The organism is Mycobacterium paraterrae (assembly GCF_022430545.2).
Classification (GTDB): Bacteria; Actinomycetota; Actinomycetes; order Mycobacteriales; family Mycobacteriaceae; genus Mycobacterium; species Mycobacterium paraterrae.
This window is the reverse complement of the sequence record NZ_CP092488.2, coordinates 517423-571682: the sequence shown is the minus strand read 5'-3', so window position 1 is coordinate 571682 and position 54260 is coordinate 517423. Positions and strand designations below refer to the sequence as shown.

Annotated in this window: 60 protein-coding genes and 1 riboswitch (1 of these 61 running past the window's edge); of the genes, 32 read left to right on the top strand and 28 right to left on the bottom strand. The window is 66.2% G+C overall.

Translation table 11 applies throughout. The features are described 5' to 3' along the window. The 3 genes in view from MKK62_RS02565 to glpX are tightly spaced (at most 44 nt apart) and all read right to left on the bottom strand, a layout consistent with a single transcriptional unit that may run on beyond the window. A protein-coding gene (locus tag MKK62_RS02565) for an ester cyclase (protein ID WP_240262548.1) crosses the window boundary here: on the bottom strand, positions 1–164 show its 5' end (the start). It extends 301 nt beyond the left edge of the window; the window shows 164 of its 465 coding nt (coding positions 1–164); its start codon is at positions 162–164; the stop codon falls past the left edge of the window. A 2-nt stretch (positions 165–166) separates the two neighbouring features. After that, complete coding sequence (locus tag MKK62_RS02560) at positions 167–1567, bottom strand: class II fumarate hydratase (RefSeq protein ID WP_240262549.1); 1401 nt, start codon at positions 1565–1567, stop codon at positions 167–169. Between the two features lie 44 nt (positions 1568–1611). Continuing rightward, complete coding sequence (gene glpX, locus MKK62_RS02555; protein ID WP_434085017.1) at positions 1612–2787, bottom strand: class II fructose-bisphosphatase; 1176 nt, start codon at positions 2785–2787, stop codon at positions 1612–1614. On the opposite strand from glpX, the gene MKK62_RS02550 reads away from it, so the two are divergent. The 3 genes from MKK62_RS02550 to MKK62_RS02540 are packed head-to-tail and all read left to right on the top strand — an operon-like array spanning position 2699 to position 6968. After that, positions 2699–3373 (top strand): DUF4245 domain-containing protein, encoded by a 675-nt coding sequence (locus tag MKK62_RS02550; RefSeq protein ID WP_240262551.1) that lies wholly within the window; start codon positions 2699–2701, stop codon positions 3371–3373. The genes glpX and MKK62_RS02550 overlap by 89 nt on opposite strands. Next, the gene (locus MKK62_RS02545; protein WP_240262552.1) at positions 3370–4167 is read left to right on the top strand and encodes a dienelactone hydrolase family protein; all 798 of its coding nucleotides are present in this window, start codon (positions 3370–3372) and stop codon (positions 4165–4167) included. The genes MKK62_RS02550 and MKK62_RS02545 overlap by 4 nt, the downstream gene beginning before the upstream one ends. A 47-nt stretch (positions 4168–4214) precedes the next feature. Then, the gene (locus MKK62_RS02540) at positions 4215–6968 is read left to right on the top strand and encodes a helix-turn-helix transcriptional regulator (protein WP_240262553.1); all 2754 of its coding nucleotides are present in this window, start codon (positions 4215–4217) and stop codon (positions 6966–6968) included. 7 nt (positions 6969–6975) lie between these two features. Here the strand turns inward: MKK62_RS02540 and MKK62_RS02535 are convergent, their stop codons facing one another. The 6 genes from MKK62_RS02535 to MKK62_RS02510 form a co-directional block, all read right to left on the bottom strand. Continuing rightward, positions 6976–7818 (bottom strand): SDR family NAD(P)-dependent oxidoreductase, encoded by an 843-nt coding sequence (locus tag MKK62_RS02535; protein WP_240262554.1) that lies wholly within the window; start codon positions 7816–7818, stop codon positions 6976–6978. Positions 7819–7852: 34 nt separating this feature from the next. Next, entirely contained in the window at positions 7853–8899 is a 1047-nt protein-coding gene (locus MKK62_RS02530) for an NAD-dependent epimerase/dehydratase family protein (RefSeq protein ID WP_240262555.1), read from the bottom strand. 38 nt (positions 8900–8937) lie between these two features. After that, the gene (locus MKK62_RS02525) at positions 8938–10056 is read right to left on the bottom strand and encodes a 3-beta-hydroxysteroid dehydrogenase (protein WP_240262556.1); all 1119 of its coding nucleotides are present in this window, start codon (positions 10054–10056) and stop codon (positions 8938–8940) included. A gap of 63 nt (positions 10057–10119) precedes the next feature. Continuing rightward, positions 10120–10347, bottom strand: a complete 228-nt coding sequence (locus MKK62_RS02520) for an exodeoxyribonuclease VII small subunit (RefSeq protein ID WP_240262557.1) — start codon at positions 10345–10347, stop codon at positions 10120–10122. After that, complete coding sequence (gene xseA / locus MKK62_RS02515; protein ID WP_240262558.1) at positions 10337–11566, bottom strand: exodeoxyribonuclease VII large subunit; 1230 nt, start codon at positions 11564–11566, stop codon at positions 10337–10339. Before xseA ends, MKK62_RS02520 begins: the two co-directional genes overlap by 11 nt. Next, a complete protein-coding gene (locus MKK62_RS02510; protein ID WP_240262559.1) occupies positions 11563–12126 on the bottom strand; it encodes a lipid droplet-associated protein in 564 nt (187 codons plus the stop codon). The genes xseA and MKK62_RS02510 overlap by 4 nt, the downstream gene beginning before the upstream one ends. 88 nt (positions 12127–12214) lie before the next feature. On the opposite strand from MKK62_RS02510, the gene MKK62_RS02505 reads away from it, so the two are divergent. Continuing rightward, entirely contained in the window at positions 12215–13213 is a 999-nt protein-coding gene (locus MKK62_RS02505) for a 4-hydroxy-3-methylbut-2-enyl diphosphate reductase (RefSeq protein ID WP_240262560.1), read from the top strand. Here MKK62_RS02505 and MKK62_RS02500 read toward each other — a convergent pair. After that, positions 13210–14238 (bottom strand): DUF6542 domain-containing protein, encoded by a 1029-nt coding sequence (locus tag MKK62_RS02500; RefSeq protein WP_240262561.1) that lies wholly within the window; start codon positions 14236–14238, stop codon positions 13210–13212. The genes MKK62_RS02505 and MKK62_RS02500 overlap by 4 nt on opposite strands. Positions 14239–14337: 99 nt before the next feature. On the opposite strand from MKK62_RS02500, the gene ychF reads away from it, so the two are divergent. Next, entirely contained in the window at positions 14338–15411 is a 1074-nt protein-coding gene (ychF, locus tag MKK62_RS02495; RefSeq protein WP_240262562.1) for a redox-regulated ATPase YchF, read from the top strand. Between the two features lie 85 nt (positions 15412–15496). Beyond that, positions 15497–15925 carry a hypothetical protein gene (locus MKK62_RS02490; RefSeq protein ID WP_240262563.1) on the top strand — a complete coding sequence of 143 codons (429 nt, stop codon included), beginning with the start codon at positions 15497–15499 and terminating at the stop codon, positions 15923–15925. A 28-nt stretch (positions 15926–15953) separates the two neighbouring features. Here the strand turns inward: MKK62_RS02490 and MKK62_RS02485 are convergent, their stop codons facing one another. From MKK62_RS02485 to MKK62_RS02470, 4 genes are all read right to left on the bottom strand, one after another. Next, the gene (locus MKK62_RS02485) at positions 15954–16454 is read right to left on the bottom strand and encodes an Rv2253 family sensor-like surface protein (RefSeq protein WP_240262564.1); all 501 of its coding nucleotides are present in this window, start codon (positions 16452–16454) and stop codon (positions 15954–15956) included. A gap of 31 nt (positions 16455–16485) precedes the next feature. Continuing rightward, positions 16486–16737, bottom strand: coding sequence for a DUF2510 domain-containing protein (locus tag MKK62_RS26495; RefSeq protein ID WP_350355742.1), 252 nt, complete (start codon positions 16735–16737; stop codon positions 16486–16488). A 127-nt stretch (positions 16738–16864) separates the two neighbouring features. Then, positions 16865–17776 carry a peroxiredoxin gene (locus tag MKK62_RS26410; protein ID WP_286670883.1) on the bottom strand — a complete coding sequence of 304 codons (912 nt, stop codon included), beginning with the start codon at positions 17774–17776 and terminating at the stop codon, positions 16865–16867. An 80-nt stretch (positions 17777–17856) separates the two neighbouring features. Beyond that, complete coding sequence (locus MKK62_RS02470; RefSeq protein WP_240262565.1) at positions 17857–18195, bottom strand: hypothetical protein; 339 nt, start codon at positions 18193–18195, stop codon at positions 17857–17859. A gap of 199 nt (positions 18196–18394) precedes the next feature. On the opposite strand from MKK62_RS02470, the gene MKK62_RS02465 reads away from it, so the two are divergent. From MKK62_RS02465 to MKK62_RS02445, 5 genes are all read left to right on the top strand, one after another. Continuing rightward, on the top strand, positions 18395–18604 hold the full coding sequence (locus tag MKK62_RS02465; RefSeq protein ID WP_240262566.1) for an excalibur calcium-binding domain-containing protein: 210 nt from the start codon (positions 18395–18397) through the stop codon (positions 18602–18604). Between the two features lie 61 nt (positions 18605–18665). Next, positions 18666–19001, top strand: coding sequence for a hypothetical protein (locus MKK62_RS02460; RefSeq protein WP_240262567.1), 336 nt, complete (start codon positions 18666–18668; stop codon positions 18999–19001). Positions 19002–19048: 47 nt separating this feature from the next. After that, on the top strand, positions 19049–19564 hold the full coding sequence (locus MKK62_RS02455; protein ID WP_240262568.1) for a restriction endonuclease: 516 nt from the start codon (positions 19049–19051) through the stop codon (positions 19562–19564). 38 nt (positions 19565–19602) lie between these two features. After that, positions 19603–19938 (top strand): Mtp family mycobacterial-type pilin, encoded by a 336-nt coding sequence (locus MKK62_RS02450; protein WP_434085016.1) that lies wholly within the window; start codon positions 19603–19605, stop codon positions 19936–19938. Positions 19939–19986: 48 nt separating this feature from the next. Beyond that, positions 19987–20385, top strand: a complete 399-nt coding sequence (locus MKK62_RS02445) for a VOC family protein (RefSeq protein ID WP_240262569.1) — start codon at positions 19987–19989, stop codon at positions 20383–20385. 8 nt (positions 20386–20393) lie between these two features. Here the strand turns inward: MKK62_RS02445 and MKK62_RS02440 are convergent, their stop codons facing one another. Further along, a complete protein-coding gene (locus MKK62_RS02440) occupies positions 20394–21089 on the bottom strand; it encodes a guanylate cyclase (protein WP_240262570.1) in 696 nt (231 codons plus the stop codon). A 59-nt stretch (positions 21090–21148) separates the two neighbouring features. Here MKK62_RS02440 and MKK62_RS02435 point away from each other — a divergent pair, with 59 nt between their 5' ends. Further along, positions 21149–21307, top strand: coding sequence for a hypothetical protein (locus tag MKK62_RS02435; protein WP_240262571.1), 159 nt, complete (start codon positions 21149–21151; stop codon positions 21305–21307). On the opposite strand, the gene MKK62_RS02430 is transcribed toward MKK62_RS02435, so the two are convergent. Then, positions 21304–22107 (bottom strand): adenylate/guanylate cyclase domain-containing protein, encoded by an 804-nt coding sequence (locus MKK62_RS02430; RefSeq protein WP_240262572.1) that lies wholly within the window; start codon positions 22105–22107, stop codon positions 21304–21306. The two genes, MKK62_RS02435 and MKK62_RS02430, sit on opposite strands and share 4 nt — an antisense overlap. A gap of 303 nt (positions 22108–22410) precedes the next feature. Here MKK62_RS02430 and MKK62_RS02425 point away from each other — a divergent pair, with 303 nt between their 5' ends. Together MKK62_RS02425 and gnd are read left to right on the top strand one after the other, a co-directional pair. Then, entirely contained in the window at positions 22411–23802 is a 1392-nt protein-coding gene (locus MKK62_RS02425; RefSeq protein ID WP_240262573.1) for a glucose-6-phosphate dehydrogenase, read from the top strand. A 25-nt stretch (positions 23803–23827) separates the two neighbouring features. Further along, the gene (gnd, locus tag MKK62_RS02420) at positions 23828–24856 is read left to right on the top strand and encodes a phosphogluconate dehydrogenase (NAD(+)-dependent, decarboxylating) (protein WP_240262574.1); all 1029 of its coding nucleotides are present in this window, start codon (positions 23828–23830) and stop codon (positions 24854–24856) included. On the opposite strand, the gene MKK62_RS02415 is transcribed toward gnd, so the two are convergent. Next, positions 24853–25716 carry an alpha/beta fold hydrolase gene (locus MKK62_RS02415; RefSeq protein WP_240262575.1) on the bottom strand — a complete coding sequence of 288 codons (864 nt, stop codon included), beginning with the start codon at positions 25714–25716 and terminating at the stop codon, positions 24853–24855. The two genes, gnd and MKK62_RS02415, sit on opposite strands and share 4 nt — an antisense overlap. 103 nt (positions 25717–25819) lie before the next feature. On the opposite strand from MKK62_RS02415, the gene MKK62_RS02410 reads away from it, so the two are divergent. From MKK62_RS02410 to MKK62_RS02390, 5 genes are read left to right on the top strand one after another with little or no spacing between them, the layout of a single operon-like run. Continuing rightward, the gene (locus MKK62_RS02410; RefSeq protein WP_240262576.1) at positions 25820–26296 is read left to right on the top strand and encodes a VOC family protein; all 477 of its coding nucleotides are present in this window, start codon (positions 25820–25822) and stop codon (positions 26294–26296) included. Positions 26297–26326: 30 nt separating this feature from the next. Next, the gene (locus MKK62_RS02405; RefSeq protein ID WP_240262577.1) at positions 26327–26860 is read left to right on the top strand and encodes an Rv1363c family protein; all 534 of its coding nucleotides are present in this window, start codon (positions 26327–26329) and stop codon (positions 26858–26860) included. Further along, the gene (locus tag MKK62_RS02400; protein ID WP_240262578.1) at positions 26857–27348 is read left to right on the top strand and encodes a hypothetical protein; all 492 of its coding nucleotides are present in this window, start codon (positions 26857–26859) and stop codon (positions 27346–27348) included. Before MKK62_RS02405 ends, MKK62_RS02400 begins: the two co-directional genes overlap by 4 nt. Positions 27349–27371: 23 nt before the next feature. Beyond that, positions 27372–28274 (top strand): alpha/beta fold hydrolase, encoded by a 903-nt coding sequence (locus tag MKK62_RS02395; RefSeq protein WP_240262579.1) that lies wholly within the window; start codon positions 27372–27374, stop codon positions 28272–28274. Positions 28275–28320: 46 nt separating this feature from the next. Further along, positions 28321–28671, top strand: coding sequence for a DUF732 domain-containing protein (locus tag MKK62_RS02390; RefSeq protein WP_240262580.1), 351 nt, complete (start codon positions 28321–28323; stop codon positions 28669–28671). Here MKK62_RS02390 and MKK62_RS02385 read toward each other — a convergent pair. Further along, on the bottom strand, positions 28668–30029 hold the full coding sequence (locus tag MKK62_RS02385) for a 13E12 repeat family protein (protein WP_240262581.1): 1362 nt from the start codon (positions 30027–30029) through the stop codon (positions 28668–28670). The genes MKK62_RS02390 and MKK62_RS02385 overlap by 4 nt on opposite strands. Before the next feature lie 104 nt (positions 30030–30133). Here MKK62_RS02385 and MKK62_RS02380 point away from each other — a divergent pair, with 104 nt between their 5' ends. Further along, positions 30134–31354, top strand: coding sequence for a WS/DGAT domain-containing protein (locus MKK62_RS02380; protein ID WP_240263861.1), 1221 nt, complete (start codon positions 30134–30136; stop codon positions 31352–31354). 4 nt (positions 31355–31358) lie between these two features. Here MKK62_RS02380 and MKK62_RS02375 read toward each other — a convergent pair whose 3' ends face one another. Both MKK62_RS02375 and MKK62_RS02370 read right to left on the bottom strand, forming a co-directional pair. Beyond that, positions 31359–31928, bottom strand: coding sequence for a MarR family transcriptional regulator (locus MKK62_RS02375; RefSeq protein ID WP_240262582.1), 570 nt, complete (start codon positions 31926–31928; stop codon positions 31359–31361). Next, positions 31925–33496: a pyruvate, phosphate dikinase gene (locus tag MKK62_RS02370; RefSeq protein ID WP_240262583.1), complete on the bottom strand. Its 1572-nt coding sequence runs from the start codon at positions 33494–33496 to the stop codon at positions 31925–31927. The genes MKK62_RS02375 and MKK62_RS02370 overlap by 4 nt, the downstream gene beginning before the upstream one ends. 198 nt (positions 33497–33694) lie before the next feature. On the opposite strand from MKK62_RS02370, the gene MKK62_RS02365 reads away from it, so the two are divergent. Genes MKK62_RS02365 through MKK62_RS02340 form a run of 6 tightly spaced genes read left to right on the top strand, consistent with a single transcriptional unit; the run spans position 33695 to position 39073 of the window. Then, entirely contained in the window at positions 33695–34210 is a 516-nt protein-coding gene (locus MKK62_RS02365) for a DoxX family protein (RefSeq protein ID WP_240262584.1), read from the top strand. A gap of 4 nt (positions 34211–34214) precedes the next feature. Beyond that, entirely contained in the window at positions 34215–35708 is a 1494-nt protein-coding gene (locus MKK62_RS02360) for an MmgE/PrpD family protein (RefSeq protein ID WP_240263862.1), read from the top strand. Between the two features lie 47 nt (positions 35709–35755). After that, positions 35756–36838 carry an NAD(P)H-dependent amine dehydrogenase family protein gene (locus MKK62_RS02355; protein ID WP_240262585.1) on the top strand — a complete coding sequence of 361 codons (1083 nt, stop codon included), beginning with the start codon at positions 35756–35758 and terminating at the stop codon, positions 36836–36838. Beyond that, entirely contained in the window at positions 36835–37608 is a 774-nt protein-coding gene (locus MKK62_RS02350; protein ID WP_240262586.1) for an SDR family NAD(P)-dependent oxidoreductase, read from the top strand. The genes MKK62_RS02355 and MKK62_RS02350 overlap by 4 nt, the downstream gene beginning before the upstream one ends. Further along, entirely contained in the window at positions 37605–38204 is a 600-nt protein-coding gene (locus MKK62_RS02345) for a TetR family transcriptional regulator (protein WP_240262587.1), read from the top strand. Before MKK62_RS02350 ends, MKK62_RS02345 begins: the two co-directional genes overlap by 4 nt. Further along, positions 38201–39073, top strand: a complete 873-nt coding sequence (locus tag MKK62_RS02340; protein ID WP_240262588.1) for a DUF1295 domain-containing protein — start codon at positions 38201–38203, stop codon at positions 39071–39073. Before MKK62_RS02345 ends, MKK62_RS02340 begins: the two co-directional genes overlap by 4 nt. Here MKK62_RS02340 and MKK62_RS02335 read toward each other — a convergent pair. Together MKK62_RS02335 and MKK62_RS02330 are read right to left on the bottom strand one after the other, a co-directional pair. Further along, positions 39070–39450 (bottom strand): thiol-disulfide oxidoreductase DCC family protein, encoded by a 381-nt coding sequence (locus MKK62_RS02335; RefSeq protein WP_240262589.1) that lies wholly within the window; start codon positions 39448–39450, stop codon positions 39070–39072. The genes MKK62_RS02340 and MKK62_RS02335 overlap by 4 nt on opposite strands. Beyond that, positions 39447–39899: a hypothetical protein gene (locus tag MKK62_RS02330; protein WP_240262590.1), complete on the bottom strand. Its 453-nt coding sequence runs from the start codon at positions 39897–39899 to the stop codon at positions 39447–39449. Before MKK62_RS02330 ends, MKK62_RS02335 begins: the two co-directional genes overlap by 4 nt. A gap of 114 nt (positions 39900–40013) precedes the next feature. Between MKK62_RS02330 and MKK62_RS02325 the strand changes: the two genes are divergently transcribed. Beyond that, positions 40014–41753 (top strand): DUF3556 domain-containing protein, encoded by a 1740-nt coding sequence (locus tag MKK62_RS02325; RefSeq protein WP_240262591.1) that lies wholly within the window; start codon positions 40014–40016, stop codon positions 41751–41753. Positions 41754–41774: 21 nt separating this feature from the next. On the opposite strand, the gene metE is transcribed toward MKK62_RS02325, so the two are convergent. After that, the gene (metE, locus tag MKK62_RS02320) at positions 41775–44048 is read right to left on the bottom strand and encodes a 5-methyltetrahydropteroyltriglutamate--homocysteine S-methyltransferase (RefSeq protein ID WP_240262592.1); all 2274 of its coding nucleotides are present in this window, start codon (positions 44046–44048) and stop codon (positions 41775–41777) included. 127 nt (positions 44049–44175) lie between these two features. Next, positions 44176–44387, bottom strand: a riboswitch (cobalamin riboswitch). Positions 44388–44462: 75 nt separating this feature from the next. After that, entirely contained in the window at positions 44463–45116 is a 654-nt protein-coding gene (locus MKK62_RS02315) for an SDR family oxidoreductase (protein WP_240263863.1), read from the bottom strand. Positions 45117–45269: 153 nt separating this feature from the next. On the opposite strand from MKK62_RS02315, the gene MKK62_RS02310 reads away from it, so the two are divergent. Beyond that, the gene (locus tag MKK62_RS02310) at positions 45270–46415 is read left to right on the top strand and encodes a thiolase family protein (protein WP_240262593.1); all 1146 of its coding nucleotides are present in this window, start codon (positions 45270–45272) and stop codon (positions 46413–46415) included. Further along, the gene (locus MKK62_RS02305; protein WP_240262594.1) at positions 46412–47200 is read left to right on the top strand and encodes a crotonase/enoyl-CoA hydratase family protein; all 789 of its coding nucleotides are present in this window, start codon (positions 46412–46414) and stop codon (positions 47198–47200) included. Before MKK62_RS02310 ends, MKK62_RS02305 begins: the two co-directional genes overlap by 4 nt. 66 nt (positions 47201–47266) lie before the next feature. Here the strand turns inward: MKK62_RS02305 and MKK62_RS02300 are convergent, their stop codons facing one another. From MKK62_RS02300 to MKK62_RS02290, 3 genes are read right to left on the bottom strand one after another with little or no spacing between them, the layout of a single operon-like run. Next, positions 47267–48280, bottom strand: a complete 1014-nt coding sequence (locus MKK62_RS02300) for an NAD(P)/FAD-dependent oxidoreductase (protein ID WP_240262595.1) — start codon at positions 48278–48280, stop codon at positions 47267–47269. Positions 48281–48299: 19 nt separating this feature from the next. After that, positions 48300–48800 (bottom strand): isoprenylcysteine carboxyl methyltransferase family protein, encoded by a 501-nt coding sequence (locus MKK62_RS02295; RefSeq protein WP_240262596.1) that lies wholly within the window; start codon positions 48798–48800, stop codon positions 48300–48302. Between the two features lie 2 nt (positions 48801–48802). Next, complete coding sequence (locus tag MKK62_RS02290) at positions 48803–49873, bottom strand: type III polyketide synthase (protein WP_240262597.1); 1071 nt, start codon at positions 49871–49873, stop codon at positions 48803–48805. Positions 49874–50094: 221 nt separating this feature from the next. On the opposite strand from MKK62_RS02290, the gene MKK62_RS02285 reads away from it, so the two are divergent. Together MKK62_RS02285 and MKK62_RS02280 are read left to right on the top strand one after the other, a co-directional pair. Then, positions 50095–51237 carry an NAD(P)H-binding protein gene (locus MKK62_RS02285; RefSeq protein ID WP_240262598.1) on the top strand — a complete coding sequence of 381 codons (1143 nt, stop codon included), beginning with the start codon at positions 50095–50097 and terminating at the stop codon, positions 51235–51237. Then, entirely contained in the window at positions 51230–51949 is a 720-nt protein-coding gene (locus MKK62_RS02280) for a CPBP family intramembrane glutamic endopeptidase (protein WP_240262599.1), read from the top strand. Before MKK62_RS02285 ends, MKK62_RS02280 begins: the two co-directional genes overlap by 8 nt. Before the next feature lie 4 nt (positions 51950–51953). Here MKK62_RS02280 and MKK62_RS02275 read toward each other — a convergent pair whose 3' ends face one another. Then, positions 51954–52766, bottom strand: a complete 813-nt coding sequence (locus tag MKK62_RS02275) for an enoyl-CoA hydratase (RefSeq protein WP_240262600.1) — start codon at positions 52764–52766, stop codon at positions 51954–51956. Positions 52767–53063: 297 nt separating this feature from the next. Between MKK62_RS02275 and MKK62_RS02270 the strand changes: the two genes are divergently transcribed. Continuing rightward, the gene (locus tag MKK62_RS02270) at positions 53064–54137 is read left to right on the top strand and encodes a CaiB/BaiF CoA transferase family protein (RefSeq protein ID WP_240262601.1); all 1074 of its coding nucleotides are present in this window, start codon (positions 53064–53066) and stop codon (positions 54135–54137) included. The last annotated feature ends 123 nt before the right edge of the window (positions 54138–54260 follow it).

The following is a 54260-nucleotide window of genomic DNA, read 5'->3' as shown; positions in this document are numbered from 1 at the left end:
ATCACCTCGTCGGCACCGTCGTAGACCTGACCGGTGGCCATGATTTCGTAACGCGGGTGTCCGTTGAAGGTGGCCAGCGTGCGATCGAACTCCTTGGTCACCTCGGTGTCCATGTGCTCTTTGATGAGCGCGAGGCGACGTTGGCGGAGTCCGTCGTCGAGCATGGCTACTCCTCGGTGACCTTCGCCATCGCGAGCACATCGAGACGGCGGTCGAGTTCTTCCTCGGACAGCTTCTCACCGATCAGGCCCCGGTCGATGACCGTCTGCCGAATCGTCTTCTTTTCCTTGAGCGCCTGCTTGGCGACGGCGGCCGCCTCTTCGTAGCCGATCGCCGAGTTCAGCGGCGTCACGATCGACGGCGACGACTCGGCCAGTTCACGCAAATGCTCCTCGTTGGCCTTCAACCCGACGATGCATCGCTCGGCGAACAGCTTCGAGACATTGGTCAGCAGCTTGAACGACTCGAGCACGTTGCGGGCCATCATCGGGATGTAGACGTTGAGCTCGAAGTTGCCCGACAGTCCGCCGACGGTGACGGCCGCGTCGTTACCGATCACCTGCGCGGCGACCTGGGTAACGGCTTCGGGCAGAACGGGATTGACCTTGCCCGGCATGATCGAGCTGCCGGGTTGCAAGTCGGGCAGCTGGATTTCGGCCAGGCCGGTCAGCGGGCCCGAACCCATCCAGCGGACGTCGTTGGCGATCTTGGTCAGCGACGCCGCGATGGTGCGCAGCGCACCGGACGCCTCGACCAGCCCGTCGCGAGCCGCCTGAGCCTCGAAAGAATTTGTCGCGGTGCGCAGTTCGGTCAGCCCGGTGTCTTCCACCAGCACCTGCACCACCTTGGCGCCGAAGCCGTCGGGGGCGTTGAGGCCGGTGCCCACCGCGGTACCCCCGATCGCCAGCTCACCCAGCCGGGGCAGGGTCGCCTTGACACGTTCGATGCCCGCCTCGATCTGGCGGGCGTAGCCGGAGAACTCCTGGCCCAGCGTCACCGGCACGGCGTCCATCAGGTGGGTGCGGCCGGACTTGACCACGGTGTGCCACTCGCGGGACTTCGCGGCCAGTGCGTCGTGCAGCACCTGCAATGCCGGAATAAGATGGCGCACAGCGGCTTCGGTGGCCGCGATGTGTGTCGCGGTCGGGAAGGTGTCGTTCGACGACTGCGACATGTTGACGTCGTCGTTGGGGTGCACCGTCACACCGTTGCGCGCGGCGATGCTCGCGATCACCTCGTTGGTGTTCATGTTGGAGCTGGTGCCGGAGCCGGTCTGGAACACGTCGATCGGAAACTGGTCGTCATGCTTACCGTCGGCGATCTCCTTCGCCGCGGCGACTATCGCGTCAGCCTTGTCCGCCGCCAGCAGTCCGAGGTCCTTGTTCACCTGGGCGCAGGCCCCCTTCAGCAGGCCGAGCGCACGGATCTGGGTGCGCTCGAGGCCGCGTCCGGAGATCGGGAAGTTCTCCACGGCACGCTGAGTTTGGGCTCGCCACAACGCTTTTGCGGGCACTCGCACCTCGCCCATCGTGTCGTGTTCGATGCGGTATTCGGTGTCGTCCGCCATTGGGCGCCTTCTTTCGAGATAGAAGAGGTCTTTTCTTCGGGGAATTACGGCAGGGGGTACGCGGCGCTGCTGTCGCCGGTGAAGTCGATCGCGGAGTACTCGTTGAGCTTGGTCAGCCGGTGGAAGCCCTCGATCATTCGCAGCGTCCCGGACTTCGACCGCATCACGATCGACTGGGTGGTGCAGCCGCCCGGCTCGTAGCGCACGCCCTTGAGCAGGTCGCCGTCGGTGACCCCGGTCGCGCAGAAGAAGACGTTCTCACCGGATACCAGGTCGCGGGTGGTGAGGACGGCGTCGAGGTCGTAGCCGGCGTCGAGCGCCTTCTGGCGTTCTTCGTCGTCCTTGGGCGCCAGCTGCGCCTGAATCTCGCCGCCCATGCACCGCAGCGCCGCGGCGGTGATGATGCCCTCGGGGGTACCGCCGATACCGGCCAGCATGTCGGTGCCTGAGCCTGGTCGGCAGGCGGCGATCGCGCCGGCCACGTCGCCGTCGGTGATCAGCCGGATCCGCGCGCCGGTGGCCCGCACGTCGTGGATGAGCTCTGCGTGCCGCGGCCGGTCCAGGATCACGACCGTCATGTCCGGCACGGACAAGCCCTTGACCTTGGCGACGGCGCGGATGTTCTCGCCGATCGGCGCGGTGATGTCCAGGACGTGGGCGGCGTCGGGTCCCACCGCGATCTTGTTCATATAGAACACCGCCGACGGGTCGAACATCGAGCCGCGGTCGGCCACTGCGAGCACCGAGATGGCGTTGGGCATGCCCTTGCTCATCAGCGTGGTGCCGTCGATCGGGTCGACGGCGAAGTCGCATTCCGGGCCGTCGCCGTTGCCGACGTGTTCGCCGTTGTAGAGCATCGGCGCTTCGTCTTTCTCGCCTTCGCCGATCACCACGACGCCACGCATCGACACCGAGTTCACCAGTTGGCGGATCGCGTCGACGGCGGCGCCGTCACCACCTTCTTTGTCGCCTCGACCCACCCAGCGGCCGGCGGCCATCGCGCCGGCCTCGGTGACCCGGACGAGTTCGAGCGCGAGGTTGCGGTCCGGGGCTTCGCGACGAGGACGACTATCCATGGCTGCCGATTCTCCCAGAGGCAGCTTGGCGCTCGATAGCTGGGATACTCGTGCTGTGACGTCGCAGCCACAGCCCTCGGCTGAACAGCCCGAGCCTTCGGCCAAACCGGCCAAGCCTCGGCTCCTGCAGGACGGCCGCGACATGTTCTGGTCGATCGCGCCGCTGGTAGTGGCCTGCATTGTCCTGGCCGGCGTGGTCGGGATGTGCTCGTTCGCGCCGGGTGGAGTCAGGCGCGGCCCGGTCCCGGCCTACGACGCCGCCGCCGCGCTGAACGCCGACGCCCAGACCCTCGGATTCCCGGTCCGGTTGCCGCGGCTGCCCGACGGTTGGAAAGCCAACTCCGGCGGTCGCGGCGGCATCGCTGACGGTCGCACCGACCCGGCGACCGGGCAGAAGCTGCGGGCGGTCACCTCGATCGTCGGCTTCATCAGTCCTGCAGGCGAGTACCTGAGTCTGACGCAGAGCAACGCCGACGAGGCAAAACTGGTCGGTTCCATCCACGCGTCGATGTATCCGACCGGGACCGTCGACGTCGACGGCGTCCGATGGATCACCTATCAGGGCGACGGCGGCGTCGAACCGATCTGGACGACGCGACTGGCCGGCCCGGGCGGCCCCGATCAAGTCGCGATCACCGGCGCCGGCAGCGCCGACGAGTTTCGTACGCTGGCTGCGGCCACACAGACGCAGCCTCCTTTGCCTGCACACCGACAGGAGAAGCACCCATGAGCGCACCGGTAGCCGACCTCACCGGCTGGACAGCGGCGCCGTTCACCGGCGGCGGATACACCCACGACGTCTACCGGCGCGGCGACGGGCCGGGTGTGGTGCTGATCCCCGAGATGCCGGGCATCCACCCGGGTGTGCTCGGGCTGGGAAACCACCTGGTGGACAACGGTTTCACCGTGGCAATCCCGTCGCTGTTCGGTGAGCCCGGTCGCGGCAAGGACCCCGGCTATGTGGTCGCGACAATCGCTAGGCATTGCGTAACAAGGGAATTCGCCGCGCTAGCGACCAACAAGCAACGACCGGTCGCGGTATTTCTGCGGGCGCTGGCCCGCGAGTTGAACAAGGAGACACCTGGTAAAGGCGTCGGCGTTATCGGGCATTGCTTCACCGGCGGCTTCGCGCTGGCCGCCGCGGTCGACGACAGCGTGCTCGCGCCGGTGCTCAGCCAGCCGTCGGTGCCGTTCCCGTTGACCAAGCGGCACAAAAGCGATCCGGGCGTCAGCGACCTGGAACTGAACGCGTTCAAGGATCGCGCGACCAACGAGGGCCTGTGCGCGATCGGCCTGCGTTTCAGCGATGACAAGATGTCGCCCGGCGAGCGATTCGTGACGCTGAAAGACCGCCTCGGTGACGCGTTCGAGGTCATCGAGATCGACTCCGGCCGCGGCAACCAGCACGGCTTCTCGCGGATGGCGCACTCCGTCCTGACTGACGAGGTGCGTGAGGTCGACGGCCATCCGGCCTACGAGGCGCGAAAGCGGGTCGTCGCGTTCCTCAACGAGCGGCTGCGTTAGCAGAACCGGGCAGTCGAGCGGGTCTGCGTCGCGAGGCGGGACGAACGGTGGCGGAGCGAGTCTTCGGCCGAAAGGCGGACGAGGACGCGCTTGTCGACTTCCTCGACACATCCCGCCGCGACCCGCGCGGCCTCCTTATCGAGGGCGACCCGGGCATGGGCAAAACCACCCTTTTCCTCGACGCGGTGGCACGAGCCGCGGAGCGCGGTTTCTGCATGCTCGCCACCCGCGCCGCCGCCGCCGAATCGGTGTTGGCCTACACCGCCCTTGCTGATCTATTGCATGATGTCGACGATTCCCTCTGGGCCGACCTGCCGGTGCCACAGCGGCAGGGCCTGGATGCCGCGCTGCTCCGACAGCGCAACGACGCACAGGACGCCGATCCTCGGGCGGTAGCCGCGGCGTTCGCCGCTGTCATCACGCGTCTTGCCGAGCAGGCTCCCGTGCTCATCGCAATCGACGATCTGCAATGGCTGGACATCTCGAGCGCCAACGTCGTGTCCTACGCTGCGCGAAGGCTTCCCGATGGCGTGGCCCTGATGTGCACGACCCGCAGCGAGGATGCCGCGATACGGATACAGCTACCCAACCCGGATGCGATACACCGAATCCGATTGCAGCCGTTGACCGTCGGGGAACTGCACAAGGTTTTCACGCTTCGGCTCGGACATTCCTTCGCCCGTCCGATGTTGCTACGGATTCACGAGATCGCCGGCGGTAATCCATTTTTCGCTCTGGAGTTGGCTCGGGGCATCGACACCACACGCGCCAACGCATTGAGCTTGCCCAGTTCTCTCAGCGACCTGGTGCACTCCAGAATCAACCAAGCCGGGGCGGGTGCCCAAGATGCGCTGTTGGCGATGGCCTGCCTTCCCGATCCGACGGTGCAGGTCGTGGCACAGGCCACGGACGCGACGCCAGCTGAGGCGATAGAGTCGCTCGTGCGGGCCGAAATGCAAGCTGTCGTGGTCATCGACGGAAACCAGCTCCGGTTCACCCATCCGATCCTGGCGCACGGTGTGTACGCGACCGCATCGCCGCGCCGCCGACGCGACATGCATCGCCGTCTCGCCGAACTCGTCACGGAGCCGGAGCTGCGCGCCCGTCATCTCGCCCTGTCCGACGCGACCGGTGAACCGCAGACATTTGAGAGCCTCGACAACGCAGCTGAAATCGCTTGTGCCAGAGGGGCGCCCGCCGCTGCCGCCGAGTTGCTCGAGCTGGCGATCGCCCTCGGCGGTGATTCCCCGCAGCGCCGAATCCTGGTGGCCACGCACCATTTCAACGCCGGGGAGGCCCGTCGCGCCCGTACGCTGCTGGAGCGAGCCGTCGAATCACCAATGCCGGCGGACCTGCGCGCATCGGCGTTGCGTCTGCTCGGCCTATGGAACTTGCTCGACGGCAGTTCGCGCGAGGCTGCAGATGTGCTGGACCGCGCACTCAGCGAGGTCGGGGACAACCCCGAGTTGCGTGCGCTGATCCTGGTACCGCTGTCGTTCGCGCTGATGAATGTCGGCGAACGCGATCGCGCCGCAGACAACGTCGACGACGCCGTCACCGCCGCCGAGGCGTACAACCAATCCCACCTTCTCAGTGAAGCTTTGAGCATGCGCGCGATCGTGCGTTTTTTGCTAGGACGTGGTGTCGACGAAGCCGACATGCAACGCGCGCTCGGGCTGGAGGACTCCCGAACCCCGGTCTCCGCGATTCTGCGCCCACGGATGCAGAGCGCGATACTGCTGGCCGGGACGGGCCGTCTGGAACAAGCTGACCTTGAAATGCAGGCCATCAGGCGCGGCTATGTCGAGCGCGGCGCGGAAAGCGAACTGACGATGCTTGCCTTCCACCGCGGTCTGACCGTGATCTGGCGGGGTGATTTCACTGAGGCGGAATTGATCGCGGACGACGCCGTAGAGCGGGCGCTGCAGATGGGACGCGACCTACCGCTATCGGTGGCGTTGATGCTGCGCGCTCTCAGCGCCGCATATACCGGTCGAGAGCACGAGGCTCGGCGTGATGCGACGCAGGCTCTCGAGGTGGGCAAGCGGTGTGACTCCCCGGGTCTAGTGACCGTGTGGCCGATCACCGCCCTTGGCTTCCTCGACGTCTCCCTCGGGAACTACGACGCCGCGCTGAGGACACTCGAGCCGCTGTTGCGTAGCTTCGGTGAAGCGTCGGAGGCCACCGAGATCTTCGTCGCTCCATTTCTTCCCGATGCGGTCGAGGCGATGATAGGGCTCGGTCGCTTCGACGATGCGGAGCCGCTGGTCGATGCGCTCGAGGGTAACGGCCGTCGACTGGATCGCCCGTGGATGTTGTCCACCGGTGCCCGCTGCCGCGCAATGCTGCAGGCCGGCCAGGGTGACCGCGACGCAGCCACTGCGACCGTCGAGCGCGCGATGACCCAACATGCCCGTCTCCCAATGCCGTTCGAGCGCGCCCGCACGCAGCTGTTGCTCGGTCAGCTCCAACGCCGGCAACGCCAGTGGGATGTCGCCGCAGCGACCCTGCGGGAAGCGCAGCAGACATTTGAGCAGCTAGGCACGCGGCTGTGGGTCGAGCGTGTCGCCGCCGAGTTGACGCGGGGCGGGTCGGGCAAACGCCGCACTGACGGACTCACGCCAGCTGAACAACGCATCGCTAAGCTGGCCGTCACCGGTATGACGAACCGCGAAATCGCGGCCGCGCTGTTCATCAGTCCCAAGACCGTCGAGGCCACACTCGGCCGCATCTACGGCAAGCTGAATGTCCGCTCGCGCGTCGACCTTCACCGCGTACTCGGCTCCGAAAACCTCGGGTAGCGTGTCGCTACCGTGTGACAGGTTTGGATGCGTTAGCAGCCTGCCGCCTCCGCTGGTCGGCGATGAATCGAATCGACATGCGCTGCATCAGGTTCGGCGCCGCTCGGGCGAACAGCCAGGAGGCATAGGCCTGCCTCGGCTTGACCAATAACCTCTTGTTCCGGGCGATCGCCGCCAACGTGTCGCGGGCCAACCGATCGGCGCTGTAGGCGTTTTTCATACCCTGCCCGCGCAGGTAGTAGTCGCGACCGACGAAGCCGCCGACCGCGCCCTTGTCCAGGATCGGCGTCTCGACGGCGCCCGGGCACACCGCCAGCACACCGACGCCACGCGGAATCGCTTCCGAACGCAACGCCAGCGACAGCCCGACGATCGCGTGCTTGGTCATCACGTAGCTGGTGATCTGGCCTGCCGCGGTCAGCCCCGCCATCGACGCGGTGTTGACGATGTGGCCGTGGCCCTGGCGCAACATCACCGGGTAGGCGGCGGTCACGCCGTGCACCACGCCGCGAATGTTGACGTCGATGATCGCGTTCCACTGATCCAGCGTCAGCAGTTCGGTGTCGCCGCCCCAAGCGATCCCGGCGTTGTTGAACATCAGGTCCAGTCGCCCAGTACGGGCGACGACCGCGTCGACCGCGGACTTGACCGCCGCTGGGTCGGTCACGTCGAGGGTGGCCGACGTCGCAATGCCGGGGCCGTGCAGACTTTCGGCGGTTCGGGCGGCGGCGGCCCCGTCGATGTCGGTGCACACGACGTCGGCGCCCGCGTCGACCAGCGCGCGGCACAGCGCCGCACCGATGCCCGATCCCGCGCCGGTGACGATGGCCTGTAGGCCGGTGAACTTCATTGCGCCGCAAGCTTGGTGGCCGCGCTCCCCTTGCTCATCGGTGGCTTCCCCATTTCGCGTCGATTACGCCCCACGGGTCGGCGTAGTGCCCGGGGTAGTGGCGGTACGGCGAGCGGCGCGTGAAGAACGCGCGCGCGAGCGGAGCGATCAGGCGTGCGGGGTGGCGACGCCATCCCATCCGCGCGGCGGTCTCGGCTAGCAGTTGTGGCCACGTAACCCGCTGGAAGTCGAGGGTTTCCGCCGACCGCGTGGTGTCCATCCAGTCGGTGCCGAACCAGTCGGTGTCGCTGTCCGGGTTGCCTTTTCGCCCGGTCGGGACGCCGCCGACCAAGCCCATCGCGGCGGTTATCGACGGTGCGAGGTCGCCCTGCACCAACCGGTGTGACTCGTCGCCGCCGATCAGCAGCGTCTCGCCGACCACCGGCGCGGTGGTCGCAGCGACGAACGCGCGGGCGACGTCGCGCACGTCGACGGTCTGGATGCGGCCGTCGATCGGCAGCGACGCCTCGAAGTACAGGGTGTCCATGTCCAGGTCGAAGCGCGGCTCGGCGGTGAGCACGCCGCCGAGCCGCAGGATTACCCAGTCCAAACCCGATGCGCGCACCAGCTTTTCGGCTTCCACTTTGTGCGCGCCGTAAATGTCCGACGGCCGCAACGGGGTATCGGCGGTGAGCACGCCGTCCACGCGGTGCGGGTTGCGGGCACCATAGACCGCGACGCTGGAGGCCTGCACAAAGCGTGGCGGGTGAGGCAGCGCGGCGGCGGCCTCGAGCAGCAATTTGGTGGCGCCGACGTTGACCCGGTCGGCCAGCTTGGGCTGGGCGTAGCAGATCGGCGGGATGATCGCGGCGAGGTGGATGATCGCCGTCGGTTGGACGGCCCGTACCAGAGCGGCGACCGCTTCGGGTTTCGTGAGGTCGGCCCAGCGGATCTCGGTCGACGGCATGTTCTCCGCCGCCCTGCGATTGGCCGGCGCGCCAACGTCGGTGGCGACCACGCGTGGTCCCTCGACCGCGAGCTGTCGCACGGTCTCCGAGCCGACTAGTCCGAAAGCTCCGGTGACAAGTACGGTCTCAGCCATTGATCTCCCTCGCCGCGAAAGTGCATCCAGCGACAGGTCTACTTGAGAAATGCCCCGACAGTTGCACTTTCGCGGGAATTTAGGTCGTCGGCTTTCATCCGCTCGAACAGTTCGGTGTAGTAGGGCAGGCATTCGGCCATCGCCTGTTCGGTGGTGAACAGCGGCCGGTAGCCGAGATCGCGAGTGGCCTTGGCGACCGAAAAGTAGTTGTCGAGATACAGTCGCTCGACGGCCAGCGGCTCGAGCATCGGCGCACGGATGCCGAACCGGAAGTGCAGCCGCTGCCAGCCCAGCATGGCGGCGCGTACCGCCGCCCCGGAGACCCGCAGTCGGGGCAGGCGCTGCCCACATGCGGCCACCACCGGACGGGCGAACTCGAACATGTTGATCGGCTCGGCGTCGTTGATGAAGTACGCCTGGCCGGGGGCGGTCCCGCCAGGCACCAGGTGCTGGGCGGCCAGGATGAACCCGTGAATCAGGTTGTGTACGTAGGAGTTATCCAAACGAGCCGACCTGCGACCGACCAGCACCTTGACGTGACCCGCCAGCACGGACTCGAAGACTTTGCGGAACATCGTCTGGTCGCCGCGTCCCCAGATACCGCTCGGCCGGATCGCGCAGGTCAGTAGGCCGTCAACGCCGTTCTGTGACAACACGAATCGCTCGGCGACAACTTTGGTCTCGGTGTAGAGGTCGGCGAACCGGTTCGTGTAGGGCATCGTCTCGTCGCCGCCGGCAATCGGTTTGCCGCCCATCACCACGCTGTTCGACGACGTGTAGACGAACCGCTTGACGCCTGCGGCCTGGGCGGCGTGCACGAGGTTCCTGGTTCCCTCGACATTGACGGCGAAGCTGCGCTGCCGGTACTCGTCGGTGACCGAAGCGCCGCCCATCAGCTCGATCAGCGCGGCGGTGTGAAAGATGGTGTCGATGCCGGCAACCGCTTCCGCAACCACGTCGCGGTCGCAGATGTCGCCCTGAACCACCTCGAGGCCGGGCTGCCGGGGAAGCGGCGACGGCGCGCGATCGAAGGATCGCACCTGATAGCCGCGGTCGAGCAGCGTCGTCACCAGGTTGGCGCCGACGAATCCCGATCCGCCGGTGACGAGCACCCGCCCCAGCTCTGCGGTCGGCAAAGGTCCAGACGTGTCAGCCATGCCGCCGAGGATAACTGAAACGTGTTCCAGTTTAAAACGAACGCCCGAGGAAATGTTGTCAGATCAAGTATCGTCAGGGTCGCCGGCGGCCAGCGCATCGGCGACCCGCTTGCGGGCGCCAGCTAAGTGCTCCTCGCAGCGTTTAGCCAGCTGTTCACCCCTTTCCCAGAGCTTGAGCGATGCATCGAGATCCAGTCCGCCCTGTTCCAGCAGGCGCACGACCTCGATCAGTTCGTCGCGGCATTTTTCGTACCCAAGATGACTAATGGGTGTAACTCCTTCATCCGCCATCGGCTGGCCCTTCGCTTGTCGCTGCGATCGCGCCATCGCCGACCCGTATCCGCAACCTCGTCCCGGATGGAGCATCGTCGGTCGATCGCAAGACCGCCGGGCCGGAACTGCCGACCGTCTGCACCACGGCGTAGCCCCGCGCCAGGGTTGCCGCGGGACCCAGTGTCGCTAACCGCGCCGACAAGTGTCCGACGCGTTCGGCCTGCACGTCGATCAACCGGGCGATGTCGCGACGCACCGCCGACCTGGCCCGATGCACCTCGTCGGCGCGCGCCGCCAGCGCCGCCAACGGCTCGGCAAGCACCGGGCGGCTGCGCAGCTGGGCCAGCGCCCGCTCTTCCCGGCCCACCCAGTTGCGCAAAGCCTGCGCGCTACGCCGCCGCAGGTCGTCGAGCAAACGCTGCTCTGCGGTGGTGTCGGGCACGATCTTTTTGGCGGCGTCGGTGGGAGTGGCGGCCCGCAAGTCGGCAACCAAATCGCACAGCGGGTTGTCGGGTTCGTGGCCGACCGCGCTGACCACCGCCGTGCGGCACGCCGCGATCGCGCGGCACAGCGTTTCGTCGGAAAACGGCAACAGGTCCTCGACGCTGCCGCCGCCGCGGGCCAGCACGATCACGTCGACATCCGGGTCGGAGTCCAACTCCCGCAATGCCTTGACTATCTGGGCGACGGCGGTCGGACCCTGGACCGCGGTGTTGCGGACGGCGAATCGCACGGCCGGCCACCGCGTCGCGGCGACCGTTGTCACGTCATGCTCGGCCGCGCTGGCGCGTCCGGTGACCAGCCCGATCATGTTGGGCAGGAACGGGATTGGTCGCTTGAGGCGCGGGTCAAACAGGCCCTCGGCGGCCAGCAGCTGCCGCAGCCGTTCGATGCGGGCCAGCAACTCGCCGACGCCCACGGCACGAATCTCGCTGAGCCGCAACGTCAGAGTCCCGCGGCCGGTGAAGAAGTTCGCCTTGCCGCAGACCACCACCTGCACGCCCTCGACCAGCTTGACCGGCGCGTTGTCCACCAGCATCCGCGGCGCGGTCACGCTCAGTGACATGTCGGCGGCCGGGTCACGCAACACCATGAACACGGTCCGAGCACCCGGTCTGATGTTGATCTGCGTCAGCTGTCCTTCGACCCAGACCACACCGAGTTTGTCGATCCAGGCGGCAATCCGCGTCGCGACCGCGCGAACCGGGAATGGGTTGTCGGCCGAGTTGTCGGTCACTTCGCCGTCGCGCGCGTGATCCTGTTGGCGAGCAGCGTCTGGAACGGGGCGCGTCCTTTGGTGGCCTCTTCGTAAGCGAGTAGGGCCTCGAGTTCGCTGACGTCGAGGGACTGCAGGCGGGCCCGCAGCTGAGCCAAGGTCAACTGCTCGTAGTCCAGCTCGTCGACGACGTCAGGTGCTGAAACGGACTGCTTGGTCGGCTTGGCGGCCGTGCGGGCCCAGTCTTCGGCCGCGTCGGAACCGGGGGAGGAGTACAGCGCGAAGCGACCTTCGCCGCGGCTCGCGGTGTCGGCCGGCTCGTCGTCATCGCCGGGCAGATCCTCGTCGAACGTGGCCCACTCCGGCTGCTCGTCCTTCGGCGGGAAGATGTGCTCCAAGGTGGCATCGCCTTTGATGACCAGCTCGGCGACGTTCTGCTGGAACCGCATCACGACATGCGCGGCCGTGCTGGCCAGCGTCATCGGATACATCAGGATGGTTTTCGGCAGCCGGATCGTCTCCTCGACGGCCAGCGTCGCGGCGCCGACCAGCAGCCGAACCCCATACGGTGCAGTAGCCATGTGGTCAAGCCTGCCCTAACCGGCGGACAACGCCAAGCTGACCGCGCGAGTTGGCGGCCCCGAGTCGGCAGAAAGTACGCTGGTTGCCATGCCACCGACCGTTAATATGGGCATCCCTGGCGCCACGGCGTCGGTTGCCGAGCCGGTGACCGGAAAGCGCGTACTGCTGGCCGAGCCGCGCGGATACTGCGCCGGCGTCGACCGGGCGGTCGAGACCGTCGAGCGTGCGCTGGAAAAGCACGGCGCCCCGGTCTACGTCCGGCACGAGATCGTGCACAACCGCCACGTCGTCGAGACGCTGGCGAAGGCCGGCGCGGTGTTCGTCGACGAGACCGACGAGGTGCCCGAGGGTGCCATCGTGGTGTTCTCTGCTCACGGCGTCGCGCCGACCGTGCACCAGACGGCCGCCGAGCGCGACCTCAAGGTCATCGACGCCACCTGCCCGCTGGTCACCAAGGTGCACAACGAGGCGAAGCGCTTTGCCCGCGACGACTACGACATCCTGCTGATCGGCCACGAAGGCCACGAGGAGGTCGTCGGGACCGCCGGTGAGGCCCCCGACCACGTGCAATTGGTCGACGGCCCGAGCGCGGTCGACGGCGTCACGGTCCGCGACGAGAACAAGGTGATCTGGCTGTCGCAGACCACGCTGTCGGTCGACGAGACGATGGAAACCGTGCAGCGGCTCCGCGCCCGGTTCCCCAAGCTGCAGGATCCACCCAGCGACGACATCTGCTACGCCACCCAGAATCGTCAGGTCGCGGTCAAAGCGATGGCCCCCGAGTGCGAGTTGGTGATCGTGGTCGGTTCGCGCAACTCGTCGAACTCGGTGCGGTTGGTCGAGGTCGCCTTGGGCGCCGGCTCGAACGCCGCACATCTGGTCGACTACGCCGAGGACATCGATCCGGCATGGTTGCAGGGCGTGACCACGGTCGGGGTGACGTCCGGGGCGTCGGTGCCGGAGGTGCTGGTGCGAGGGGTGCTGGAGCGGTTGGCCGAGCACGGCTACGACGTGGTTCAGCCAGTGACGACGGCCAACGAGACGTTGGTATTCGCGCTGCCGCGTGAAATCAGGCCAGCCCGCTAATCCCAGTCGGTCGAAGGCCGGCGCGGACGACGTGGGCGCTCGTCGTAAGGCTCGTCGCCGCCGGCGGCTTTCCGGTATCTGACCTGCGAGATCGGATGGTGCGTCGCGGTGTGTCCATTCGACGGCGGCCGGCGACGCGGTGGGGGCGTGTCGAAAGAATCCGCCGACTCGTAAGGCTCGAAGCGGCTGGTCGGGCGCGCACGCCGAGCCTGCGGGTCGCGGCGGGCATCCCGCGCGGTACGGCCGCGTGACTCCAGGTCGCGGGGCTGCCTGCTTCGTCGAGGTGGCTCGTCGGCGTCGTAGTCACGGATGGGGCGTCGCCGAGTACGCTCGCGCGGCTTTTCGGCCTCGTCCGTCGCGGGTCGTGGCCGACGCGTACGCGTCGATGCGGTCGTACGACGCGCGCCCCGCCGTTCGGCTGCCGTCGATCGCGCCGACCGCTGCACGGCATGTTCCCGACGCGCGCGAGGCCGCCGGGGTTTCTCCTCGATTTCAGCCTCGGCGTCATCGCGGTTGAAGACGGCGGCCAGTCTCGCGACCAGCCCGGGCCGCTTGTCTTCGGCGTCGTCGGCGTCCGCTTCACCCGACCGGGTCTGCACCATGCCGAGATACCAGCGCACCAGTCCGATGAGCAGCACGCCGGCCGAGGTGAACAGCATCAGCGGGAAACGTTCGATCAGCGGATAGCCGCAGTTGATCACCAGGTCTTTGACGCCGGTGAACTTGGCGCCGTGAAAAACGAAGTACGCGCCGGGCACCGCGCAGAACAGGATCAGCGGCGGCTGGATGACCGCGGTGAACACGCCCGCCTGCTGCACGGCGAGCACCGCGGCGAGGCAACCCACCACGTAGAGGCCGGAGAAGACACTGGTCAGTTCTTTGCCGGAGCCGGCGTCGAAGGCGAACCCCGCGGCGACACCGGTCACCGCGACCACCACGGCGCCCCACCACGGCACCCCGGGAACCGACGGGACGATCGAGCGGCGATGTGCTACTTCCGCCGACCGGTCCTGCTGTTCTGACACATGTCGACCGTACCGGTTTGACGCCGAAAGACGCGTAACGACCTCGTTAGCAATGCGTGGGCGTGGCTACCTCAGAAGTTCTCCTACACTTGTGTCCCTGTGAGCCTCAGCCTTGGGATCGTCGGTCTGCCGAATGTCGGCAAGTCGACCCTGTTTAACGCGCTGACCAGAAACAACGTGGTCGCCGCCAACTATCCGTTCGCGACGATCGAGCCCAACGAAGGCGTGGTACCGCTGCCCGACCCGCGGCTGGACAAGCTTGCCGAGATGTTCGACTCCGAAAAGATCGTGCCGGCGCCGGTGACGTTCGTCGATATCGCCGGCATCGTGAAGGGCGCCTCCGAGGGCGCCGGACTGGGCAACAAGTTCCTGGCCAACATCCGCGAGTGTGACGCCATCTGTCAGGTGGTGCGGGTGTTCGCCGACGACGACGTCGTACACGTCGACGGCAAGGTCGATCCCCGCGCCGACATCGAGGTGATCGAGACCGAGTTGATCCTCGCCGATCTGCAGACGCTGGAAAGGGCCATCCCGCGGCTGGAGAAGGAAGCCCGCAACAACAAGGAACGCAAACCGGTGCACGAGGCCGCCGTCGCCGCCGAGTCCGTGCTGAACTCGGGCACAACCCTGTTCGCTGCCGGTGTCGACGCCGTGTTGCTGCGCGAGCTGAACCTGATGACCACCAAGCCTTTCCTTTATGTGTTCAACGCCGACGAGTCGGTGCTGACTGACGACGCCCGCAAGGCGGAGCTGAGCGCGATGGTCGCACCGGCCGACGCGGTGTTCCTCGACGCGAAAATCGAAGCCGAGTTGCAAGAGCTCGACGACGAGTCGGCGGCGGAGTTGCTGGAGTCGATCGGGCAGACCGAGCGTGGTCTGGATGCGTTGGCGCGGGCCGGTTTTCACACCCTGAAGCTGCAGACGTACTTGACGGCCGGGCCAAAAGAGGCGCGGGCGTGGACGATTCACCAGGGTGATACCGCGCCGAAGGCGGCTGGGGTGATTCACACCGACTTCGAGAAGGGCTTCATCAAAGCCGAGATCGTGTCATACGACGACCTAGTCGCTGCGGGGTCGATGGCGTCGGCCAAGGCGGCTGGCAAGGTGCGCATGGAAGGCAAGGACTACGTGATGGCCGACGGCGACGTCGTCGAATTCCGGTTCAACGTCTAGACCGAAAGGCGCGGCATAGCCCCTTCCGACTGGACAAGTGTCCAGCTATCGTGACCATCACGCTGGTGGAAACGGAGATGGGCAGATGAGCAAGGTGCCGAGTCGGAAGGCTCGTTTGGCGCACGCGTCCAAGCACGCCGATCTGTGGAACGCGGGCAAGAAGGACGAGTGGGTGGAATCGTGGCGCACCATTTGCCCGGGCGAGGTTCGCATGTTCGACCCGGTCGGTACCGAGGAGAAACATGGCTTCGCGGCGGCTACGTCCGATGCCTTCGACATGTTCCAGTCGATACTCAAGATCAAGATGATCACGGTTCAGGTCAACGGCAACGAGATGGCCTGGGTGTGCGAGAACCACTTCGGCAAGGAGCCAAACGTCGGCGTCGCGCACAGTATCGAGACTTTCGCCTGGGATGACGACGGCAACCTGCTCATCAAGACGTACTACCCGATGCCGGAATCCGTTGGGGGAGAGGCGGATCCGTATGCCCATCTGCTTGAGGGTCAGAAATAGCCCACGTGGCCGACGGCGACGTGCCCCGTCAGGCTCGCTCGGCCGTCATATCCATCTCGATCCAGCCCTGGCACGGGCCGCTCGAGATATCGGTGTGCATGACGCCGTTGAGTGTCCCGTTCGCTTGAGGCGTGTACCGGACAGTGGATTTCGCCGGAGCCCACTGGATCGAGGTGTCGGGCATCATGCAGTCCCACTGGAAATCGCTGACTTGTGTCCAGGCCGACCCGTCCCACGTGAACTGTATTGGTTGGTGAATCGTCGGGTTTGTCGGCGGGGGGCCGCTGATGATCGTGGCGATGCACGTGCCGCTCGCACAACTTGAGCTGAATCCGTAGGTCTCGGTGTGCTGGGTCTCGGGCTGACTTGCCGCCACGCTGGTCCCATCTTTGGGGCCCACCATGAATGTGATCGCGTACTCGCCGTTCCACGACGGGGTGTCGGCGGCGCCAACTGGGGCAAGAGACAGAGTGATCGTGAGAGGTGCGGCGCACAATCCGACGAGACTCCTCAGAGGGTATGGAGCCACCGGGTCCTCCTGTCGGCCCGCAACGCAGCCGTTAGGCGCGAGGCTCCGTTTGAGCGGTCCACACTCGGCCGTCGTAGTAGCGCAACAGATTCGGATCATTCTGGTCTGGGTACCAGCCGGGGGTCAATCCACCGCTAACGGGCGGCGCTTGCCGCGCGACCGGCTGTTCGACGACGGTGGAGCTTCTCGGACTCCCCACAGCGCGGACGACCGCGAGTATCACCGCAATGATCACGACAAGGATCAATATCCACACGAGGGTGTTGAGAAGGCCGGACAGCATGAGTGTGAACCTCCTGTTTGGCGGCTTGAGCAGCCGCGTCTAAGTACCCTGAATGGCCGGTCGGATAAACGGTGAGGCCCGCAGGGCCATGGCGGACCGGCCATGGGTGCAGCTAAGCCGATCTGCACTAGACATTCACCGTCGGCGGCTCCGCGTCTCGGAGTGCCCGCAAGCCGCGCAGGGTCCTGTTGATCAGCTCGCGCCGCTCGTCGACGGTCGACGACTCATCGAGCGGAGTGCCCACCCGCAGATAACCCTGTGTCGCCAGGTCGTCGACCAGGAACCGCGTCGCGCCCAGCGGCAAGGACAGACGCGAGGCGAGTTCTGCGACCGACGGGCTCTGCGCGGACCACGCCAGAAGTTGGCTTCGCACATCGTTTTTCCGCCAATGCGGCGGATTCGCCTCGGAGGTGAGCGCTTCGACGGGAGCCTCGAACGCCAGATCGAGGTCAGAGTCGATGCGGCGTGGCGCCAGCGGGTCGGCGATCTGCGACTCCTTCTCGGATGCTCGATGACCCGCCAAGAACCGCAGGGCCTCGTCGGCGTGCACCGATGCGCGCACCTCATTGGAGATGACCTTGACGACGGTGCGTTCGACGTCGATGACGAACGTGGTCCGCCTGACTGGCAGCAGCCACGCCAGCAGTCCCCTACGCCGGGTGTGCCGACCGCGTCGAGCGTCCGTCCGCCCCGCGGCGGATCTGCGCAGGCCGGCCAGCTTGCCCCTGCGGACCCCGAACAGCTCCGACACCACGCCGTCGGAATCCGACAGCAGCGGGTAGTCGAATGAACGCTGCCGCGCAAAGTGGGCCTGCCGGTCGACCGTGTCGGTGCTGATACCGATGCGCTGAGCGCCCACTCTGGCAAATTCGGCGCTGAGGTCGCGGAAATGACACGCCTGGGCGGTACAAATCGGTGAGGACGCGAGCGGGAAGAAAAACAGCACGACGGGACCCTCGGTGAGCAGCGCGGACAGCGTCCGGGGCCGGCCGGTGTGGTCGTACAGGGTGAAGTCAGGCGCCTTATCGCCCGCGATCATCGGCAAAGACTAACGCGAGGGTGCTCCGGCGACGCATGACTTGAAGATATTTTCGTGGCTTCGCATATTCCGAATTGCGCTCAGGGGTGATTGCCTATCCGGCAATTGGTGAAGGACGGCATGTCGCAATAGAGCCCGGTCGGCGGCGGAGGTTTCGGCGGGGGATTGTCGCCGTCCCAGATCAGGCTCGAGACGTTGCCCATCCCGGGCCAGAGGAAGTAGTAGGTGTGGCACACGTTCCAGTCCCAATTCAGCGGGTCGGTGACGTGATTGCCGGTTGCCGGCCGGGGTTCTTCGCCGGGGCACCAATGATGGGGCGGTCCCCAGCCGTTGTCGTCGGCGCGGGCAATGCCGCCACACGCCAGACTCCCCGCTGCCACAGCTGCCGTCACCAAACCCGTTGCGACTCGTCGCACCATGGTCGTGCCTTCCGTCGGATGCCGGCCCCGCACGCCGGCTAGCTTCAGCGTCGCGTATTCGCGGCGTGAAATCGTGGGGAGAATGCCCCATTTTTCGATGCGCGTATGAGTCCTTTATGTGCCGTCTCGAATGTCCGCCGAGCGAACCGCCACGCTTTAGGCTCGCCGATAACCACCCTGGACAGCGTTAGGGGTTCTCATGTTGCGTACCGCGTTCGTCACCGCATCACTGCTGGTGGGCCTTGGGATTGCCGCCGCTCCAACTGCGTTGGCCGACCCGCCGTACCGCAACTGCAGCGAGGCGCACGCCGACGGTCGATACAACATCCCGTCCACCGATCCCGCCTACCGGTCGCAACTCGACCGCGACCAAGACGGCTTAGCCTGCGAGCCCTATCAGGGCAGATGACCTAGGTCCGCTCGCGTGACGGCGCCTCGCCGACGGCTTCGTCGAGGCGTTTAATAGATGCGTGGTTACCGGCAACCATGATCAACACGACTATGCGCTGGCGCGGCGCCAAGATGAGCTCTCCCGCCGCGAGCAGGTCGCTGACGAGCGCGAACGTCTCGCCGACGAGCGGGACCGAATCGCCGACGAGCGCGAGCAGCTAGCGGATGACCGTGAGCGTCGCGCCGACGAACGCGAGGGCGCCACGGAGCAGCGGGAGCGGGAGAGACTGCAGCGGGTCGCCGAACGCAAACAGCGTGAGGACGCCAACGCCAGACGCGAAAACGCCGAAGTGCGGCGCGCCGTCGCCGAGACTCGGCGGCGCATCGTCACCTCGGACGACGAGTTGCAGAGCTAACCGAGCGCGGGACCAATGTCGGTGAGCGCCGCTAGCATCAGCCCGACATGAAGATCACCTACCTGTTCCTGCCGGTCTATCTCGCGGTGTTTGCAGGTCTCGTCGGCCACAGCGTCAAGGTGGGCTTTTTTGGGGCCGTCGTCGGTGCGGTGCTGGCACTGGTGTTGGCGGCCGAAGGTCGGCGGTCCGACGACGGCATGGCGGCGATCGACGCGATGACGGGAACGGAGTTCGAGGATTACGTGGCGACGCGACTGCGGCGGGCCGGCTGGCAGGTGACGTTCACCCCTGCCAGTGGCGACTATGGCGTCGACCTGATCGCCCGACGGGACGACAGGTCAGTGGCAGTGCAATGCAAGCGGCTCGGCAAGCCCGTGGGGGTCGCCGCCGTTCAGCAGGTCGTCGCTGGCGCGCGGCACCACGGCTGCGCGAAGAGCATCGTGATCAGCAATCAGGAGTTCACCGCAGCGGCCCAGACGTTGGCGTTCACCCATAACTGCCAGTTGATCGGTCGACAAATCCTGCAGGCGTGGGTGCCTCCTCCTGCGCGGCGTGCGGTTTAGCGTATGGGCGTCCCCGGGCTAGGGCACACTCTTCGGTGATGGCGACTATGAAGCGCGTGGCCGGGCTACTTGCGATGGCGTTCTTCGCGTGCGGAACTGCGCACGCGGCGCCACCGGCCTTTCATTGGTGTCCGGGTCAGCCCTGGGATGCGAGTTGGGGCAGCATCTACGACTGGGACTGGAACGTGTGCCACGACTGGCAACGCTCGGCAGGTCAGGGCGGCGCGATGGGCAACGGCCCCTGGGGGGTTCCGCCGGTGTGGGCGCCGCCGCAACCGCCTCCGCCGCCGTGGGCCCCGGGCGCTCAGGTGATGTGGAACATGACCGCGCGAGCGTGGGGATTCTGGAACAACAAGATCTGGACGCCGCTCTGACTCTCTTGTCCCAGGGTCTTGTCACAGGGCCCACCTAGCATCCCCGACATGAAATTCGTATCAACCCGGATCATTACCGCCGACGTGCCGCGGCTCGTCGACTTCTACGAGAAGGTGACCGAGACCGCCGCGGCGTGGGGCAACGAGCTTTTCGCTGAAATCGGCACTGCAGCAGGCACCTTGGCGATCGGCAGCGACAAAACCGTGCCGTTGTTCGCCGCCGGCTCGGCCGAACCGGCCGCCAACCGCAGCGCGATCATCGAGTTTCTCGTCGATGACGTGGACGCCGAATACGAGCGATTGCGTCCGCACGTCGGTGACGTTGTCACAGCGCCGACGACGATGCCATGGGGCAATCGGGCGCTGCTGTTCCGAGATCCGGACGGCAACCTGGTCAACCTGTTCACGCCGGTCACCGACGAGGCCCGGGCCAAGTTCTGGGGATGAGGGGCACCTCAGTCGGCTACTACTGAGATTTCGTTGCCCAGCCGGTACGGCTCGATCAGCGGCAGATCGTCACCGCTCCAAAACCGGCCCGGGTCAAACCAATTCGACCGCTTCTCGGTTTCGATCAGCCCCATCTCCTCGTAGGTGACAGCGACTGTCTCTGCGCAATAGGCGGATTCGAATCCGGCCTTGCGTTGCTCGGCCCTGCGCTTGCGGGTCGACTCGCGAACCCGGGAATCGATCCAGGGCAGGCCTCGCACCCAGTCATACCTGGTGGGGACTTGACCGCGCAGCCACCGCAGGGTCAGCCGCGTGGTGGACGGAAAGGGCGTGCCGTCCATCCGAGCGATGACCCGCAGCAGCTGGTTCTCCTGCTCGTGCTTGATGTCCGGCGTCAGCTGCCGAAACCAGCACCGCTGCCCGTAATGGTTCAGCCACCGCTCGACCGACTCCCGCGCATCGTTGAGCTGCACGCCGCGGTGATTGCTTGCGCTCCAGACATCGGTCAACTTGTCGCCAAGTTCGGCGTGCCACATCAGGGGCGGTAGGTCCTCGATCGCGACCGTCATGCCGACATGGTTGACCGGGCTGTTCGACATGGTCTGGATCGCGCGGTCAGGCCCGGAATGCCCGCGAAACAGCCAGATGTCGCCGGTCCTGGTGTGTTCCAGGGCTTGGCTCAAGCTCACCGTGTGCGTATCCACCACCGAACCATATGCACATACCGGCCTCGCCGGAATGCAGTCCCGCATAACCTGAGCCGATGCGTACCGTCTGGAAGCTGCTGGGATTGGCCGGTGTCGTCGGGGTGGCCGCCGGTGGGGTACTGGTCGCCCGGGATCAGCGGCGGCGCAGGGCCTACACGCCCGACGAGATCCGCGATCGTCTGCAGCAACGCCTCGCTGAGGCAGGGGAAGGCTAGGCAGCGGCGACCGCGTATAGCCGGTGGGTACCGGAAAACCCTTTCAGCTCGGCGTCGCGCCCGCCATCGAACTCGAGATCCTCACATTCGCGCAGCGCCTTGCGCACCGTGTCACTCACCAATACCTCACCGCCGCAAGCCTCGGCGGCAACGCGCGCCGCCATCGCCACGTTGCGGCCGAACAGGTCGTCACCGCGACGCACCGACCGGCCGACATGAATGCCGATCCGTACTCGAATTCCCTTGCGCCGCCTGCGTTGTGCATCACGGTGTAATGCGTCCTGCATGTCGATGGCGCAGCGCACGGCGTCCTCGGCCCTTGCGAAGGCGATCATGAACCCGTCGCCCTGGCTCTTGACGACGTGACCCGAATGCGCCTTGACCAGCTTGCGTACCTGCTTGTCGTGTTCACCGATGAGCCGCACCCAAGCCCGGTCACCGACCCGCTCGTTGAGCGCGGTCGATTCCTCGATGTCGGAGAACAGGATCGCGACTTTGCCGTCCTGCGTCACCCGGGCCAGATCCGGGCGCTCCACCTCGGCCCAGTCGGCAAGGTCTTCGATCGAGCTGCGTACCGCCGCGCCTAAACCCTCCTTGCGCACCAGGTTCGCGGTTTGCCACACCGTCTTGACCGCTTTGGATCCGAAGCTGAGTAGGTCCGGTTGCCGCTGCAACTCCTCGATCGCCGCCTTGCTGTTGCTCCACAGCCGCCAGAGCACGCCGATGGCCACCGCTTCGGCGACAACCAGCGCAGCAAGTGCATAGACGACGATCGTGAGGGGGGCAGGCATGCCAGGCATCTTCCCTGATCGGGCACGACTTCCGCAGCGACAGGGTCGAATCGGACGCGGATTGTGATCCTTGGCTATAACCGACCGGATACCGAAAGGGCAACCGCGCGTGTCAGTTTCGAAAACTCTGAGCCAGGCCGTGTTTGCCCTCTACAGCAAACGGTTAAGCACAGTCATCTCCGGTTGTAGGGCCGAACGCCCGCGTTTAGGGTTGATCCTGTCCGCGGCGGGATCGCCATACCCGATATGGGCAAGTGGCGTTGTGTGCGCGTGTTGAGCCGGAGCCGAATCGAATTCTCGTGGAGGTCTTGATTGGTCGAATCCGACGCTCACTCCTCAGACCTGCTGGTGATTTTCGGCATCACCGGCGATCTAGCCCGCAAGATGACTTTTCAAGCGCTCTACCGGCTGGAGCGGCGGAAGCTGCTGGACTGCCCAATTGTGGGCGTCGCCAGCGACGACATCGGCGTCGAGGAGTTGGTCAAGCGGGCGCGCAAAGCCATCGAAGGCGCCGGCGAGAAGGTCGACAGCAAAGTCTTCGACCGCCTCGCCAAGCGGCTGTCTTACCTGCATGGTGATGTCACCGATTCCGCGCTCTACGACGCCCTGAAGAAGCAGATCGGCTCCACCTCGAGCTGCCTGTTCTACCTGGAGATGCCGCCGTCGCTGTTCGCGCCGATCGTCGAGCGTCTGGCCGAGGCCGACCTGCTCAAGGGGTCCCGCGTCGCGGTGGAGAAGCCGTTTGGTCACGACCTGAAGTCAGCGCTCGATCTCAACGAGCGACTGCGAGCGGTGCTCGACGAAGACCAGCTCTTCCGGGTCGACCACTTCCTGGGCAAGGAGCCGGTCGTCGAGCTGGAGTACCTGCGGTTCGGCAACCTGGCATTGAGCGAACTGTGGGACCGCAGCAGCATCGCCGAAATCCAGATCACGATGGCCGAGGACTTCGGCGTCAAGGACCGCGGCAGCTTCTATGACAGCGTCGGGGCGCTGCGTGACGTGGTGCAAAACCACCTCCTCCAGGTGCTCGCCGGGGTCACGATGGAGCCGCCCGTCGGGCCGAGCGCCGACGATCTCAACGACAAGAAGGCCGACGTCCTGCGGGCCATACCGGCGATCGACCCGGAGCGATACGTGCGAGGGCAGTACGTCGGTTACACCGACATCGACGGGGTGGCCGCGAAGTCGACGACCGAGACCTTCGTCGCGTTGCGGGTGGAGATCGACAACTGGCGCTGGGCCGGGGTGCCGATCTTTCTGCGGGCGGGCAAGGCGCTCGCCGAGCGCGTCACCGAGGTGCGGCTGTTCACCCACCGCGTCCCGTCGCTAGCCTTCCTGCCGGACCGGCGACGGGCCGAACCAAACCAGATCGTGCTGCGCATCGACCCTGATCCCGGTCTGCGTCTGCAGTTGACCGCCATCGACGGCGACCGCTGGCACGACCTGCATCTCGACTCGTCGTTTACGCGGGATCTGGGCGAGCCGCTGCTGCCCTACGAGCGATTGCTGCACGGCGCGTTGAACGGCGATCACCAGTTGTTCGCCCGCGAGGACGGCATCGAAGAGACCTGGCGCATCGTGCAGCCGTTGCTGGATCAACCCGGCAAGATTCACCGATACGACCCCGGCACGTGGGGCCCGGACGCGGCGCGCGACTTACTGAAAGGACATCGCGGCTGGCAAGAGCCGTGGCTGGACAAGTAACCACTACCAAGGAGAACAGAGCGACATGCAGCTAGGGATGATCGGCTTGGGCCGAATGGGCGCCAACATCGCCCGCCGCGTGGCCGACCACGGCCATGAAGTGGTTGTCTACGACCACAGCGAGGATGCCGTCAAGGCGATGGCCGGTGAAAAGAACACCACCGGCGTCTATTCGCTCAAAGAGCTGGCCGAGAAGATGTCCGCGCCGCGTGTCGTCTGGGTGATGGTGCCTGCCGGCACTATCACCACGGGGGTGATTGAGGATCTGGCCAAAACCCTGGAATCCGGCGACATCATCATCGACGGTGGCAACTCGTACTACCGGGACGATCTCAAGCACGCAAAACTGTTGTCCGAGAAGGGAATTCACCTGATCGACTGCGGTACCAGCGGCGGTGTCTGGGGCCGCGAGCGTGGCTACTGTCTGATGATCGGCGCCGACGACTACGCCTTCGAACACGCCGAGCCGCTCTTCTCAGTCATCGCCCCGGGAGTCGACGCCGCGCCGCGCACGCCGGGGCGCGACGGTGAGGTCGCGCAACCAGAGAAGGGTTATCTGCACTGCGGGCCGTCCGGAGCCGGCCACTTCGTCAAGATGGTTCACAACGGTATCGAGTACGGGATGATGGCCTCGATCGCCGAAGGGCTGAACATCCTGCGCAACGCCGACATCGGTAAGCGCATCGAGGCCGGCGACGCCGAGACCGCCCCGCTGTCGGACCCCGAGGCGTACCAGTACGAATTCAACATCGAGGACGTCGCCGAGCTGTGGCGCCGCGGCAGCGTCGTCGGCTCGTGGCTGCTCGATCTGACCGCAATCGCGTTGCACGAGTCTCCCGAGCTGAAGGAATTCTCCGGCCGCGTGTCCGACTCGGGTGAGGGTCGCTGGACCGCGATCGCGGCGATCGACGAGGGCGTGCCGGCGCCGGTGCTCACCACCGCGTTGCAGTCTCGGTTCGCTTCACGCAGTCTCGACGATTTCGCCAATAAGGCGCTGTCGGCGATGCGCAAGCAGTTCGGTGGGCACGCGGAGAAGCCCGGCGTCGGCGGCTAGCGGCCGGCGAACGTCACCACGACGTCGCTGAACGCATCGTTGTCGTCGCCGGCGGCGGTGTGACCCGCGCCGGGCAGTTCCACGAACTCGGCGTTGGGCACCGTGTCCAGAAAGTGCTTCACGCCCTCGGGGCTGACCACGTCGGAGAGCTTGCCGCGGATCAGCAGCACCGGGATCTTCAGGTCGGCCGCGGCGCGCTCGAAATTCTCGGTGCGCAATTCCGGGTCGTCGCCGGGCTTGGTCATGAACGCCGGGTCCCAGTGCCAATACCAACGACCGTCGCGCAGCCGGAGGTTCTTTTTCAATCCTTCCGGGCTGCGCGGCCTCTTCCGGTGCGGCAGGTAGGCGGCGACGGCATCGGCCGCCTCGTCGAGGGTGGCGAACCCGTGCAATCCGCTGAACATGAAGTCGCGGATACGCGCGCTGCCGTCCTTTTCGAACCGCGGTACGACGTCGACCAGGATCAACCGGGTGACCCGCTCCGGTCCGGCCCGGTCGGCCACCAGGATGCCGGTGAGCCCGCCCATGCTGGCGCCGATCAAGATCACCGGCCGGCCGATGGTCTCCAGGACGTGCATCACGTCGGCCGCCAACGTCTCGATGTCATAGTCGGCGCTGGGGGAGCGGTCGCTGTCGCCGTGCCCGCGACTGTCCAGCGCCACCACATGAAAGCCGTTGTCGGCCAGGATTTGACCGGTGTTCTTCCACGAATGCCGGTTCTGGCCGCCGCCGTGCAGCATCAAGATGCTGGGCTTGTCGACGGACGCCTCGGTTCTGCGACCCCACTCGTCGGCGATCAGGGTGAGCCCCTGAGTCCCGGCAAACTCGACGGTCTTGGGAGTGCTTCGCACGGCAGTCACGGGCGGTCCTCTCGGTCGATCGCACTTCGACGTTACTCAGATGAGTTTTGGCGTTCGCCGGGGTCTACCTCCATGACACCTTCCGAGACATTTAGGAGAGCGCATGCCCTCGATCACACCGACGCTGTGGTTCGACAACAACCTCGAAGAGGCGGCGACGTTCTACGCCTCGATTTTCCCGAACTCGAGCCTCGAGGGCCTGAACCGAACCACCGACGCCGGACCCGGCGAGCCGGGCTCGGTGCTGTCCGGCAGCTTTGTTCTCGACGGGCAACGCTTCATGGGGATCAACGGCGGCCCGCACTTCCATTTCACCGAGGCGGTGTCCTTCACCATCAACTGCGCCGACCAGGACGAGGTCGACTACTACTGGGACAGGCTGACCTCCGAGGGTGGGCAGGAGTCGCAGTGTGGCTGGTGCAAGGACAAGTTCGGTCTGAGTTGGCAGGTGGTACCGCAGCGGCTCTACGAATTGCTCAGTCACCCGGATCCGGCGGTGGCCGCCGCGGCCACCCAGGCGATGTACGGCATGCGAAAGATTGTCATCGCCGACCTGGAGAATGCGGCAGCTTCGGTCTAAGTCGCCGAATGACCACGTAGCTTGGGGAATATGCGCGACGATGAGGCCGAGCCCGATGTCGTTTACGTGGTGCCGGACCCGCCCCCCGCGCAAGTTGTTCGAAGTGCCCTCGTCGCTGCTCTGATAGCGGCGGTCGCATTGGCCGGTCTGGTCGGCTGGCTTGGGTTCCGGACCTACCGGGCCGAGCGCAACGAAGCGCAGCGCGATCTTTTCGTGCGGACCGCGCAGGACGTCGCCGTAAACCTCAGCACCGTGGATTTCGAGCATGTCGACGCCGATGCGCAGCGCATCATGGACCTCGCCGTTGGCGCATTCGCCGACAGCTTCGCCCAGCACAAGCAGACCTACATCGTCAACGCCAAGCAGGCGAAAACGAGATCGCTCGGTACGGTCACCGACGCCGGCCTGGAGTCGCAGAACGGCGACCAGGGCAGCGTGCTGGTAGCGGTGACAGTGAAGTCGGCGGAGGCCGGTGAGCAGGCTGCGCAGTACTTCCGGATGCGCATCGCCGTGCAGAAAGTCGGTGACGGCGTGAAGGTCTCGGATGTGGCGTTCGTGTCATGAAATCGGTCAACTGGTCACGCGTTCTCGCCTACGGTCTCCTGCCGACGCTCGTGTTGTTGCTTGCGATTGCTGCCGGCCTACTGAACTGGCAAGCCTCCTCGCTGCGCGCCCTCGACCTTGCTCGTCGTGAATCCGTTTCGGCCGCAAAGGAATCCACAAGTGCGATCCTGACGTTCCGATACGACACGATTGACCATGACGTGGCGGCTACACAGGAGAAGCTGACCGGCGGCTTCCTGGACACCTACACGAAGCGGACGCAGCAAGACCTCGTTCCGCGCGCCAAACAGCAGCGCATCGTGGCGACCGCTACGACTCCGGGGGCGGCGCCGGAGACGGTGACCCCGGATCACGCGGTGGTGCTGGTGTTCGTGTCGCAAAGCTTCAAGTCCGGCGACACAGCGCCGACGGTGATCGGTTCCAGCGCGAAGGTAACGCTCGAAAAAATCGGCGCACGCTGGCTGATCTCCGACTTCGACCACTACTGATCGCCCATGCGAAGGATTCGGTGATGATCAAACACCGTTGGATCGACGTCAAAGCTTCCGCCGTGGAGTTAAAGGCCCTGACGTGGGGTCCGCTCGACGGCCCACTTGCGTTGTGCCTGTACGGTTTTCCCGACACCGCCTACGGCTGGCGTAAGGTCGCGCCGCATTTGGCCGAGTCAGGCTGGCGGGTGGTGGCTCCGTTCATGCGTGGTTACGCGCCGTCGTCGATTCCGTCCGACGGCAGCTACCACATTGGTGCGCTGATGGACGACGCGCTGCAGATCCGCGCTGCCATCGGCGGCACCGAGCACGACGTGGTGATCGGCCACGACTGGGGAGCGATGGCCGCCAACGGCTTGGCCGCCATTCCCGACAGCCCTTTCGCCAAGGCGGTGATCATGTCGGTTCCGCCCGCAGCGGCCTTCAAGGGCGGGGGCGTTCGCCAAGGCGGTCGGCTGTTGGCTCAGATTCCGCCACAGATGCTGCGAAGCTGGTACATCATGTATTTCCAATTGCCTTGGCTGCCAGAGCATTCCGCATCATGGGTGCTACCGCGACTGTGGAAGCAGTGGTCGCCGAATTACGACGCCAAGGCTGACCTGCGCCATGTCGACGCGGCGATCGGCACGCCGGAAGGTTGGCGCGCCGCGCTCGGTCCCTACCGGTCGGCGATCCGCAACACGCGGCCACCCGCGCCGTACCGGGACCTGCACCGGTACTGGACCACGCCGCCCCGGCTGCCGATTCTCTACCTGCACGGACGTGACGATGGATGCGTGACGTCGGAATTCGCGCGCTGGACCGCCAAGGCGCTGCCCGACGACAGCGACGTGGCCGTCGTCGACAATGCCGGTCACTTCTTACAGCTCGAGGAGCCGGACAGGGTTGCCGAACTGGTACTCGGCTTCATCGGCTCAGCCCGCTGAGACCGATTCGAGTCGCGCTTCGCCGTGATGGGTGTCACGCTTAGCCATGGCTTTGAACTCGTGCGCGTGGCTCGTCGTCGCCGCGGCGGTGTTCATGTCGGGCGCCGTTGCTCACGCCGACCCGGCCGACGACGAGTTCTTGAAGTTGCTGGCAAAGGATGGCATCACCGCGGGCCCCCCGGATCAGTTGATCGCCCTGGCGCATGAACGGTGCGACGACGACAACCTGTCCCGTTCCGGGATCTTCACTCTTCACTTCGGCGCGATGCCGAGCCCGTTCAGCAGCGCCATGTTGCAGCTCGCCGCCAAGTTGGAAAATCAGGGTCTGAGCGGTCCACAGGTCCGGCCATTCTTGCTCGACGCCATCAGCGTGTACTGCCCCGGCGCGCATAGTTAGGCGGCTTCGTCGTCGTCGCCATCTTGGAGGAGCTTCTCGGGGTGGTGGTAGGTGTTGGTGCGGGGTTGGCCGCGGTCGAGGTGTGGGGGTGGGATCCATTCGGTGTGGCCGCGACTGTTTTTGCGGGTGGTCCAGCCTTGTTCGGTGAGGGCGTGGTTGGGGTGGCAGGTCAGGGTCATGTGGTTGACGTCGCTGATGGGGTGGGTGCGGTAGGGGTTGTCGTGGTGGACCTGGCAGTGGTAGCCCGAGACGTCGCAGCTGGGGAAGGTGCAGCCGCGATCTCTGGCGATCAGGACGAGCCGTTGGGCGGGTGTGGCGAGGCGTTTGGTGTGATAGAGCGCTAACGCTTTGCCGCGCTCGAAGATGGCCAGGTAGTGGTGGGCGTGTTGGGCCAGCCGGATGACATCGGACATGGGTAGCAGGGTGCCGCCGGCGGTCAAACCCCGCCCGGCGCCGGCTTCGAGTTCTTGCAGTGTGGTGGTGACGATGATGCTGGTGGGTAGCCCGTTGTGTTGGCCGAGGTCGCCGGAGGCTAGTAGGGCGCGTCCGGCGGTGAGCAGGGCGTCGTGGGTGCGTTGGTGGGCGCCGCGGGTGTCGCCCTGGATCGCGTCCTGCGACGGGGTACCGGAGATGCAGGGCTCAGCGTCGTTGGGGTTGCACATGCCGGGTGCGGCGAGTTTGGCGAACACCGCATCCCAGGTGGCCCGCGCCTCCGGGGTCAAATAGCCACTGATCTTGCTCATGCCGTCGATGTCCTGGCGACCGATCGTGATGCCGCGGCGTGTGGCGCGGTCGATGTCGGTGAAGTCGCCGTCGGGGTTGAGGCAGTCCATCAGCCGGTCGGCGAGTTTGGCCAGTTCGTCGGGGCGGTGTTCGGTGGCGCGCTGGGCGAGTTCTTGTTCGGCGCGTGCGCGGGTGCCGACATCGACGAAGTCGGGGATGCGCTGCCAAAACGAGCGGATCACCGCGACATGGCCGGCGCCCAGCTCCCCGGCGCGTTGGGCGGCAGCGGTCGCGGGCAACACAGGCGGCAACGGTTCCCCGTTGAGTGCGCGGCGCTCGCCCAGATCGGCGGCTTCGTGGATCCGGCGTGACGCCTCCGCCCGCGAAATCCGGAGCCGGTCGGCCAGCACCGCGGGTAGTTTCCCACCCAGCACCGCCGGGTCTTCGTGGCCCAGCTCGTTGATCAGCTCGTGCTCGACCGCGGGCAGCTGCCGGCGGAACACTTCGAAGCTTTCCAGGACGTTGAGCCGCTCCGGGGTGGTCAACGCGTCGAAGCCGAGGTCCAGGGTGCGTTTCATGACAGCGCGCAGCGCGTCGAGACCCTCGACGACATCCTCACGACTACTCGCACGCATGTTCGAATTCTAACGGCGGGAGGCGACAAGCTCCGACGGGCGGAACGACAGCTGTGGGTAAAAGCCGGACTGTGGATCAATAGGATGCGGACATGTCGACCCCGATGGCTGCGATCGATGCGCAGTTCTACTGGATGTCGGCAAAGATTCCCAATGGCTTCCTACTGCTATACGCATTCGACGGCCTCCCAACCAATCTCGAGCGGGCCATCGACGAGTTCGTCGCACGCGCGCGGAATTGCCCAGCGTTGACAATTCGTGTCGAGGACGGGTCACCGCTGACCTACCCACGCTGGGTCACCACCACCGTCGATACCGACCGGATCGTCAGACACGACGAAGACACGTGGGACGGTTGTTTGCGCGAAGCCACGAAACTTGTCGGCGAAGAGCTCGACTGTCGCCGAATGCCCTGGCGCATGCACCTTTTCGGTCCAGTGCGCAGCGTTCCGGGGACCGTCGGCCGGAGCACGGTCGCCGTCATGCAATTCGCCCATGCGCTCTGCGACGGTCCGCGAGCCTTGGCAATGTGCGCGTGGTTGTTCGGACGGAACACCCCCGTCGCCGACGTGTCGAACGAGTCGACAGGTTTCCTGCCCTGGCGGGCGCTCGAGGCCACTCGGGCTCATCGCCGACGCGTCAAGGAAACCAACGCCGGGCTGCTGCCGTCGGCGATCGGACCGCGTCCGGCGGTGTCTACCAATGTCCATCCAGCGGGGGAGCGGTTCGCGCGCACACTGATTCGGCACCGCGCGCAACTTGGGGATCGGACGGCGACCGTCGCGACCCTTTCCGCAATCTCCGGTGCGTTGTCGAGCCATCTGTGCGACGAGGCTGAATCGTTGGCCGCCGAAGTGACGATGGCCAAACCCGGTGTGCCTCATGCTCATAACCACTTCGCAAATGTGACTGTCGGGTTGTATCCGGGCCTGAGCCGGGAGGCTCGGCTGGAAAAAATTGCCGCGGACCTGAGGAATGCCCGTCGCCGTTCGGAGCACGTGGCGGTCCGGGCGGCGGACCGCGCCTTCGCGGCGACCCCGGCTCCGCTGCTGCGCTGGGGCATCAGCTTGTTCGATCCCGAAGCTCAGCCGTCGTACGTTGCCGGACACACCGTCGTATCGAGCCTTCACCGTGGTCGAGCTGACCTGACATTCGGTGACGCACCGGTGCTGCTGACAGCGGTACACCTGGCGCTCTCGCCGGCCATGGGCCTGGTGCACGGCGTCTGGGGCATCGGCGACACCGTGACCGTCACCGTACACGCAGCGGAGTCGGCAATTCCCGACATCGACGAGTACATGGCCCGGCTCGACTCCGAGCTGTAATCGGCTATCCGTCTTGGGCTTCGCGCGTCTTACCCGCCGCGAGGATCAACTCCTCGTGCAACTCGAACCACACGGTGTGGTAGGAGTCGATCAGAGGACGGGACAGCCACTGCGTGTCGCCGGCATGCACCCGGTCCAGCGCTGCGGCGAGTCTCGCCGAGTAACTACCCAGCCGAGGCAGTTCCGCGGACAAGGCGTCCACCAGGGGAATCACCCGTCGATGCACATCGTCGAGCCGCGCCAGCACTGCGGCATCGTAGTCGGGGTCGTCGTGATCGTTGGGTTGCCCGTATCTGACTTGCCAATCGGTGACCAGCGCTTTGAATTCGGCGTTTACCGACCGGAATTCGTCGTACACAGCCGCGACGGCATCAGCATCGATCGACGATCGCTCGTCGGCCAAAAGTTCGTTGAGCCGCGCACGGCCCTCGGGGCTCAGCCGCACCATCGCCCCGTCGATCAGCAGCCCGGAGGCAACCAGATTGTCGACGAGTTGCGAGTCCAGCTCGCCGCGGGCGACCCGGCCCTTCAACCGAACCGACTGCAGCACAGACAATTCGCCGGCGGCGATCATGACGAGACCCGAATGGCCTCAAGCATGGCCAGTAGTGGCCGGTCGCAAACGACGTCGCTGTGGCCACGGGCCATCGCTTCACGCACCGCGATCTCGGAGTGACGATCGAGTCGCGGATAGTCGCCGCGAGGATGCGCCCGCAGCGGGCTGACTTGCCGTGCCACATCGGCCAACTCGCGAAGCTCGGGGCTGTTGTCCTCGGACCACGCCGACAATTCGAGGCTTCCCTCCCGCACTTCGCCGGTATTGCCATCGACGGTGACCAGCTTGCCGGCCAGCGACTCGGTGACACCGCTTCCACAACCGACCACCGCCGCGCGGCCCAGTTCTCGGCTCACCACAGCGGCGTGGCTGGTCGCTCCGCCGGTCTCGGTGACAACTCCGCGTGCGACGAGCATCCCGTGGATATCGTCGGGACTGGTGTGGTGGCGAACCAGGATCACGTCTTCGCCGCGGTCGGCCGCGTCGATGGCCGCATCCACGTCGGTGTAGGCCCGCCCCGACGCGACGCCTGGGCCGGCCGCCAGTCCGGTGGCCAAAAGTCGAGCGGTGAAACGGGTTTCGGGCTGCAGTGAGGGCCGCAGCAACGCCTCGACATGCGCGGGAGGCACCCGTCGGAGCGTCTCCGCCTGGTCGATCAAGCCGTCATTCAACAGCTGCAGCGCCAACCGCACCGCGGCCTGCGCGGACCGCTTCGCCGCGCGCGTCTGCAGCAGCCACAGCGTGCCGTCTTGAATGGTGAACTCGATCTCTTGGACGTCCGCGGTCAGTCGCTCCAATGATCTTGCGGCGCTGACGAGCTCGTCGTACACCCCGGGTAGCTTTTCGCGCAGCAAGGCGATCGGCTCGACGTCGACCGTGCCGGACACCACGTCGTCGCCCTGGCCGCCGGGCAGCCACTCACCGAACTCTTCGTTGGCACCGGTCATCGGGTTACGCGAAAAGATCACACCCGCACCCGATTCGCTGCCCAGATTGCCGAAGACCATCGCCTGCACAACCACTGCGGTGCCGCCCTGAGCGCCCACACCGTGGTGAGCCCGGTAGGCAGCCGCTCGCGGAGAATCCCACGACGCGAATACCGCTTCGATCGCGGCGCGCAATTGCTCGAGCGGATCGTCGGGCGCGGGACCGCTCACGATTCTCGCGAACGACTCGGCAAAGCGTCGCCGGGAATCCGAGGCGAAGGCGGCCGAGGCTTCAGCAGTCAGTGCCTCTTCGACCTCGTCGCTGAAACCGAGGTCGAGCAGCGTGTCCATCATCCCGGGCATCGACACCGCGGCTCCGGAGCGAACGCTGACCAGCAACGGGAGAGGGCCACGCCCGAACGTCCGCGAGGTAGCCATCTCCAAAGTCCGGATTCCGTCAAGAACGTCATCCCAGATGTCGTCGATGGTCGCGGCGGGTTCGGCCCTATAACGGGCGCCGACGTCGGTGGTGATGCAGAACGCGGGCGGGACCGGCAGGCCGTTGCGGCGCATCATGTCGATGCCGTGCCCCTTGTGGCCCAGGATGTCGGACGAAGCCGAGGCGGCGCCGTCCAGCAGAATTACCGGCCGTGGAGACATGAAGGGGATCAGGATCGACCGCACCGCGGCCCGGGGACGGGATTTCGGACGCCGCTGCGGCACGCCAGGCCCAGCGCACGGCCGAGTTGGCCCGCTCCGAGGATCACGGTCTTGATGGGTCGCTCCTTTTGTGTCGGGTGCGGCTGGCAGGATACCTCTGCCTATCCCGTGCCTACCCGATGATCTAGGTTGGCGTCTATGAATGATGCCTATGACGTCGGATTGCTGATCCTGCGGCTAGTCCTGGGCTTGACGCTGGCCGCGCATGGCTTCAACAAATTCTTCGGCGGGGGACGGATTCCGGGGACCGCGCGCTGGTTCGAAAGTATCGGGATGAAGTACGGCACCTTCCAGGCTGTCGTCGCCGCCAGCACCGAGGTCGCCGCCGGCCTGGGACTGGCCGCCGGCCTGCTCACGCCGATCCCCGCGGCCGGGTTCGTGGCACTGATGATCGTCGCTGCCTGGACCGTGCACCGCCACAACGGCTTCTTCATCGTCAAAGAGGGCTGGGAGTACAACCTGATCCTGGCCGTCACGGCGGTCGTCATCGCCACCACCGGCCCGGGCACCTACAGCCTCGACTTCGAGATCTTCGGCCCGAAGCTGTTCCACCCGGGCTGGCACGGGCTGTTCGGTTCGCTGCTGCTGGGCGTCGGTGGCGCGCTCGGGCAGCTGGCGCTGTTCTACCGGCCGCAGGTCAAGGAAGCGCAATAAGCTGATCCACGAAGTCAGGACGCGCCGCAGCGCCGACGACTTTCCGGTCAGCGAGCACCTGGCGTACAAGATCGCCCAGGTCGCGGTGGACCCGGTAGCGGTGCCACCGGACACCGCGGCGATGGTGGTCAATCGCGTCATCGACAACGCCGCGGTCAGCGCGGCGGCGGTGCTCCGGCGGCCCGTCGCCACCGCCCGCCGCCAGGCCATGGCCCGCCCCGTCGGCTCCGGTGCCCGGGTGTTCGGCGTCGACGGCTGCTACTCCGCGGAATGGGCCGCCTGGGCGAATGCCGTCGCGGTTCGTGAACTCGACTACCACGACACTTTTCTCGCCGCCGACTACTCCCATCCCGGTGACAACATTCCGCCGCTCGTCGCGGTCGCCCAGCAGCTCGACGTGCCCGGTGACGATCTCGTCCGAGGCGTGGCGACGGCCTACGAGGTCCAGATCTGCCTGGTCAAGGGAATCTGTCTGCATGAACACAAGATCGATCACGTCGCGCATCTCGGCCCGTCGGTCGCCGCCGGACTGGGCGCCATGCTGCGGCTTGACGTCGACACCATTTATCACGCGATCGGCCAGGCCCTGCACCTGACGACCGCGACCCGTCAATCGCGCAAGGGGGCGATCTCCAGCTGGAAGGCGTTCGCGCCCGCCCATGCTGCCAAGGTCGCGATCGAAGCGGTCGACAGGGCGATGCGCGGCGAGGGCTCACCCGCGCCGATCTGGGAGGGCGAGGACGGCGTGATCGCCTGGCTGTTGTCGGGCCCCGAGCGCACCTACCGGGTGCCGTTGCCGGGCCCGGGCGAGCCAAAGCGCGCGATCCTGGACAGCTACACCAAGGAGCATTCCGCCGAGTACCAGAGCCAGGCCCCCATTGATCTGGCCCGGCGGCTGCGATCACGCATCGGCAACGTCGACGACATCGCATCCGTCGTGCTGCATACCAGTCACCACACCCACTACGTCATCGGAACGGGCTCCGGCGACCCGCAGAAGTTCGATCCGGACGCGTCGCGCGAAACGCTCGACCACTCGCTGCCCTACATCTTCGCGGTGGCGCTACAGGACGGCGCGTGGCATCACGAGCGGTCATACAGCTACGAGCGGTCGCACCACCCTGACACGATTGCGTTGTGGCGCAAGGTCGCAACGGTCGAAGATCCGGAGTGGACCCGGCGTTATCACTCCGACGACCCGACCGAGAAGGCATTCGGGGCCCGGGCGGTGGTGACGCTGAGAAACGGCGACGTGATCACCGACGAGCTGGCCGTCGCCGACGCGCATCCGTTGGGGGCCCGCCCGTTCGACCGCGAGCAGTACATTGCGAAATTCCGGCTGCTCACCGACGGTGTCGTGAGTCCGATTGAGCAGCAACGGTTCCTGGATGCCGCGCAGCGTATGGATGACGTCGACGCGCTGCATCTCCACGTCTTGCCCGAGGTATTGGCCCGCGAACCGAATATCCCGCCAGGAATCTTCACAGCGGGTCGGTGACAAGGCATCGTTGACAGTGACTGCCAGACGGTCATACTGTGCCACGCATGACCAATCCAGCCACGCTGCGCGTCATCCAGTGGGCCACCGGAGGCGTCGGCAAGGCCGCCGTCCAGTGCGTGCTCAATCATCCGCAGCTCGAACTCGCCGGCTGTTGGGTGCACAGCTCCGACAAGAACGGCCGAGACGTAGGCGACATCCTGGGTATCGAATCACTCGGCGTTGCTGCGACATCCAGCATCGACGACGTGCTGGCGTTGGACGCCGACTGCGTGATGTACAGCCCGCTGGTTCCGAACGACGACGAGGTCATCGCGATCCTGCGGTCGGGCAAGAATGTCGTGACGCCGGTGGGCTGGGTGTACCCGGATCCGGACAACCCACGTCACCAAGCGGTGGCCGACGCCGCGACGAAAGCCGGCGTGACGCTGCACGGGTCCGGCATTCATCCCGGCGGTATCACCGAGCGCTTCCCGCTGATGATCTCGTCGCTGTCGTCGGCTGTCACCCACGTCCGCGCCGAGGAGTTCTCCGACATCCGCACCTACAACGCACCGGACGTGGTGCGTCACATCATGGGCTTCGGCGGCACACCCGAAGAAGCGATGCAAGGGCCGATGGCCGGGCTGCTGGCGGCCGGCTTCAAGCAGTCGGTGCGAATGATTGCCGATCACATGGGCTTTCGCATCGACCCGAAGATCAGGACCATCCAGGATGTCGCTGTTGCGACCGCCGAGATCGACTACGCCCCGTTTCCGATCACGAAGGGCAGCGTCGCCGCGCGCCGATTCCGCTGGCAGGCATTGGTCGACGGGGAACCGGTGATCACGGCGGCGGTCAACTGGCTGATGGGCGAGGAAAACCTGGACCCGGCATGGGATTTCGGCGGCATCGGTGAACGTTTCGAGGTCGAGGTCACCGGGGACCCGCCGGTCAAACTCACCTTCAAGGGCTTGCAGCCGGAAAGCATTGCCGAAGGTTTGGTGAAGAATCCCGGAGTGGTGGTCACCGCCAATCATTGCGTCAATGCCATCCCCGACGTCTGCGCTGCCGAACCCGGGATCAAGACATACCTCGACCTGCCGCTGTTCGCGGGTCGAGCGGCGCCGAGTCTCGCATCGGTGACATGAGCTACACGCATCCGGACTCGATGCGCGGCCATGCTGCGATCGTCACCGGCGCCGCTCAAGGTGTCGGAAAAGGTATCGCCGCAGCGCTTCTCGAACGCGGGGCATCGGTGCTGCTCGCCGACATCCAGGGCGACAAGCTGACCGCCACCGCCCAGGCACTGCGAGAGCTGGGTCGCGTCGAACAGCTGGTGACCGATTTGCGCGATCCCGAAGCGGGTCAGCGCATCGCCGCGGCGGCCGTCGACGCGTTCGGCACCGTGCACGGACTGGTCAACAACGCGATCGCCACCAACGAACCAAAGTCGTTCGTCGACATCACCACCGAGGACATCGCTCTCGGCCACGAGGTCGGTCCGCGGGCCAGTTTCCTGTTGATGCAGGCCGTGTACCCGCTGATGGTGGCGAACGGTGGCGGATCGATCGTCAATCTCGGATCGGGCACCGGCACAGGCGGCGAACCGAAGTGGGGCGGTTACGCCGCCGCCAAGGAGGCCATCCGCGGGCTGTCGAAAGTCGCTGCGCTGGAATGGGGTCGGGACAACATCCGTGTCAATGTCGTGTGTCCGTTCGCCGAATCCGACGGGGTCAAGTACTGGAAGTCGTTCGCTCCGAAGGAGTACGACAAGGCAGTGGCACGCGTCCCGATGAAACGGATCGGCGATGTCCGCGACGACGTGGGTGCCCTGGTGGCGTTTCTGCTGAGCACCGATGCCACGTTCGTCACCGGCCAGACCATCCACGTCGACGGCGGGATCGGCAGCTTCCGATGACCGAGACTCTGCGCGACCGGCAACGCGCGCAGATTCGCGCCGACATCCGCCGGGCCGCGTTCCGGCTGTTCATCGAGCGCGGCTACGACGCGGTGACGACTGAGGAAATCGCCTCGGCGGCAGGGGTTTCCCCGCGCACTTTCTTTCGCTACGTCCCGAACAAGGAGGAGCTGCTGCTGGCACCCGTGCGACACGGCGGCACCGCGATCGTCGGCCTGCTCGAGGACCGGCCGCCCGACGAGCGGCCCGATGTCGCGTTGATCAATGCGATCATCACCCGCACCCGGTCCTTCGACCGGGCCGACACCGACGAGTGGCGGGCGGCCCTGCTGGTCGCGCCCGACCTGCTCGGGAAGCTGACCGTGCACCTGCCCGCCGACAAGGAGCGGGCAACCACGCTGATCGCCACCCGGATGCGCGTCAACCCTGCGACCGACCTGCGACCCGGATTGCTCGTCCAGTTAGCTTTCGCGGCAGCCGATTTCGCGTTCCAGCAATGGGTTCAGCAACCTTCGAGGAAGTCGCGGTCCCTGGACAGTTACGTCACCGAGGCGCTTGAGGCGGTCAAGAGCCCGCACTGGGAGCGGAAAGCATGAGAAGCAAGGCGCACTCGCTGGCGCTGGTCGGCCTCGCCTATGTCGTCGCGATCGCGGTGGGCGCGGCCTGGCTGACGTGGGGTGCGCACACCGGGCGACTGCTGCTTGACACGTTGGTCGCCGACCTACTGGCCACGCTGGTGATCTTCGCCTTCAGCCGCGGGTTCGGCAATTCGAGTTTTTACGACGCCTACTGGAGTGTCATCCCGCCGGTGCTGTTGTTCTATTGGTGGAGCCAGTCTGGCATACAGCAGCCGCGGTGCTGGCTGGTCGCGGCGGTGGTGCTGCTGTGGGCGATCCGGCTGACCGCGAACTGGCTGTTCGCGTTTCCTGGTCTGCACCACGAGGATTGGCGCTACCCGATGTTCCGCGAGAAAGCCGGGCGGTGGGAGTTCATGGTCGACCTGGTGACCATCCACCTCGTCCCGACGCTGCTGGTATTCGCCGGCATGCTGCCGGTGTATGCGGCGGTGACCTGGCCCCGCGGTGACATCGGATGGCTCACCGGCGTGGCGTTCGTGGTCGGCCTGGCCGCGGTGGCACTCGAGCTGGCTGCCGACACGCAGATGCACCGCTTCGTCCGCAGCAGGGCTGAGGGTCAGGCGATGGACCGCGGATTGTGGTCGTGGTCGCGGCATCCGAACTACTTCGGGGAATTCGGCTTCTGGGTTTCGTTAGCGCTGTTCGGCGTCGCAGTATCCCCGTCCGACGCCTGGTGGCTGTGCCTGGGCGCGCTGGGCATGCTGGGCATGTTCCTCGGCGGCAGCATCCCGATGATGGAGACCCGCAGTCTGGAGCGACGGCCCGAATATCAAGACGTGATCGACCGGGTGTCGAGGTTCGTGCCGCGACCGCCGCGAAAGGCCTAGCAGGCGGCCGGGTAGGCCTCGCAGTGCGGCGTCGTGCCCGGAAACTTGTAGCGGTGCTCGACCACCCACTGGTAGACCACATCCTCGAAGAACCGGATGCCGGGAATTCGATAGACCGTCAACGGGATTCGGGTACCTAGCGCAGTCGACAGTGCCGCATTGACGGCCTCGGCACCGGCGTACACCGTGCCGGTGGAATCGATCCAGCGCACCGCGTCCAGGAGTCTGTCCTGCGCGACGCCGAGACGCTCGGCCACGCCGTGGCCCTGCAGGGGTTCGGTCCGGATCTTCCCGGTGCGATCGAAGCGAAGCAGCAGATCCTTGGAGCGCGTGCACATTCCGCAGGCTCCGTCGAAAAACAGCGTCCCCGGTTTCATGGCGCCACCTTTCGCTGCAACGGCATTACCGAGCCTACGCCTGACGAGCGGCGAACCCGCAGCCCGACGACCGCGAACACCAGGCCGGTGCCGATCTCGGTGGCGGCGCTGACCCACGAGAACCACGTCACGTTGATCCGCGGACCGGAAACGAAGCTGTCCTGGTAAGCGGGGAAGTAGCTCGGCAGCAGGTGCGCGTAGGTGAACAGGACGGCGCTACCGAAGCCGACCCCGATCGCCCAGTCCGGAGATCGGTGACGCCCGGTCAGCGCCAGCAGGACCGCGACCACGACGAAGACGCCCTGGATCATTCCGCCGACCATGATCGCGTGCGGCGACGCCGACATCCCGCGCCGCAGATGGTCGACGACGTGCACGGCCCAACCCACTGCGAAAAGTATTGCCGCCCAACGCAGAGCGCGGGCTGACTCCCGAAGCTGACGTGTCATCGTCGATCACCGTCCTGAGTGCGTTGCCTCAGTTCTACTACTACACGCCGTAGTAATCAAGGGTTCTCGACGAATGGGAACCATCGAGCTAGAACACGTTCTAGTCTTGCCGCCATGGGATTTCTCAAGCAGGACACCCCGCAGATCGATTTCGACGAATGGAGCAAGGGCAGTCGCTCCGAAAAGATCATCCCGATGGCCCGGCACTGGGCCGAGGTGGGCTTCGGCACACCGGTGTTGCTGCATCTGTTCTACGTCGTGAAGATCCTGCTCTACATCCTGGCGGGTTGGCTTCTCGCGCTGACCACGACCGGTATTGACGGCTTCACCAGGGTCGCGCACTGGTATGCCGAGCCGATCGTGTTCGAGAAGGTCGTGCTGTACACGATGCTGTTCGAGGTGGTCGGGCTCGGCTGCGGCTTCGGCCCGCTCAACAACCGCTTTTTCCCACCGATGGGCTCGATCCTGTATTGGCTGCGACCCGGCACCATCCGGCTGCCACCGTGGCCGGACCGAGTCCCGCTGACGAAGGGTGATAGTCGCACCCCATTCGACGCGCTGCTCTACGCCGCATTGCTGACGCTACTTACCGTCGCGGTCTTCTCGGACGGCACCGGACCGATGCCTGCTCTCGGCACCACGGTTGGGGTGCTGCCCGCCTGGCAGATCTGGGCGGTGCTGGGCGTGCTTGCCATGCTGGGTCTTCGTGACAAGGTGATCTTCCTGGCAGCCCGCGGAGAGGTGTACGCCTCCTTCACCGTGGCATTCCTGTTCGCCGGCTACGGGGTGGACTTGATCCTGGGCGCCAAACTCGTCTGCCTGGTGATCTGGCTGGGCGCCGCGACGTCGAAGCTCAACAAGCACTTCCCGTTCGTCATCTCGACCATGATGAGCAACAACCCGCTGTTTCGAACGAAATTCCTCAAACGCTCATTCTTCGAACACTTTCCGGACGACCTGCGACCCGGCTGGCGGTCGCGCTGGCTGGCCCACTTCAGCACCGCCATCGAGGGACTGGTGCCGTTGGTGCTGTTCTTCAGCCACGGCGGCTGGCCGACTGTGGTGGCGGCGTTCGTGATGTTGTGCTTTCACTTCGGCATCCTGTCCTCGATCCCGATGGGTGTGCCGCTGGAATGGAACGTGTTCATGATGTTCAGCGTGCTCGCACTGTTCGTCGGGCACGCGTCGGCGGGACTGAGCGACCTGACCACCCCGCTGCCACTGCTGTTGTTCGCGGTCGTCGCCGGCACCGTGGTCACCGGAAACCTGTTCCCGCGCAAGGTGTCGTTCCTGCCCGGCATGCGCTACTACGCCGGCAACTGGGACACCACGCTGTGGTGCATCAAGCCCTCCGCCGAGGCGAAGATCTCGCAGGGCATCGTCGCGATCGCCAGCATGCCGGCCGCGCAATTGGAGAAGTTCTACGGCAGTAAGGAAGCCGCGCAGATCCCGATGTACATGGGATATGCGTTCCGCGCGTTCAACACTCACGGCCGGGCGCTGTTCACGTTGGCCCATCGCGCAATGGCCGGCCACAACGAGGACGACTACGTGCTGACCGACGGCGAGCGCGTCACCAGTACGGCCATCGGCTGGAATTTCGGGGACGGGCACTTCAGCAACGAGCAGTTGGTGGTGGCGCTGCAGAGGCGCTGCCACTTCGAGCCCGGCGAGGTCAGGGTAGTGATGTTGGACGCCCAGCCGATCCATCGACAGACCCAGCAGTATCGGCTGGTCGACGCCGCCACCGGTGAATTCGAGCGCGGCCACGTGTGTGTGGCCGACATGGTCACCCGGCAGCCCTGGGCCGATGACGTGCCGGTGCACGTGCAGTCGAGCGCTACGTCGGTGTAGCGCCCGACCGCACGCGCCCGGTTACGCGTCGGCGCGGACCTTCTTGGTTGCCTCGACGAGGTTGGTCAGCGACGCGATAACCTCTTCCGGATTGCGAGTCTTCAGGCCGCAGTCCGGGTTGACCCACAGTCGTTCGGCTGGAACGGCTTTCAGCGCCCTTTGCAGCGACGTGCTGATCTCGTCGGTGCTCGGCACCCGCGGTGAATGGATGTCGTAGACGCCCGGACCGACGCTGTTGGAGAAGCCTATCGAGTTCAAATCGTCGAGCACCTCCATGCGAGAGCGGGCCGCCTCGAGTGAGGTGACGTCGGCGTCCAGGTCGGCGATCGCGCCGATCACGTCGCCGAATTCCGAGTAGCACAGGTGCGTGTGGATCTGCGTCGAATCCGCGACACCAGACGTGGCCAACCGGAACGCACCGACGGCCCAGTCCAGGTAAGCCTGCTTCTCGGAATTGCGCAGCGGCAACAACTCTCGCAGCGCGGGCTCGTCGACCTGGATGACCGCGATGCCGGCCTCCTGGAGATCAACGGTCTCGTCGCGAATCGCCAGCGCCACCTGGTTGGCGGTGTCGGCCAGCGGCTGGTCGTCGCGGACGAACGACCAGGCCAGGATCGTCACCGGCCCGGTGAGCATGCCTTTCACCGGTTTGTCCGTCAGCGACTGCGCGTACTTCGCCCACTCCACCGTCATCGGGTGCTGCCGAACCACGTCGCCGTATAGCACCGGCGGACGCACGCAGCGGGTGCCGTAGGACTGCACCCAGCCGAGCTTGGTGGCGAAGAAGCCGTCCAACTGCTCGGCGAAATACTGCACCATGTCGTTGCGCTCCGGCTCGCCGTGCACCAGGACGTCCAGGCCGAGGTCCTCTTGCAGCTTGACCACCTCTGCGATTTCGGCGCGCATCCGCTTGGTGTACTCGGCGTCGTCGATCTCGCCGGCGACCAGTGCGGCGCGGGCCTTGCGGATCTCGGTCGTCTGCGGGAATGACCCGATGGTGGTCGTAGGCAGCGGCGGCAGGTGCAGCCGCTCGATCTGCGCCGCACGACGTTGGTCGGCCGGGCCACGTTCGGTGCCGCCGGATTTCGCGATCGAGTCGAGCCGGGCACGAACCTCGGCGTTGTTCAGCCGCGGGTCCTTCGCGCGGGACGCAACGGCGGCGTTGGACTGCGCGATCTCGTCGGCCACCGCGTCGCGACCGTCCTTGAGCGCCTTGGCCAGGGTGGCCACCTCGTGCACCTTCTCGGCGCCGAACGCCAGCCAGCTGCGCAGCGCGTCGTCGAGGTCGGTCTCTGGTTCCAGCGAGTACGGCACGTGCAGCGTCGAGCATGACGTCGAAACAGCCAGTGACCCAACCGAACCCAGTAGGCTGGCCAGCTTGCTCAGCGCTGCCTGCAGGTCGGTCCGCCAGATGTTGCGTCCGTCGACGATGCCGGCGACCAGCGTCTTGTCCGCCAGTTCGGTCACGGACGCCACCGCGGTGTCGGGGCCGTAGACCAAGTCGACCCCAATCGCCTCGACCGGCGTCCGGGCGAGCGCCCCCAGGCTTTCACCTGGGTCACCGAAGTAGGTGGCGACGTGGATCGCGGGCCGGTTCTCCAGCGCACCGAGCGCGTTGTACACCCGCTCGGCGAGCGCGGAGGCGTCCTCGGAGATGTCGGTGACCAGCACCGGCTCGTCGAATTGGACCCACTGCACGCCCTGGTCGGCGAGCTGACTAAGCAGATCGGCGTACAGGGGGACGACGTCGTCGAGGCGCTCGATCGGCGCGCCGGCGCCGTCGACGGCCTTGCTCAGCATCAGGAAGGTGACCGGCCCGATCACCACCGGACGAGCCGGAATGCCGAGATCGCGAGCCTCTTTCAGTTCCGACAGCACCTTCTCGGGATGCAGCGTGAACTCGGTGTCCGGCCCGATCTCAGGGACGATGTAGTGGTAATTGGTGTCGAACCACTTGGTCATCTCCAGCGGCACGACGTCACCATTGCCGCGGGCGGCGGCGAAGTAGCGGTCGAGGTCGTCGGACACGACCTGAACGCGCTTGGGCAGCGCGCCGAGCAGCACCGCGGTGTCGAGCATCTGGTCGTAGTAGGAGAACGTGTTGATCGGCACCGAGTCCAAGCCGGCGGCAACCAGTTGGCTCCACGTGTCGCTGCGGATCGTCGCGGCGACCTTCTCGAGCTCCGATCGGCTGGTCTTGCCCTTCCAATAGCTCTCGGTGGCGCGCTTGAGTTCGCGCTTGGGGCCGATGCGTGGTGAGCCGGTGACGGTGGCGGTAAAAGGGGTAACGGTCACGGTTTTCGTCCTTCACTCGACGGGGTGGTCACCGCCAACGGACGCAAACCGATCCGGCGCAGCGCACAGCGGCTGCAACCGATACGGCCAGACGCCCATTCCACGAGGCGGTGAGCCGCCAGGCGCGGCGCGCCCGGCACAGCCGGCAGGTCTTCGGACTCACAGGCGCGCACCGGGTGGTGCTCCTACTGGCCGTCGCTTCCCGGTCGGGTGACCAGTGCTCGAAGACGACGTTCGTTCCTGCATACCGCTGCGGGACAGTCCCGGACTCGCACCGGGTTCCCTCTTAAAAAGCACATCTAACATGCTTCGTTCGATGCCGCCTTCGTCGCGGACGACGAAATCGGCAGACCGACTGCGACATCGAGATTACAGGTCAACGGCGTCGACCCGCCGCGCGCAGCTACTGCCGCGCTAGCGATCGCCGCAGCGAGCCAGCGCTTCGGTGATCGGCACATCACCGTTGTTGAATTCGATGGTTTTCCGGACCGTGGCGGGGTCGTGGAGCACGGCGGCCGCGACCAGAGCCACGTCCTCCCGTGACACTTCACCGGTACCCTCGCCGAGTTCGATCCGGCCGGTTGACGGCTCCAGCGTGAGCCGGCCCGGGCCGAGCACGGTCCAATCCAGTTCGGTGCTGCGGAGGTGAGCGTCCGCGGCGGCCTTGGCTTCTGCGTACGGGAAAAATGAATTGTCCTCGGCGACGCCATGATCGGGCCCCGCGCCGAAGTAGGAGACCATCACGAATCGTTTGACGCCGGCTTGCTCGGCCGCATCGATTACCCGGATCGCGGCGTCGCGGTCGACCGCGTAAGTGCGGGCTGGGTCACCGCCGCCGGCGCCTGCCGAGAACACCACAGCGTCGTGGCCTGACATCAGGTCTGCCAATGCGGCGGTGTCCAGGTGCTCGATGTCCGCGACGACGGGGCGCGCACCGGCGGCGGAGACGTCGCCGGCGTGGTCGGGATTTCGGATGATCGACGTCACTTCATCGCCGCGGTTTTTGAGCATGCGGGCTAGATGCAGCGCGACCTTGCCGTGGCCGCCGACGATGACGATGCGCAACATGCCTTCGACGCTACTCACCGGTAGGGCACCCCGGCGGCGACCCAACTAAGCGGTTGGTCAACAATCGACAAAAGTACGCGCGACGACGATGCAGACCGCTAGGTCTGAGGAGGAGTCGGGCACATTAGCTCGAGCGTCAAAGGAGATGGAGCCATGACTGAAGCAGTCATCGTCGAGGCAGTTCGTTCACCGATCGGCAAGCGCAACGGCGGTTTGTCCGGCGTCCACGCCGCCGACCTGTCCGCGCAGGTGCTCAATGGTCTGGTCGAGAAGGCCGGTATCGACCCCGGCCTCGTCGACGACGTGATCTGGGGCTGCGTCATGCAGGCCGGCGAGCAGTCGATGGACATCGGCCGCACGGCGCTGCTGGCCGCCGGCTGGCCTGAGACCGTGCCGGGCGTAACCGTCGACCGGCAGTGCGGCTCGAGTCAGCAGTCGATCCACTTCGCCGCGGCCGGCGTGGTTGCCGGCCATTACGACGTAGTGGTCGCTGGCGGTGTCGAATCGATGTCGCGGACGCCGATGGGCGCTTCGCTGGCCAACGGCGGCAACCCGTTCTCCCCGAACTTCAAGGCCCGCTACGACCGGACGCCCAACCAAGGCATCGGTGCCGAGATGATCGCCGAGCAGTGGGGCTTCGACCGGACCACCGTCGACCAGTACTCGCTCGGATCGCACGACAAGGCCGCTGCCGCCCAGGATTCCGGCGCCTTCGACGACCAGATCGTCGGCATCAAGGACCAAGACGGAAACGTAATCCTCAAGGACGAGGGCATCCGTCGCGGCACGCCGATCGAGAAGATGGCTCAGCTGAAGCCAGCGTTCAAGGAAGATGGTGTCATCCACGCCGGCAACTCCAGCCAGATCTCCGACGGCTCCGCCGCGCTGCTGATCATGACGGCGGAGAAGGCAAAAGAGTTGGGGCTCAACCCGATTGCCAAGGTGCACACCGCCGTGCTGGCCGGTGCCGACCCGGTGATCATGCTGACCGCCCCCATCCCTGCCACCCAGAAGGCGTTGAAGAAGTCCGGCCTGTCGCTCGACGACATCGGCGTGTTCGAGGTCAACGAGGCGTTCGCGCCGGTTCCGCTGGCCTGGCTGCAGGACATCGGCGCTGACGAGAAGAAGCTCAACCCCAACGGCGGCGCGATCGCGCTGGGGCATCCGCTCGGTGGATCCGGCGCCCGGATCATGACCACAATGCTGTACCACATGCGGGACAAGGGAATTCGCTACGGCCTGCAGACCATGTGTGAGGGTGGCGGTCAGGCAAACGCCACCATCGTGGAACTGTTGTGACGGAACCGGCGGTCCTCACCGAACGCCGCGACGACGTCCTCGTCATCACGATCAACCGGCCGGAGGCTCGTAACTGCGTCAATGGGGCGGTCAGCGTCGGGGTCGGTGATGCGCTCGAGCAGGCGCAGCACGACCCCGAGGTGCGGGCGGTGGTGATCACCGGTGCCGGTGACAAGTCTTTCTGCGCGGGAGCCGATCTCAAGGCGATCGCGCGCCGCGAGAATCTGTACCATCCCGATCACGGGGAGTGGGGCTTCGCCGGCTACGTCCACCACTTCATCGACAAGCCGACGATCGCCGCGGTGAACGGCACGGCGCTGGGCGGGGGAACCGAGCTGGCCCTGGCCAGCGACCTGGTGGTGGCCGAGGAGCGCGCACAGTTCGGTCTGCCCGAGGTCAAGGTGGGATTGCTGGCCGGCGCCGGCGGCGTCTTCCGCATCGCGCAGCAGCTGCCGCGCAAGGTGGGCATGGAGATGCTGTTGACCGGTGAGCCGATCACCGCGACCGAAGCGGAGAGCTGGGGTCTGATCAACCAGGTCGTGCCCAACGGCACCGTGCTGGACGCCGCACTGGCGCTGGCGAAGCGGATCACCGTCAATGCGCCGCTGTCGGTGCAGGCCAGCAAGCGGATCGCGTGTGGTGCCGACGACGGCGTCATTCCCGACGAGGAGCCCGGATGGGCCCGCACCGCACGGGAATTCGGTGCGCTGCTGCGCACCGAGGACGCCAAGGAGGGGCCGCTGGCGTTCGCGCAGAAGCGTCCGCCGGTGTGGAAGGCGCGCTAGCCGCCAAGGCGATCGCAAGAGCGGCGTAGCCGGGCGCCGCGGGTCGCCGTCGATAGATACGAAAGCTCAGCGCGCCAACGTATTCACCGCGAGGTCGAATACAGCGGGCAGCTTCGAAGTCGCCGGAACGACCGCGCGACGCCCGACGCGTGACGCTGTGGTCAACACGAGAGCGCGGGTGAGCAGTCGGTAATCGCGCGTGATCCGCCGCCAAGTCGCTTCGTAAGACGACGGATTGCCGTCGACGATCGCGGCGACCACCGCGCGGGCCTGCTTGACGGCCAGGCTGACGCCCTCGCCGGTCAGCGCGTCCTCATATCCCGCGGCGTCGCCGACCAGGAGCACGCGTCCGGCCACCCTTCGCGAAACCACTTGCCGCAGTGGGCCACAGCCGCGGGCCCGGGTCCTCGGAGCGCCACGCAGCCGCTTCGCGAGTCGTGGGAACCAGTCGAGGTCAGGTTGCCCGCTCGACAGAATCGCGACGCCGACCAGGTCGGGCTCGACCGGTGTCACGTAGGCCTCGCCCAGCGGTGACCAGTACACTTCGACGAAATCCGACCACGCCGGCAGGGAGAAATGCCAGCGCACGCCGTAGCGCCGCGGTGTTCCGGCGACCGCGCCGATCCCGACTGCCGACCGCACGTGGGAGTGCAGTCCGTCGGCGGCCACCAGCCATCGGGCCCGAAGACCGCCGGCCGTGACGCCGGTCGCGTCCTGCGAGACATCGGTGATCCGGATCGAAACCCATTCGGTGTCTTGTTCTTTGGCGCGAGCGGCCATCGCGGCGTGCAGCGTGGTGCGCCGTACGCCGCGACCAGGCCCGCCGCGGAACAGGGCCTCCGCACGTCGGCGCTCGTCGAGGTAGGCGATGCCGCGAAAGGGGAGGCCCGCCGGGTCGACACCCAGCGCCGTCAGCTCGGCTAGGCCGCCGGGCATCAAGCCCTCACCGCAGGCCTTGTCCACCGGGGTCTCCCGCGGTTCGGCCACGATCACCGAAAGCCCTTGCCGGCGAGCGTGTAACGCGGTGGCGAGCCCACCGGGTCCGCCGCCGACGATCAGCAGATCAGCGTCGTACGTCATTTCGGATCGACGGTGCGCGTCACGCGTAGCCCAACGCTGCGTTCTCTACCCGGATCCGTACCGTGAGCAGCAGCGCGTTGGCCACCGTGAAGCACAGCGCGGTCAGCCAGGCGGTGTGGATCAGCGGCAGCGCGAAGCCCTCGACGACGACGGCCACGTAGTTGGGGTGGTGCAACCAACGGTAGGGTCCCTGACGCACTAACGGCGCCTCGGGCAGCACGATCACCAACGTGTTCCACCGATGCCCCAACGTTGTGATGCACCACCACCGCAGCACCTGGGTCAGCACGGCCAACGCCAGCATCGGCCAGCCCAACCACGGGAGAAACGGCCGGTGCAGCGCCCACACCTCGAGGACGCACCCGAGCAGTAGCGCGGTGTGGATAGTAACCATCACCGGGTAGTGGTTGCGCCCGAATTCCTTGCCGCCGTTGGCAAAAGCCCACCGGGCATTGCGCTTGGAAACGACCAGCTCGGCCACGCGCTCGATCCCCACAGCCAGGATCAGCAGGTAGTACACGGCTACCAACCGAGCAGGACGAGTTCTGAGCAGAACGCCGGGCCCATCGCGATCATCAATCCGAAAGACCCAGGCGCCGGCGGCTGGGCCAGGTTCCGGCTGAGCACGTCGAGCACCGACACCGACGACAGATTCGCGTTCTCGCGCAACGAGTTACGAGTGTGGTCCATGGCGTGTACGGGCAGGTCCAGGGTGTTTTCGATGGCCTCGATGACCTTCGGCCCGCCGGGGTGACAGACCCACGTCGAGATGTCGTCTGGAGTGAGCCCGTGTTCGGCCAGGAAGTTGCGGACGTCTTCGCCGACATACTTCTCGGCGACGGTCGCCACCTCGGTGGAGAGCTTGATCTTGAAACCGTTGCTGCCGATGTCCCAGCCCATCACGTCTTCGGTTTCGGGGTAGATCCGGCTGCGGGTGTCCAGCACCCGGGGACCGGTCGAGGTTCGTGCCGCTCCTTTGGCGACGACGGCGGCCGCACCATCGCCGAACAGGCTGGCCGCCACCAAGTTAGCCACCGAGAGGTCATCCCGCTGCAGGGTCAGCGAGCACAGTTCGACGGCGAGCAGCACCGACACCTGCTTCGGGAACGCCCGCAGATAGTCGTGCATGCGGGCGACGCCTGCGGCGCCGGCCACACAACCCAAACCGAACAGCGGCACCCGCTTCACGTCGGGGCGCAGCCCGAGTCGATTCGCCAACCGGGCTTCCAGGGTGGGCACTGCCAACCCGGTCACCGTGGTCGAGAACACGACGTCGACGTCTTCGGGCTTGACCTCGGCGGAGTCCAACGCCGCGAGGATGGCACGCTCGCCGAGCGTCAGCGCCGTCTCGATGAAGATGTCGTTGGCTTCGGTGAACCCGGTCAGCGTGCCATAGTTGGCCAGCGGCATGGCAATTCGGCGTTTCTCCACTCCCGCGCTGGCGCCGAAACGCTCGAAGTCTGGGCCACCGAATCCGGTGAGGCCGGACATGGCTTCGGCCTGACTGACTTGATACGGCGGGAATTCGACCGCGACGGCCGCGATGGACGGGGCCGGCGTCGTGTCGCCAGTTATCTCTTGCAATTCAGACACCCCTTGCAATTAGGCGAATACCGGGCGTGTTCGCTCACATGGGTCACGATCTGACGCTCGCGTTAGTTCAATCCGGATAGTTGGAACCTAACCACAGAACCCTGGACCGTGGCACCCGTCGCCGCGACGCCGACTTGTGACAACGGCCACGCCGGTTTGCCGGACGGCGGGGCGGGGCAACTTCTACTAGCCAATGCCCCCGCGATCGGTAGGTGGAGAGTGTGCGAATCCTGGTGACCGGCGCGACAGGATATGTAGGGTCACGGCTGGTCACAGCGTTGCTCGGAGCCGGACATCGCGTGGTGGCGGCGACCCGCAACCCGGCCCGGCTCGCCAGGTTCGGCTGGCACGACGACGTGCTGCCGGTCGAGTTCGACGCCACCGACGCCGACTCCGTGAAGGCGGCGATGGTCGAAAGCGGACCGATCGATGTCATCTACTACCTGGTGCACGCGATCGGGCAGCCCGAATTTCGCGACGTCGACCGGGCGGCGGCCGGAAATGTCGCCGCCGCTGCCAAGGACGCCGGCGTACGGCGCATCGTGTACCTCGGCGGCTTCGTCCCGTGCGACGAGGGCCTGTCCGAGCACCTGACCAGTCGTGCCGAAGTCGCCGAGGCGCTGAGCATCGACGGCGGGCCCGAACTGGTCTGGCTAGGCGCCGCGGTCATCTTCGGCGCGGGGTCGACGTCATTCGAGATGCTGCGCTATGTCGCCGACCGCTTCCCGGTGATTCCGGTGCCGGCGTGGATGAGCAACCCGATCGACCCGATCTCGATCCGCGATGTCCTGCATTATCTCGTGGCGGCGGCCGACTCCGACCTGGTTCCGGCCGGCGCGTATGACATCGCCGGCCCGGACACCACGTCGTATCGCGAGCTGCTCAGGAGCTACGCGCGGATCAGCGGTACCTGGCAGGCCGGTCTGCCGGTCTGGGGTATCGACACCACGCTGGCATCGTGGGTGACCGCGCTCGCTTTGCCGGTGCCGGACGGCCTGGCGGCCGATCTGGTCGAGTCACTCGACTATCCGATGCGGGCCAGCGGTAGCGGACTGCGCGAGCTGGTTCCCGACCCGCCGGGCGGTCTGCTGTCGATCGACGAGGCGATCCGGCGCTCGTTGTCGAAGCGCAAGCCACGGCCTGTCGATCGGCTCGCCGACCCACATCATCTCGCCGACAGCGATCCGGCCTGGGCGGGCGGCGACGCGCTGCGGTTGCGGCGGCTGGCGTGTGCCGTCACTCCGGCGATCGCCCGGCCCGGTCTGGGCTTGGTCGACATCATGCCCGGTCCGATCGCCGGGGCGCTCCGGACGGCACTGGAGATCTTGATCACGCTCGCGCCGAAAGTGCGATTAGATGAGTGACGTGAATTCCCAGCCCAGCGCTTTGGAAGAGATTCGGCGCGGAATCGTCAATGTCGCTGTGCCGCACAACGAACCGCCCGGCGTCGTGCGCCGCCGGCGAGTGGTGGTCGCGGTGGTGCTGGTGCTCGGCGTCGCCTCGTTAGGCCTGGCTTTGAGAGAGCGTCCCGGCGAACCGGCGTTCTACTGGTGGACGTTGGCCCTGGCCGGCATCTGGGCGGCAGGCGCGTTTCTCTCCGGACCGCTGCATCTCGGCGGCGCGTGCTGGCGCGGCCGCAACCAGCGCCCAGTGGTCAGCGGTACGACGATCGGACTGCTGCTCGGCGGCGTGTTCATCGTCGGCGGTCTGATCGTTCGCGAGATTCCGGCGGTGGCAGGCTACGTCACGCGGTTGCTGCACTACACCGATCAGGGGTCCTGGCGGTTGACGATGGCGATCGCGCTGCTGGCCGCCGTGGGTGAAGAGTTGTTTTACCGTGGGGCGCTCTACACCGCGCTGGGACGCCATCACCCGTTGCTGATTTCGACCACGATTTATGTCATCGCGACCTGGGCCAGCAGCCAGAACCCCATGCTCGCGTTCGCGGCGATCATCCTCGGCACGGTCTGCGCGTTCGAGCGCCGGGCCACCGGTGGTGTGTTGGCGCCGATCCTGACTCACTTCGTCTGGACGCTGGTCGTCCTGCTGGGTCTTCCGCCGCTGTTCGGGTTGTGAGCCGCTAGCTATCGGTGAACGCGGGGCTCCGCCGCTGCTGGAACGCCCGTGCTCCTTCGCGAAAGTCGTGCGAGTTGAGCAGAATCGACTGACCTTCGAGCTCCCGTTGCAGTGTCGGCTCCAACTCGGTCAACGTGGCGGCGTTGATCGCCTGCTTGGTCTTGGCGAACGCCACCACCGGTCCGGACAGCAGGCCGGAGACCACCTTGTCGACCTCGGCCTCGAATTCGTCGACCGGGTAGACCGCGCTGATCAGTCCGGCGGCCAGCGCGTCGGCGGCGGGCAGTCGCTCGGCCAGCAGTGCCATCCGCATCGCGCCGATCCGGCCGATCGCGGCTGCGATCAGCGCCGAAGCGCCGCCGTCGGGCATCAGCCCGATCTTGGTGAAGGCGAGCATGAAGAACGCCTTCTCCGAAGCCAATACCAAGTCACAGGCCAAGGCGATGGATACCCCGACACCCGCGGCGGCACCCTGAACCACAGCGACGACGGGGCGTGGCAGCGCGGTGATCGCCCGCACCACCCGGTTGGCCGCCATGATCAGCTCGTCGCCGGGACCGGTGCCGGCCACGTCGTCGGCGCTCATGCCCGCTCCGGAGCAAAAGCCCCGGCCGGCGCCGCCGAGGCGGACGACTTTCACGCGCGGATCATGGGCCGCCTGCTCCATCGCGTCGGCGAGTCCCTCGAACACCGGCAGCGTCAACGAGTTCAGGCTGTCCGGGCGGTCGATCGTCACCGACAGCACGCCGTCGGCGAGGCTGACGACCAGTCCGTCGACGGGTGCGAGGGCGTCGATCCCGGAATCGATAGCGGTCATGGATTGACTGTAGTGCGGTGGCGACCCGCCGCGCCCGGCTGTGCGCGCTTGCGATCGCCACGGAATATGGTGGCGACCCGCCGCGCCCGGCTGTGCCGCGCTTGCGATCGCCACGGAATATGGTGGCGACCCGCCGCGCCCGGCTGTGCCGCGCTTGCGATCGCCACGAAGCCACCGGGTTGCAACGGTGTTGCGGATGACTGCCATGATGCTCGTAAATACGGTGTCGACCCGCATCGCCCGGCTACGCCGCGCTCGCGATCGCCACGGGGACAGGTGTCGACAAGGAGGTCGCAAATGGCAGGTCCGCTGACAGGTTTGCGAGTAATCGAGCTCGCCGGGATCGGGCCCGGCCCGCACGCCGCGATGATTCTGGGCGATCTTGGCGCCGACGTGGTCCGCGTCGACCGGCCGGGCGCCAGCGGCTCCGACCCGATGTTGCGCAACCGCCGGTTCGTCATCGCCGACCTCAAGTCCGACGAGGGCCGCGATCTGGTGCTCAAGCTCGTCGCGAAGGCCGACGTGCTGATCGAGGGTTACCGGCCGGGCGTCACCGAACGGATGGGACTGGGCCCGGACGACTGCGCGAAGGTCAACGAGCGGTTGATCTACGGCCGGATGACCGGCTGGGGGCAGACCGGCCCGCGCAGTAAGCAGGCGGGCCACGACATCAACTACATCTCGCTGAACGGCGTGCTGCACGCGATCGGCCGGGCGGGCGAGAAGCCGGTGCCGCCGCTGAACCTGGTCGGTGACTTCGGGGGCGGGTCGATGTTCTTGCTGCTCGGCATCCTCTCGGCGCTGTTCGAGCGGCAGACCTCCGGCAAGGGTCAGGTCGTCGACGCAGCCATGATCGACGGATCCTCGGTGCTGGTGCAGATGATGTGGGGGATGCGCGCCCTCGGGCTCTGGACCGACGAGCGCGGCACCAACATGCTCGACACCGGAGCGCCCTATTACGACACCTACGAATGCGCCGACGGCCGCTACGTTTCGGTGGGCGCAATCGAGCCGCAGTTCTACGCCGAGATGCTGGCCGGCCTGGGGCTGAACCCCGAGGACCTGCCTGGGCAGAACGATCGCAGCCGCTGGCCCGAGCTGCGGGCGGCCTTTACACAGGCGTTCGCCGGCAAGGACCGCGACCACTGGGCCAAGGTCTTCGCCGACTCCGATGCCTGTGTAACACCGGTGTTGGCGTTCGGGGAGGTCGAGACCGAGCCGCACATTACCGAGCGCAACACCTTCTATCAGGCGGGCAACGGGCTGCAGCCGCTGCCCGCGCCGCGGTTCTCCCGCTCCCAGCCGGGCCGGCCTAAGCCGCCGGGCCAGCCCGGAGCCGACACCGAGGCCGTCGTGGCCGACTGGGTATAGATGCCTCGAGAGTCGACACGCGGGACCAAACGGTCAGAGTTTTGCGACAAGTAGACGTTCGAGCCAACGCCATGAGCAGAAAAGCCCCCGCCGACGCGGGGGCTTTTTGCTTGTTCGTGTAAC

Excerpts from the sequence above, each read along its gene's own strand:
- MKK62_RS02560 (WP_240262549.1), bottom strand. The coding sequence starts at position 1,567 with ATGGCGGACGACACCGAATACCGCATCGAACACGACACGATGGGCGAG.
- glpX (WP_434085017.1), bottom strand. The coding sequence starts at position 2,787 with ATGTCGCGGCCGTCCTGCAGGAGCCGAGGCTTGGCCGGTTTGGCCGAA.
- MKK62_RS02545 (WP_240262552.1), top strand. The coding sequence starts at position 3,370 with ATGAGCGCACCGGTAGCCGACCTCACCGGCTGGACAGCGGCGCCGTTC.
- MKK62_RS02535 (WP_240262554.1), bottom strand. The coding sequence starts at position 7,818 with ATGAAGTTCACCGGCCTACAGGCCATCGTCACCGGCGCGGGATCGGGC.
- MKK62_RS02530 (WP_240262555.1), bottom strand. The coding sequence starts at position 8,899 with ATGGCTGAGACCGTACTTGTCACCGGAGCTTTCGGACTAGTCGGCTCG.
- MKK62_RS02525 (WP_240262556.1), bottom strand. The coding sequence starts at position 10,056 with ATGGCTGACACGTCTGGACCTTTGCCGACCGCAGAGCTGGGGCGGGTG.
- MKK62_RS02520 (WP_240262557.1), bottom strand. The coding sequence starts at position 10,347 with ATGGCGGATGAAGGAGTTACACCCATTAGTCATCTTGGGTACGAAAAA.
- MKK62_RS02510 (WP_240262559.1), bottom strand. The coding sequence starts at position 12,126 with ATGGCTACTGCACCGTATGGGGTTCGGCTGCTGGTCGGCGCCGCGACG.
- MKK62_RS02505 (WP_240262560.1), top strand. The coding sequence starts at position 12,215 with ATGCCACCGACCGTTAATATGGGCATCCCTGGCGCCACGGCGTCGGTT.
- MKK62_RS02490 (WP_240262563.1), top strand. The coding sequence starts at position 15,497 with ATGAGCAAGGTGCCGAGTCGGAAGGCTCGTTTGGCGCACGCGTCCAAG.
- MKK62_RS26495 (WP_350355742.1), bottom strand. The coding sequence starts at position 16,737 with ATGCTGTCCGGCCTTCTCAACACCCTCGTGTGGATATTGATCCTTGTC.
- MKK62_RS26410 (WP_286670883.1), bottom strand. The coding sequence starts at position 17,776 with ATGATCGCGGGCGATAAGGCGCCTGACTTCACCCTGTACGACCACACC.
- MKK62_RS02470 (WP_240262565.1), bottom strand. The coding sequence starts at position 18,195 with ATGGTGCGACGAGTCGCAACGGGTTTGGTGACGGCAGCTGTGGCAGCG.
- MKK62_RS02465 (WP_240262566.1), top strand. The coding sequence starts at position 18,395 with ATGTTGCGTACCGCGTTCGTCACCGCATCACTGCTGGTGGGCCTTGGG.
- MKK62_RS02455 (WP_240262568.1), top strand. The coding sequence starts at position 19,049 with ATGAAGATCACCTACCTGTTCCTGCCGGTCTATCTCGCGGTGTTTGCA.
- MKK62_RS02450 (WP_434085016.1), top strand. The coding sequence starts at position 19,603 with ATGGCGACTATGAAGCGCGTGGCCGGGCTACTTGCGATGGCGTTCTTC.
- MKK62_RS02445 (WP_240262569.1), top strand. The coding sequence starts at position 19,987 with ATGAAATTCGTATCAACCCGGATCATTACCGCCGACGTGCCGCGGCTC.
- MKK62_RS02435 (WP_240262571.1), top strand. The coding sequence starts at position 21,149 with ATGCGTACCGTCTGGAAGCTGCTGGGATTGGCCGGTGTCGTCGGGGTG.
- MKK62_RS02430 (WP_240262572.1), bottom strand. The coding sequence starts at position 22,107 with ATGCCTGGCATGCCTGCCCCCCTCACGATCGTCGTCTATGCACTTGCT.
- gnd (WP_240262574.1), top strand. The coding sequence starts at position 23,828 with ATGCAGCTAGGGATGATCGGCTTGGGCCGAATGGGCGCCAACATCGCC.
- MKK62_RS02410 (WP_240262576.1), top strand. The coding sequence starts at position 25,820 with ATGCCCTCGATCACACCGACGCTGTGGTTCGACAACAACCTCGAAGAG.
- MKK62_RS02405 (WP_240262577.1), top strand. The coding sequence starts at position 26,327 with ATGCGCGACGATGAGGCCGAGCCCGATGTCGTTTACGTGGTGCCGGAC.
- MKK62_RS02400 (WP_240262578.1), top strand. The coding sequence starts at position 26,857 with ATGAAATCGGTCAACTGGTCACGCGTTCTCGCCTACGGTCTCCTGCCG.
- MKK62_RS02395 (WP_240262579.1), top strand. The coding sequence starts at position 27,372 with ATGATCAAACACCGTTGGATCGACGTCAAAGCTTCCGCCGTGGAGTTA.
- MKK62_RS02390 (WP_240262580.1), top strand. The coding sequence starts at position 28,321 with ATGGCTTTGAACTCGTGCGCGTGGCTCGTCGTCGCCGCGGCGGTGTTC.
- MKK62_RS02385 (WP_240262581.1), bottom strand. The coding sequence starts at position 30,029 with ATGCGTGCGAGTAGTCGTGAGGATGTCGTCGAGGGTCTCGACGCGCTG.
- MKK62_RS02380 (WP_240263861.1), top strand. The coding sequence starts at position 30,134 with ATGGCTGCGATCGATGCGCAGTTCTACTGGATGTCGGCAAAGATTCCC.
- MKK62_RS02375 (WP_240262582.1), bottom strand. The coding sequence starts at position 31,928 with ATGATCGCCGCCGGCGAATTGTCTGTGCTGCAGTCGGTTCGGTTGAAG.
- MKK62_RS02370 (WP_240262583.1), bottom strand. The coding sequence starts at position 33,496 with ATGTCTCCACGGCCGGTAATTCTGCTGGACGGCGCCGCCTCGGCTTCG.
- MKK62_RS02365 (WP_240262584.1), top strand. The coding sequence starts at position 33,695 with ATGAATGATGCCTATGACGTCGGATTGCTGATCCTGCGGCTAGTCCTG.
- MKK62_RS02355 (WP_240262585.1), top strand. The coding sequence starts at position 35,756 with ATGACCAATCCAGCCACGCTGCGCGTCATCCAGTGGGCCACCGGAGGC.
- MKK62_RS02350 (WP_240262586.1), top strand. The coding sequence starts at position 36,835 with ATGAGCTACACGCATCCGGACTCGATGCGCGGCCATGCTGCGATCGTC.
- MKK62_RS02345 (WP_240262587.1), top strand. The coding sequence starts at position 37,605 with ATGACCGAGACTCTGCGCGACCGGCAACGCGCGCAGATTCGCGCCGAC.
- MKK62_RS02340 (WP_240262588.1), top strand. The coding sequence starts at position 38,201 with ATGAGAAGCAAGGCGCACTCGCTGGCGCTGGTCGGCCTCGCCTATGTC.
- MKK62_RS02335 (WP_240262589.1), bottom strand. The coding sequence starts at position 39,450 with ATGAAACCGGGGACGCTGTTTTTCGACGGAGCCTGCGGAATGTGCACG.
- MKK62_RS02330 (WP_240262590.1), bottom strand. The coding sequence starts at position 39,899 with ATGACACGTCAGCTTCGGGAGTCAGCCCGCGCTCTGCGTTGGGCGGCA.
- MKK62_RS02325 (WP_240262591.1), top strand. The coding sequence starts at position 40,014 with ATGGGATTTCTCAAGCAGGACACCCCGCAGATCGATTTCGACGAATGG.
- MKK62_RS02315 (WP_240263863.1), bottom strand. The coding sequence starts at position 45,116 with ATGTTGCGCATCGTCATCGTCGGCGGCCACGGCAAGGTCGCGCTGCAT.
- MKK62_RS02310 (WP_240262593.1), top strand. The coding sequence starts at position 45,270 with ATGACTGAAGCAGTCATCGTCGAGGCAGTTCGTTCACCGATCGGCAAG.
- MKK62_RS02300 (WP_240262595.1), bottom strand. The coding sequence starts at position 48,280 with ATGACGTACGACGCTGATCTGCTGATCGTCGGCGGCGGACCCGGTGGG.
- MKK62_RS02280 (WP_240262599.1), top strand. The coding sequence starts at position 51,230 with ATGAGTGACGTGAATTCCCAGCCCAGCGCTTTGGAAGAGATTCGGCGC.
- MKK62_RS02275 (WP_240262600.1), bottom strand. The coding sequence starts at position 52,766 with ATGACCGCTATCGATTCCGGGATCGACGCCCTCGCACCCGTCGACGGA.
- MKK62_RS02270 (WP_240262601.1), top strand. The coding sequence starts at position 53,064 with ATGGCAGGTCCGCTGACAGGTTTGCGAGTAATCGAGCTCGCCGGGATC.